The 55,941-nt window shown below is 70.3% G+C and carries 54 protein-coding genes, 1 tRNA gene and 1 pseudogene; 30 read left to right on the top strand and 26 right to left on the bottom strand.

Going from position 1 to position 55,941, the window contains the following annotated elements; genetic code table 11:
- Positions 1-9 precede the first annotated feature (9 nt).
- Entirely contained in the window at positions 10-213 is a 204-nt protein-coding gene (locus tag ACIRRU_RS12830; RefSeq protein ID WP_363203069.1) for a cold-shock protein, read from the top strand.
- A gap of 225 nt (positions 214-438) precedes the next feature.
- On the top strand, positions 439-1,989 hold the full coding sequence (locus ACIRRU_RS12825; RefSeq protein WP_403679233.1) for a DEAD/DEAH box helicase: 1,551 nt from the start codon (positions 439-441) through the stop codon (positions 1,987-1,989).
- 129 nt (positions 1,990-2,118) lie between these two features.
- Here the strand turns inward: ACIRRU_RS12825 and ACIRRU_RS12820 are convergent, their stop codons facing one another.
- The 3 genes from ACIRRU_RS12820 to ACIRRU_RS12810 all read right to left on the bottom strand — a co-directional run bounded on the left by ACIRRU_RS12820 (position 2,119) and on the right by ACIRRU_RS12810 (position 5,403).
- Positions 2,119-3,207, bottom strand: a complete 1,089-nt coding sequence (locus tag ACIRRU_RS12820) for an acyltransferase family protein (protein ID WP_403679231.1) — start codon at positions 3,205-3,207, stop codon at positions 2,119-2,121.
- Positions 3,208-3,299: 92 nt separating this feature from the next.
- Positions 3,300-3,761: a universal stress protein gene (locus ACIRRU_RS12815; RefSeq protein ID WP_403679229.1), complete on the bottom strand. Its 462-nt coding sequence runs from the start codon at positions 3,759-3,761 to the stop codon at positions 3,300-3,302.
- A 1-nt stretch (position 3,762) separates the two neighbouring features.
- Positions 3,763-5,403: an APC family permease gene (locus ACIRRU_RS12810; protein WP_403679227.1), complete on the bottom strand. Its 1,641-nt coding sequence runs from the start codon at positions 5,401-5,403 to the stop codon at positions 3,763-3,765.
- A 303-nt stretch (positions 5,404-5,706) separates the two neighbouring features.
- Here ACIRRU_RS12810 and ACIRRU_RS12805 point away from each other — a divergent pair, with 303 nt between their 5' ends.
- Positions 5,707-6,477 (top strand): peptidoglycan recognition protein, encoded by a 771-nt coding sequence (locus tag ACIRRU_RS12805; RefSeq protein WP_403679225.1) that lies wholly within the window; start codon positions 5,707-5,709, stop codon positions 6,475-6,477.
- Positions 6,478-6,500: 23 nt separating this feature from the next.
- On the opposite strand, the gene ACIRRU_RS12800 is transcribed toward ACIRRU_RS12805, so the two are convergent.
- The 7 genes from ACIRRU_RS12800 to ACIRRU_RS12770 all read right to left on the bottom strand — a co-directional run bounded on the left by ACIRRU_RS12800 (position 6,501) and on the right by ACIRRU_RS12770 (position 14,050).
- Positions 6,501-6,866, bottom strand: coding sequence for a PH domain-containing protein (locus ACIRRU_RS12800; RefSeq protein ID WP_363203075.1), 366 nt, complete (start codon positions 6,864-6,866; stop codon positions 6,501-6,503).
- Positions 6,867-7,044: 178 nt separating this feature from the next.
- Entirely contained in the window at positions 7,045-8,997 is a 1,953-nt protein-coding gene (locus ACIRRU_RS12795) for an ABC transporter permease (protein ID WP_403679223.1), read from the bottom strand.
- Between the two features lie 142 nt (positions 8,998-9,139).
- Positions 9,140-9,949 carry a molybdate ABC transporter substrate-binding protein gene (modA, locus tag ACIRRU_RS12790; RefSeq protein WP_403679221.1) on the bottom strand — a complete coding sequence of 270 codons (810 nt, stop codon included), beginning with the start codon at positions 9,947-9,949 and terminating at the stop codon, positions 9,140-9,142.
- Positions 9,950-10,192: 243 nt separating this feature from the next.
- Entirely contained in the window at positions 10,193-10,588 is a 396-nt protein-coding gene (locus ACIRRU_RS12785) for a molybdopterin-binding protein (protein WP_030075662.1), read from the bottom strand.
- A 252-nt stretch (positions 10,589-10,840) separates the two neighbouring features.
- The gene (locus tag ACIRRU_RS12780) at positions 10,841-11,641 is read right to left on the bottom strand and encodes a VOC family protein (protein WP_403679219.1); all 801 of its coding nucleotides are present in this window, start codon (positions 11,639-11,641) and stop codon (positions 10,841-10,843) included.
- A gap of 181 nt (positions 11,642-11,822) precedes the next feature.
- A complete protein-coding gene (locus tag ACIRRU_RS12775) occupies positions 11,823-12,812 on the bottom strand; it encodes a TerC family protein (protein ID WP_403679217.1) in 990 nt (329 codons plus the stop codon).
- 215 nt (positions 12,813-13,027) lie between these two features.
- Entirely contained in the window at positions 13,028-14,050 is a 1,023-nt protein-coding gene (locus tag ACIRRU_RS12770; RefSeq protein WP_403679215.1) for a LacI family DNA-binding transcriptional regulator, read from the bottom strand.
- A gap of 271 nt (positions 14,051-14,321) precedes the next feature.
- Between ACIRRU_RS12770 and ACIRRU_RS12765 the strand changes: the two genes are divergently transcribed.
- From ACIRRU_RS12765 to ACIRRU_RS12755, 3 genes are all read left to right on the top strand, one after another.
- A complete protein-coding gene (locus ACIRRU_RS12765) occupies positions 14,322-15,266 on the top strand; it encodes a carbon-nitrogen hydrolase (RefSeq protein ID WP_403679213.1) in 945 nt (314 codons plus the stop codon).
- Positions 15,267-15,883: 617 nt separating this feature from the next.
- The gene (locus tag ACIRRU_RS12760) at positions 15,884-16,243 is read left to right on the top strand and encodes an RNHCP domain-containing protein (protein WP_403679636.1); all 360 of its coding nucleotides are present in this window, start codon (positions 15,884-15,886) and stop codon (positions 16,241-16,243) included.
- Positions 16,244-16,256: 13 nt separating this feature from the next.
- Positions 16,257-16,670 (top strand): RNHCP domain-containing protein, encoded by a 414-nt coding sequence (locus ACIRRU_RS12755; protein ID WP_403679211.1) that lies wholly within the window; start codon positions 16,257-16,259, stop codon positions 16,668-16,670.
- 112 nt (positions 16,671-16,782) lie between these two features.
- Here the strand turns inward: ACIRRU_RS12755 and ACIRRU_RS12750 are convergent, their stop codons facing one another.
- The 4 genes from ACIRRU_RS12750 to ACIRRU_RS12735 are packed head-to-tail and all read right to left on the bottom strand — an operon-like array spanning position 16,783 to position 19,650.
- Entirely contained in the window at positions 16,783-17,244 is a 462-nt protein-coding gene (locus tag ACIRRU_RS12750) for a hypothetical protein (RefSeq protein ID WP_403679209.1), read from the bottom strand.
- A 2-nt stretch (positions 17,245-17,246) separates the two neighbouring features.
- Positions 17,247-17,747: a hypothetical protein gene (locus ACIRRU_RS12745; RefSeq protein ID WP_403679207.1), complete on the bottom strand. Its 501-nt coding sequence runs from the start codon at positions 17,745-17,747 to the stop codon at positions 17,247-17,249.
- Positions 17,748-17,785: 38 nt separating this feature from the next.
- Positions 17,786-19,138 (bottom strand): hypothetical protein, encoded by a 1,353-nt coding sequence (locus tag ACIRRU_RS12740; RefSeq protein WP_403679205.1) that lies wholly within the window; start codon positions 19,136-19,138, stop codon positions 17,786-17,788.
- Between the two features lie 35 nt (positions 19,139-19,173).
- Complete coding sequence (locus ACIRRU_RS12735) at positions 19,174-19,650, bottom strand: hypothetical protein (RefSeq protein ID WP_363203090.1); 477 nt, start codon at positions 19,648-19,650, stop codon at positions 19,174-19,176.
- 80 nt (positions 19,651-19,730) lie between these two features.
- Here ACIRRU_RS12735 and ACIRRU_RS12730 point away from each other — a divergent pair, with 80 nt between their 5' ends.
- Positions 19,731-20,450, top strand: coding sequence for a response regulator transcription factor (locus tag ACIRRU_RS12730; RefSeq protein WP_403679203.1), 720 nt, complete (start codon positions 19,731-19,733; stop codon positions 20,448-20,450).
- A 65-nt stretch (positions 20,451-20,515) separates the two neighbouring features.
- A complete protein-coding gene (locus ACIRRU_RS12725) occupies positions 20,516-22,144 on the top strand; it encodes an ATP-binding protein (RefSeq protein ID WP_403679201.1) in 1,629 nt (542 codons plus the stop codon).
- A gap of 347 nt (positions 22,145-22,491) precedes the next feature.
- Here the strand turns inward: ACIRRU_RS12725 and ACIRRU_RS12720 are convergent, their stop codons facing one another.
- The 4 genes from ACIRRU_RS12720 to ACIRRU_RS12705 form a co-directional block, all read right to left on the bottom strand.
- A complete protein-coding gene (locus ACIRRU_RS12720) occupies positions 22,492-23,805 on the bottom strand; it encodes a DUF1501 domain-containing protein (protein WP_403679199.1) in 1,314 nt (437 codons plus the stop codon).
- A 14-nt stretch (positions 23,806-23,819) separates the two neighbouring features.
- Positions 23,820-25,277: a DUF1800 family protein gene (locus tag ACIRRU_RS12715; protein ID WP_403679198.1), complete on the bottom strand. Its 1,458-nt coding sequence runs from the start codon at positions 25,275-25,277 to the stop codon at positions 23,820-23,822.
- Between the two features lie 167 nt (positions 25,278-25,444).
- Positions 25,445-25,783 (bottom strand): thioredoxin family protein, encoded by a 339-nt coding sequence (locus ACIRRU_RS12710; RefSeq protein ID WP_403679196.1) that lies wholly within the window; start codon positions 25,781-25,783, stop codon positions 25,445-25,447.
- Between the two features lie 268 nt (positions 25,784-26,051).
- Positions 26,052-27,191, bottom strand: coding sequence for a PucR family transcriptional regulator (locus ACIRRU_RS12705; RefSeq protein WP_403679194.1), 1,140 nt, complete (start codon positions 27,189-27,191; stop codon positions 26,052-26,054).
- A gap of 130 nt (positions 27,192-27,321) precedes the next feature.
- On the opposite strand from ACIRRU_RS12705, the gene ACIRRU_RS12700 reads away from it, so the two are divergent.
- The 3 genes from ACIRRU_RS12700 (at position 27,322) to ACIRRU_RS12690 (ending at position 30,563) form a co-directional block, all read left to right on the top strand.
- Positions 27,322-28,332 carry a ferredoxin reductase gene (locus ACIRRU_RS12700; RefSeq protein ID WP_403679634.1) on the top strand — a complete coding sequence of 337 codons (1,011 nt, stop codon included), beginning with the start codon at positions 27,322-27,324 and terminating at the stop codon, positions 28,330-28,332.
- Between the two features lie 7 nt (positions 28,333-28,339).
- Positions 28,340-29,458 (top strand): fatty acid desaturase family protein, encoded by a 1,119-nt coding sequence (locus ACIRRU_RS12695; protein ID WP_403679192.1) that lies wholly within the window; start codon positions 28,340-28,342, stop codon positions 29,456-29,458.
- 688 nt (positions 29,459-30,146) lie between these two features.
- A complete protein-coding gene (locus ACIRRU_RS12690) occupies positions 30,147-30,563 on the top strand; it encodes a hypothetical protein (protein WP_403679190.1) in 417 nt (138 codons plus the stop codon).
- Between the two features lie 617 nt (positions 30,564-31,180).
- On the opposite strand, the gene ACIRRU_RS12685 is transcribed toward ACIRRU_RS12690, so the two are convergent.
- On the bottom strand, positions 31,181-32,035 hold the full coding sequence (locus ACIRRU_RS12685) for a hypothetical protein (protein ID WP_403679188.1): 855 nt from the start codon (positions 32,033-32,035) through the stop codon (positions 31,181-31,183).
- Positions 32,022-32,816, bottom strand: a complete 795-nt coding sequence (locus tag ACIRRU_RS12680) for a nucleotidyltransferase domain-containing protein (protein ID WP_403679186.1) — start codon at positions 32,814-32,816, stop codon at positions 32,022-32,024. The genes ACIRRU_RS12685 and ACIRRU_RS12680 overlap by 14 nt, the downstream gene beginning before the upstream one ends.
- Positions 32,817-34,039: 1,223 nt before the next feature.
- Here ACIRRU_RS12680 and ACIRRU_RS12675 point away from each other — a divergent pair.
- Positions 34,040-34,525 (top strand): type II toxin-antitoxin system VapC family toxin, encoded by a 486-nt coding sequence (locus ACIRRU_RS12675; protein WP_403679184.1) that lies wholly within the window; start codon positions 34,040-34,042, stop codon positions 34,523-34,525.
- Positions 34,526-34,894: 369 nt separating this feature from the next.
- On the opposite strand, the gene ACIRRU_RS12670 is transcribed toward ACIRRU_RS12675, so the two are convergent.
- Positions 34,895-35,362: an NUDIX hydrolase gene (locus tag ACIRRU_RS12670; RefSeq protein ID WP_403679182.1), complete on the bottom strand. Its 468-nt coding sequence runs from the start codon at positions 35,360-35,362 to the stop codon at positions 34,895-34,897.
- 18 nt (positions 35,363-35,380) lie between these two features.
- Between ACIRRU_RS12670 and ACIRRU_RS12665 the strand changes: the two genes are divergently transcribed.
- The 12 genes and pseudogenes from ACIRRU_RS12665 to ACIRRU_RS12610 all read left to right on the top strand — a co-directional run bounded on the left by ACIRRU_RS12665 (position 35,381) and on the right by ACIRRU_RS12610 (position 43,098).
- Positions 35,381-36,160 (top strand): GntR family transcriptional regulator, encoded by a 780-nt coding sequence (locus ACIRRU_RS12665; protein ID WP_403679180.1) that lies wholly within the window; start codon positions 35,381-35,383, stop codon positions 36,158-36,160.
- A 138-nt stretch (positions 36,161-36,298) separates the two neighbouring features.
- On the top strand, positions 36,299-36,631 hold the full coding sequence (locus ACIRRU_RS12660; protein ID WP_403679178.1) for a hypothetical protein: 333 nt from the start codon (positions 36,299-36,301) through the stop codon (positions 36,629-36,631).
- Between the two features lie 3 nt (positions 36,632-36,634).
- A complete protein-coding gene (locus tag ACIRRU_RS12655) occupies positions 36,635-37,981 on the top strand; it encodes an FtsK/SpoIIIE domain-containing protein (RefSeq protein WP_403679176.1) in 1,347 nt (448 codons plus the stop codon).
- Between the two features lie 36 nt (positions 37,982-38,017).
- Entirely contained in the window at positions 38,018-38,713 is a 696-nt protein-coding gene (locus ACIRRU_RS12650) for a DUF2637 domain-containing protein (protein WP_403679174.1), read from the top strand.
- Positions 38,714-38,726: 13 nt separating this feature from the next.
- Positions 38,727-38,915, top strand: coding sequence for a mobile element transfer protein (locus ACIRRU_RS12645; protein WP_055559756.1), 189 nt, complete (start codon positions 38,727-38,729; stop codon positions 38,913-38,915).
- Between the two features lie 20 nt (positions 38,916-38,935).
- Positions 38,936-39,091 (top strand): hypothetical protein, encoded by a 156-nt coding sequence (locus tag ACIRRU_RS12640; protein WP_167398085.1) that lies wholly within the window; start codon positions 38,936-38,938, stop codon positions 39,089-39,091.
- A gap of 23 nt (positions 39,092-39,114) precedes the next feature.
- Positions 39,115-39,420 carry a hypothetical protein gene (locus ACIRRU_RS12635; RefSeq protein WP_403679171.1) on the top strand — a complete coding sequence of 102 codons (306 nt, stop codon included), beginning with the start codon at positions 39,115-39,117 and terminating at the stop codon, positions 39,418-39,420.
- Between the two features lie 89 nt (positions 39,421-39,509).
- Positions 39,510-40,061: a GGDEF domain-containing protein gene (locus ACIRRU_RS12630; protein WP_403679169.1), complete on the top strand. Its 552-nt coding sequence runs from the start codon at positions 39,510-39,512 to the stop codon at positions 40,059-40,061.
- Between the two features lie 100 nt (positions 40,062-40,161).
- Positions 40,162-40,353 (top strand): hypothetical protein, encoded by a 192-nt coding sequence (locus ACIRRU_RS12625; protein ID WP_403679167.1) that lies wholly within the window; start codon positions 40,162-40,164, stop codon positions 40,351-40,353.
- A pseudogene (gene repSA, locus ACIRRU_RS12620) lies at positions 40,350-41,732 on the top strand (replication initiator protein RepSA). The gene ACIRRU_RS12625 and the pseudogene repSA overlap by 4 nt, the downstream one beginning before the upstream one ends.
- Positions 41,729-41,938 (top strand): excisionase family DNA-binding protein, encoded by a 210-nt coding sequence (locus ACIRRU_RS12615; RefSeq protein ID WP_403679165.1) that lies wholly within the window; start codon positions 41,729-41,731, stop codon positions 41,936-41,938. Before repSA ends, ACIRRU_RS12615 begins: the two are co-directional and overlap by 4 nt.
- The gene (locus ACIRRU_RS12610; RefSeq protein WP_403679163.1) at positions 41,938-43,098 is read left to right on the top strand and encodes a tyrosine-type recombinase/integrase; all 1,161 of its coding nucleotides are present in this window, start codon (positions 41,938-41,940) and stop codon (positions 43,096-43,098) included. The genes ACIRRU_RS12615 and ACIRRU_RS12610 overlap by 1 nt, the downstream gene beginning before the upstream one ends.
- 51 nt (positions 43,099-43,149) lie before the next feature.
- On the opposite strand, the gene ACIRRU_RS12605 is transcribed toward ACIRRU_RS12610, so the two are convergent.
- Positions 43,150-43,223: transfer RNA gene (locus ACIRRU_RS12605), tRNA-Gly, on the bottom strand.
- Positions 43,224-43,798: 575 nt separating this feature from the next.
- Here ACIRRU_RS12605 and dcd point away from each other — a divergent pair.
- A complete protein-coding gene (dcd, locus tag ACIRRU_RS12600) occupies positions 43,799-44,374 on the top strand; it encodes a dCTP deaminase (RefSeq protein ID WP_018514096.1) in 576 nt (191 codons plus the stop codon).
- Between the two features lie 6 nt (positions 44,375-44,380).
- The gene (locus tag ACIRRU_RS12595; protein ID WP_403679160.1) at positions 44,381-44,881 is read left to right on the top strand and encodes a phosphoribosyltransferase; all 501 of its coding nucleotides are present in this window, start codon (positions 44,381-44,383) and stop codon (positions 44,879-44,881) included.
- A 126-nt stretch (positions 44,882-45,007) separates the two neighbouring features.
- Here ACIRRU_RS12595 and ACIRRU_RS12590 read toward each other — a convergent pair whose 3' ends face one another.
- The 4 genes from ACIRRU_RS12590 to ACIRRU_RS12575 form a co-directional block, all read right to left on the bottom strand.
- Positions 45,008-46,021, bottom strand: a complete 1,014-nt coding sequence (locus ACIRRU_RS12590; protein WP_403679158.1) for a Yip1 family protein — start codon at positions 46,019-46,021, stop codon at positions 45,008-45,010.
- Positions 46,022-46,148: 127 nt separating this feature from the next.
- Positions 46,149-47,432 carry a VCBS repeat-containing protein gene (locus tag ACIRRU_RS12585; protein WP_403679156.1) on the bottom strand — a complete coding sequence of 428 codons (1,284 nt, stop codon included), beginning with the start codon at positions 47,430-47,432 and terminating at the stop codon, positions 46,149-46,151.
- Positions 47,433-47,798: 366 nt separating this feature from the next.
- A complete protein-coding gene (locus tag ACIRRU_RS12580) occupies positions 47,799-50,081 on the bottom strand; it encodes a heterodisulfide reductase-related iron-sulfur binding cluster (protein ID WP_403679154.1) in 2,283 nt (760 codons plus the stop codon).
- 144 nt (positions 50,082-50,225) lie between these two features.
- Positions 50,226-50,900: a sugar transferase gene (locus ACIRRU_RS12575; RefSeq protein WP_403679152.1), complete on the bottom strand. Its 675-nt coding sequence runs from the start codon at positions 50,898-50,900 to the stop codon at positions 50,226-50,228.
- Between the two features lie 641 nt (positions 50,901-51,541).
- Between ACIRRU_RS12575 and dnaK the strand changes: the two genes are divergently transcribed.
- The 4 genes from dnaK (at position 51,542) to ACIRRU_RS12555 (ending at position 55,786) form a co-directional block, all read left to right on the top strand.
- Positions 51,542-53,404, top strand: coding sequence for a molecular chaperone DnaK (gene dnaK, locus ACIRRU_RS12570; protein WP_363203146.1), 1,863 nt, complete (start codon positions 51,542-51,544; stop codon positions 53,402-53,404).
- Positions 53,401-54,054 (top strand): nucleotide exchange factor GrpE, encoded by a 654-nt coding sequence (grpE, locus tag ACIRRU_RS12565; RefSeq protein WP_363203147.1) that lies wholly within the window; start codon positions 53,401-53,403, stop codon positions 54,052-54,054. The genes dnaK and grpE overlap by 4 nt, the downstream gene beginning before the upstream one ends.
- A 96-nt stretch (positions 54,055-54,150) precedes the next feature.
- Positions 54,151-55,341, top strand: a complete 1,191-nt coding sequence (gene dnaJ / locus ACIRRU_RS12560) for a molecular chaperone DnaJ (protein ID WP_403679150.1) — start codon at positions 54,151-54,153, stop codon at positions 55,339-55,341.
- A gap of 1 nt (position 55,342) precedes the next feature.
- On the top strand, positions 55,343-55,786 hold the full coding sequence (locus ACIRRU_RS12555) for a heat shock protein transcriptional repressor HspR (protein WP_384335911.1): 444 nt from the start codon (positions 55,343-55,345) through the stop codon (positions 55,784-55,786).
- Positions 55,787-55,941 lie beyond the last annotated feature (155 nt).

The following is a 55,941-nucleotide window of genomic DNA, read 5'->3' as shown; positions in this document are numbered from 1 at the left end:
AGATATGACATGGCTACTGGCACCGTGAAGTGGTTCAACGCCGAAAAGGGCTTCGGCTTCATCGAGCAGGACGGCGGCGGCGCCGACGTCTTCGCCCACTACTCCAACATCAACGCCTCCGGCTTCCGTGAGCTCCAGGAGGGCCAGAAGGTGAACTTCGACGTCACGCAGGGCCAGAAGGGCCCGCAGGCCGAGAACATCACCCCCGCCTGATCGCTCAGGCCGCACGACGCAGCTGGGGCCCGCACCATGGGTGCGGGCCCCAGCTCGTTGTCTTTTCCGGCGGCCGGTCGTGATCCCGCCGCCGTCTCCGCTTTCTCTTTCTTTTGTCATTTCATCGGCTCGTTCTTGCGATTCCTGGTGCCGTTCGCGGCCGCTTCCCATCAGGGAATCCCTCGATACGTGCCCGGCCGCGCGCCCATCGAGGAAAGGTTCCCCATGAATCGCGAACGCACGCCCCGCTCCGGCGGCTCCGGTGGCTACGGCAGGACCGGCAACTCCGGCAGGACCGGGAGCTACGGCAGGCCCGGTGGCTCCGGCAGGTCCGGGGGCCCCGGCGGCTCCGGCAGGTCCGGGGGGCAGGGCCGGCGCTCCGCCTCCGGGGTGAAGGGCGAGTTCGCGCTCCCCGTGACCGTCACCCCGGCCCTGCCCGCCGTCGAGACCTTCGGCGAACTGGAGATGCCCGCACCGCTGAAGGCGGCGCTCGTCACCGAGGGCATGGCCGTGCCCTTCCCGATCCAGGCGGCCACCCTGCCCAACGCGCTGGCCGGCCGGGACGTCCTGGGCCGCGGCCGCACCGGCTCGGGCAAGACGCTGGCCTTCGGGCTCGCCCTGCTGGCCCGCACGGCCGGCCGCCGCGCCGACGCCAGGCGCCCGCTCGCCCTGGTCCTCGTCCCCACCCGGGAGCTGGCCCAGCAGGTCACCGACGCGCTCACCCCGTACGCCCGGTCGCTGAAGCTGCGGCTGGCCACCGTCGTCGGAGGGATGTCCATCGGCCGGCAGGCCGGTGCGCTGCGCGGCGGCACCGAGGTCGTCGTCGCCACCCCGGGCCGCCTCAAGGATCTGGTCGACCGCCGCGACTGCCTGCTGGACCGGGTGACGGTCACGGTCCTCGACGAGGCCGACCAGATGGCCGACATGGGCTTCATGCCGCAGGTCACCGAACTGCTGGACCTGGTGAAGCCGGAGGGACAGCGGATGCTGTTCTCGGCCACCCTGGACCGTAACGTCGACCTGCTGGTGCGGCGCTACCTCAACGACCCGGTCGTGCACTCCGTCGACCCGGCCGCCGGTGCGGTCACGACGATGGAGCACCACGTGCTGTACGTCCAGGGCGCCGACAAGTACGCCACCACGACGGAGATCGCGGCCCGCGACGGCCGCGTCATCATGTTCCTGGACACCAAGCACGCGGTGGACCGGCTCACCGACCACCTGCGGCAGAGCGGGGTCCGGGCGGCGGCGCTGCACGGCGGCAAGTCCCAGCCGCAGCGCACCCGCACCCTGGAGCGGTTCAAGACCGGGCACGTCACGGTCCTGGTCGCCACGAACGTCGCGGCGCGCGGCATCCACGTCGACAACCTCGACCTCGTGGTCAACGTGGACCCGCCCAGCGACCACAAGGACTACCTGCACCGCGGTGGACGCACCGCCCGCGCCGGGGAGTCCGGCAGCGTCGTCACCCTGGTCCTGCCCAACCAGCGCCGCGAGATGACCCGGCTGATGGCGGACGCCGGGATCACTCCGCAGATCGCCCAGGTCCGCTCCGGGGAGGCCGAGCTGAGCCGGATCACCGGGGCCCGGAAGCCCTCCGGCGTCCCGCTGGCCGACGCCGCCACGCCCAAGGAGAGCGGCGGCCGCGGCGGCGCGTTCATGGGCCGGGGGACCCGGCGCGGCGGCGGGGACGGGGCCCGGAGCCGTCGCACGGACCTGCCCACCCGCGAGGCCCGCGCGGCCGCCGCACAGCGCCGCGCCAACCGCGCCGCGTGACCCGTATCCGCGCCGCGTGACCCGTATCCGGGCCTCGTGACGCCCTTCGTCCACGCCGGGTCCCCTCACCCCGGGGGACCCGGTCGCGCGGCGGCCCCCAGGTGATCGGCCCTTCCGCCGTCCCGTCGCTCAGGTCCTGGGCGGCGGGACGGCGGTGCGCTGCCGGGCCCACGCCATGCGGGGTTCCAGCAGGGGGCGCAGCAGGCGCCGTACGGGGGGTGTGCAGAGCAGGGTCATCACGGCGATCGCGCCGAGGGTGACGGTGACGGTGCCCAGGGTGGTGTCGAAGAAGGGGTCGTCGTAGAAGCCCCCGTACTTCAGGCCCCGGACGACGAAGCCGTGCAGCAGGTATCCGTACAGCGTGCAGGTGCCCAGGGCGGTCATCCAGGTGCGGCCCTTCGGCACCCATGCCAGGAAGCAGGCGCCCAGCACGATCGCGGCCAGGAACAGCAGCACGGTGGCGGCCGGGCCCGTCCACTCGGCGGTGTCCATCTCCTGGGCGCTGTTCTTGCGGAAGAACCACGAGGTGGAGGTCCGGGGCACCAGCCAGTACGCCACCAGCATCCCGGCGGCGCACACCGGCACCGACACGAAGCGCACCCACGGGCGGCGGATCAGCTCGAAGTGCTGCGGGCCCATCCGCAGCCCGAGCACGTAGAACGGCAGGAACTGAAGAACGCGCTGGACCTGGAGGCTCCCGTCGGCGGCCGGGGAGAGCGTCGCCAGGGCGGCGATGGCGAGGGAGACCAGCACCGGGAAGCGCACCGCCTGCCACACCGGGGTGGACAGCCGCCAGAAGAACAGGGCGGGCAGGAACCACAGCAGCCAGTACGGCGAGAGCAGCGACAGGGCGAAGTCCGGCTTGTCCGCGGCCCGTTCGAAGAGCGTGTAGAGCACCTCGAAGAGGACGTAGGGCACCAGCAGGCTGGTGACCAGCTTCCACACCCGGTCGGGACGCAGTTCGAAGTTACGGGAGAAGTAGCCCGCGATCAGGATGAACACCGGCATGTGGAACGTGTAGACGAACGTGTACGCGGCCTCCACCAGGCGGCCGCCGGGCAGCGGCTCCCAGGCGTGTCCGACGGCCACCAGCACGATCGCCAGGTACTTCGCGTTGTCGAAGAAGTGGTCCCGGCCCTCCGGCGACGGTTCGGGGGTCTCCGGGGCGGCGGCGGCCGCGGTGGGGAGCGGCTGCTCGGAGGTGAGGGGGGAAGGCATCCTGACACCCTAAAGTGTGGAGGCGTTCCCTCCACCCGGTGTGTTCCGCATCACTCGGTTCCGGGCGCGCGGTCCTGACGGGACGTCACCTTCTACGGCCGGGAGTCCTCCGCCGCCTGCCGGGGCTCTTCCGCGCCCTCCTCGGTCGGTACGCACAGCACCGGGACCGTCGACATGTGCAGCAGCTTGTGCGGGGTCGAGCCCAGCAGGGCCCCGCGCATCGGGCTCTCGCCCCAGGTGCCGACCACGATGACCCGGCCCCGGTGCCGTTCGGCGGCGTCCATCAGGGCCTGGGCCGGTTTCTCGTCCAGCACCTCGACCAGGGCGGGCACACCCGCCGCCTCCGCCGCGGTGAGGGCGTGCTCCAGGCCGGTGCGCCCGGCCTGCCGGATCGCGTCGTGGTGGCTGCGGTACTCGGCCCCGTCGCGCAGGCCGGGGGCGGCGGCGCCGTAGACGAGGACCAGCTCCTCGCCGTACGCCGCCGCCACCTCGATCGCGATGCGCAGGGCGCGGGCGGCGCCGGGGGACTCGTCGTATCCGAGGACGACCGCCATCTCAACGCCCCTTTCCGGGACCGGGACCCGGACCGGGGGAGGAGCCGGGACCGGGGTCGGAGGGGCCGCGATCAGGGTCGCGACCGGGGTCGGAGGGGCCGCCGGAGCCGTTCGTCCCGTCCGTACCCGTACCGCCGAAGTCGCCCGGCCGGGTGACCGTGGCGTGCACCAGGGCCGGGTCGGGGACCGAGGGCCGCTCCTGCCAGAACACCGCGTCGCGCAGCCGCCAGACGACCATGATGACCACGCCGACCAGGGAGATCACGATGCCGATGACGAGCGGCGGTCCGAGCCCGAACCAGGAGGTCCCGCTGTAGGAGTTGGCCGGGTCGGACATGTCCGCCACCGACCGCACCAGCAGCCAGGTCAGCAGCCCGGCACCGACCACCGGCCCGAGGCCGATGAGCGCGAAGTTCCGTACGCTCTCGGTGAGATGGCGCCGGTAGTAGACCGCGCAGGCCACCCCGGTGAGCGCGTAGTAGAACGCGATCAGCAGGGACAGGGCGGTCAGGGAGTCGAAGAGGGCGTTCGTCGAGATCTGGTTCACCACCAGGTACCAGGCGATCGCGATGCCCGCGACCCACCAGGTGCTGACGTCCGGGGTACGGAAGCGGGGGCTGATGTGCCCGAAGTGCCGCGGCAGCGCCTGACGCCGGGCCATCGACAGCGCGGTCCGGGACGCCGGGATGATCGTGGTCTGGGTGGAGGCGATCGCCGAGGTGGCCACGGCCAGCAGCAGGATCCAGTCCCAGCCGCCCAGCACGTCCCCGGCGAGCTGGGCGAAGACGAACTCCTCCTCGCCCGCGTTCTCCGCCAGGAACGCCGTACCCGCGAAGGCCACCACCGCGAAGGCGACCGACAGATACGTCACCAGGAGCACCACCGTGGACCACAGGCCCGCCCTGCCGGGTGCGCTCGCCGAGTCCTCGGTCTCCTCGGTGAGGTTGACCGCGGACTCCCAGCCCCAGTAGATGAACACCCCGAGCAGCAGACCGCCGGTCAGTGCCGCGCCGCCCGCGCCGAACGGGTTGAGCCAGCTGCCGGAGGGCTCGATGGAGTCGAAGCCGGTGGTCCCCGCGTACACCCGGTACAGCGCGACCGCGACGAAGACCAGCAGGAACGCGACCTGGAGGAGGATCAGGGCGTTCTGCACCTTCGCCGACAGCTCGGTGCCGATGACGCAGACACCGGTCATCACGATGATCAGCAGCACGGTCAGCAGCTGCCGTACCAGGTCGTTCTCCACCCAGCCGTCCAGCCCCACCGCCAGCAGCGTGAAGCTCACCGCCACGTCGGCCAGCGAACCGACCACCAGGACGCCGGTCATGGTGATCGCCCAGCCGCCCAGCCAGCCCGCCCACGGGCCCATCGCCCGGGTCACCCAGGAGAAGGTCGTGCCGCAGTCCTGGTCGACCTTGTTGAGGTAGTAGAACGCCGAGGCGATCAGCAGCATCGGGACGAACGAGGCGAACATGACGCCCGGGGCGTAGATGCCGACCAGGGCCACGATCGGGCCGATGACGGCGGCCAGGGAGTAGGCCGGGGACGTCGCGTTGAGGCCGATGACGAGGGCGTCGACGAACCCGATCGCGTTCGGCTTCAGACCGACCGGCGACGCGTCCTGCTCACGGTCCTGGGCCATGGTTCCTCGATCCGGGGATCCGGATTCCTCGTCCGGCCGGGCGCTTCTGCGGGGAGTGGGGGCGGGCGGTGATCCGGATCTCATCGTAAGAAGACCTGCCGGAACCCGCATTCCGGGCGTAACGGCACGGCTTCGGTACGGTCGGCGCCGGTCCTCGCCTCTTCCGTACGGCCGGCTTCGCGACGGTCCTCCCACCGCGGGCCGGAGCGGGCCCCGGGCCGGAGCGGGCCCCGGTCCGGCCCGGGGTCACCCGATCGGCCCGCCCCTCTGCGAACCCGGAGGTCAGGGCGCAGGGTGGAGTCCATGTGGTCCCGCCGACTCGTCCTGGGCGTCCTGGTCCTGCCCGTGGCCCTCCTGGTGTTCGGGGACGGCGCGGCGGTCCACGCACCCCGCACCGAGCCGGTCACCGGGCCCCGGCCGCCGCGCGGGCTGCCGCAGCCCGCCCTGGTGAGCCGGCACGCGTGGCACGCGGACGAGGGGCTGGTCCGGGAGCGGCCGCACTACACGGGGGCGGCGAAGGCGCTCTTCGTGCACCACACCGGCAACCCCAACGACTACGACTGCGCGGACGCCCCGCGGCTGATCCGGGCCGTCCAGAGCGAACACGTCGAGCAGGACGGCTGGGACGACATCGGCTACAACTTCCTGGTCGACCGCTGCGGCACGATCTACGAGGGCCGGGCGGGCGGGGTCGGACGGGCGGTGCTCGGCGCCCACACCAAGGGGTTCAACACCGACACGGTCGGCGTCGCGGCCATCGGCAACTTCGGGGAAGGCGCCGAGGTCCCGAAGCCGATGATGGACGCGCTGGTGCGGCTCGCCGCCTGGAAGCTCCGGCCCGGCGCGGACCCGCTGGGCCGGATCGACCTGGTGTCGACGAACGACGAGAGCCGCTTCGACAAGGGCCAGGTGGCCCGGCTGCATGTCATCTCCGGGCACCGCGACAGCTACGAGACCCGCTGCCCCGGCGAGGCGCTGTACCGGCTGCTGCCCGAGTTGCGGGAGCGCACGGCGAAGCGGCGCGCCACGGTGCCCGGACACTCCCAGGCGGCCCGGCTGCGGCCGTACGTCTGAGCCGGACGAGGGCCCGAGACCGCCTAGCGGGCGACGAACTGCGTGAGTATCGCCTGCACCTCGTAGATGTCGACGCCCTTGGTGAAGGTCTTCTGGAGCGGGGTGGCGTTGCCCGAGATCCAGATCTTCAGCTCCGCGTCGAGGTCGAACGTCCCGGCCGTCTCCACCGAGAAGTGGGTGATGCTGCGGTACGGCACGGAGTGGTACTCCACCTTCTTGCCGGTCAGGCCCTGCTTGTCGACGAGGATCAGGCGCCGGTCGGTGAACAGGATCGTGTCGCGGATCAGCAGGAACGCGGCGTGCACCTGCTCGCCCTGGCCGAGCAGCCGGGCGTAGTCCTGGTGGGCGGTGGCCGGGTTGATCGTGTGCGCGTTGCCGAACAGTGCCATGGTTTCCCGTCTCTCCGTGCTGCCGGTGGTGTCCGTCGTGCCGGGCGTCCGAGCCGCGCCCGGTCCGCACCGTCGACCGTCGTAGGAAGTACGTGTGCGGTGAGGCTCTGGTTCCCGCGGCCGGTCGGCCGACACCCCCGGGCGGACCCTCCCGGCGCACTCCCCGGCCCGGTCGCCCCTACAGCGGCACCGCCGTCACCTCCGTCGCCTTCACGCTCGTCCAGACCGCCGTCCCGTCGGCGACGCCCAGTTCGGCGGCGGCCTGCGGGGTGATCTCCGCGATCAGGTCCGGGGCCTCGGGGGAGGTGATCAGCAGGCGCAGCCTGCTGCCGCCCGCGGTGATCTCGCGGACCGTGCCGGGCCATACGTTGCGCGGGGAGCCGGTGGGCCGCTCGCGGTGTACGGAGACGGCCTCGGGGGCGATGACCGCGAGGGCGTCCGTGCCCGGGGGGAGGGGCTCGGCGACCACGACGTGCCCGCCGCCCACCGGCTCCAGGCCCTCGGCGGTGGCGGTCCCCGGCCAGGCGTTGCGGCCCAGCATCCGGGCGACCCACGGGGAGCGCGGGTGGCGGGTGACCTCCGCGGGCGGCTCGTCCTGGAGGACCCGGCCGTCGTCCAGCACCAGGACCCGGTCGGCCAGGGAGACCGCCTCGACCGGGTCGTGCGTGACGATCAGACAGACCCCGCCGAACTCCGCGAGGTGCCCGCGCAGGGTGTGCCGCACCCGGGCCCGGGTGCTCTGGTCGAGGGCGGCGAGCGGTTCGTCCAGCAGCAGGAGGCGCGGGCGGGCGGCCAGTGCGCGGGCCAGGGCGACCCGCTGGGCCTGTCCGCCGGAGAGCTGGCCGGGCCTGCGGTGGGCCAGGTGGCCGACCCCGAGCCGGTCCAGCCAGCCCTGGGCCTCGCGGCGGGCTCGGGCGCGGGGCACGCCGTGGGCGCGGAGCCCGTACGCGGTGTTGGACAGGGCGCTCAGGTGCGGGAAGAGCGCCCCGTCCTGGGGGACCCAGGCGACGCCCCGGCGGTGCGGGGGGAGCGCGGTGACGTCGGTGCCGCCGAGGCGGAGGCGGGCGTGGGCGCGGGGGGTGAGGCCGAGGAGGGCCCGCAGCAGCGTCGTCTTGCCCGCGCCGTTGGGGCCGACCACGGCGATGGTGGTGCCGGGGCCCGCGTCCAGCGTGAGCCGGGTGAAGCCGGTGACGTCGGCGTGCAGGGACCAACGCTCCTGGGCGGCGGGTTTCGCCGGGGGCTCCGGCGCGGGCGGTTCGGGCAGGGCGGCGTCCGCCCCCGCGGGCTCCTCCGGGCGCGGGGCGGCGGGCTCGCGGTGGTCGCCCGGGGTGCCGGTCCACCGGCCGCGCAGCGCGATGAGCACGGCCATCGCGATGGCCAGGAGCAGCAGCGACACGGAGGTGGCGGCCTCCGGGGAGTCCTGGAGCAGCAGATAGACCTGGAGCGGCAGGGTCTGCGTGGTGCCGGGGAGGTTCCCGGCGAAGGTGATGGTCGCGCCGAACTCGCCCAGCGCCCGCGCCCAGGTCAGCGCCGCCCCGGCGATCAGCCCGGGGGCGACCATCGGCAGGGTCACGGTGAGGAACACCCGTACCGGCGAGGCTCCGAGCGAGGCCGCCGTCTCCTCGTACCGGGGGCGCAGCCCGCCCAGCGCGCCCTCCAGCGAGATGATCAGGAACGGCATCGCGACGAAGGTCGCCGCCAGGACCGCCCCCGAGGTGTGGAAGGGCAGCGTGATGCCGAAGGTGTCCTCCAGCCACGGCCCGAGCAGCCCGCGCCGCCCGAACGCCAGCAGCAGCGCCACCCCGCCGACCGTGGGCGGCAGCACCATCGGCAGCAGTACCAGCGAGCGCACGACCGCCTTGCCGGGGAACGGGACCCGGGCCAGCAGCCAGGCCAGCGGCACCCCGAACAGCAGCGAGAGCCCCAGCGACCAGAGCGAGACCAGCAGGGAGAGCCGCAGCGCCTCGGTGGTCGCCTCGGCGGTGAGGTGCGCGCCCAGTTCGCCCCAGGAGGTGCGGACCAGGATGCCGACGAGGGGCAGCATCAGGAACGCCACGGCCAGCAGCGCGGGCACCGTCAGCAGGAGAGGGGCGCGCACCCCGGGCGTTCGGCGGCGAGCCGGTCGTTTCATGGGTGACCTCGGGGGACGGTAAGGGGCCGGGGGACGGCAGGGCCCGGCGGGCCGTAGGACGGGACGGTCCGCCGGGTGACGGTACGGCGCGCGGGCGACGGTACGGCGCGCCGGGCCACGGTGTGCCGGGCCCAGGTGCGGGTTACGGCTGCTGGAAGCCCGCGCCCTGGAGGATCTTCTGCGCGTCGGGGGTCGAGAGCCAGGCGACGAACGCGGCGGCGGCCTCGCTGTGCTCCGACGTCTTCAGCGTGGCGGCCGGGTAGGAGGCGATGGCGTTCTCGGCGTCCGGAATCTCGACCGCGTCGACCTTGTCGGGGGCGGTGGCGGCGTCCGTCTTGTAGACGAGCCCGGCGTCCGCCTCGCCGAGCGAGACCTTGCTGAGGACGGCGCGGACGTTGGGCTCCTGGGAGACCGGCCGGACCTCGATCTTCTGCGCGTCGAGCACCTGCTGGCTGTAGCGGCCCACGGGGACCTCGGGGGCGGCGAGGACCACCTTGAGCTTGCTGTCGGAGAGGTCCTTGAGACTCTCGACCTTCTCCGGGTTGCCCTCGCCGACGGCGATGACCAGACGGTTCTTGGCGATGACGGTGGGCTTGCCGGTGTCGGCCGTGAGTCCGTCCATCGTCTTGGTGTCGGCGGTGACCAGCGCGTCGGCGGGAGAGCCCTGCTTGACCTGGGCGGCCAGCTCCTGGGAGCCCGCGAAGGAGAACGTGACCTTCGTCCCCGGGTTCTCCTTCTCGTACGCCGCCCCCGCCTCCTTGAAGACGTCGGTGAGCGAGGAGGCGGCCAGGACGGTCAGGTCGGCCTTGGGGGCGCCGGAGGCGGAGGAGGTGGCCTGCGCGCCGCTGTCGTCGTCCTTCTTGTCGTCGTTGCCGCAGGCGGCGAGCGGGACGAGGAGGGCGGCCGTCAGGGCGGCGGCGGCCGCGCGGCGGCGGGTGATCGGGAGAGACATGAGGGCGAGGCTCCTTGGATGCGTGCGCGGTCGGCGGGTGCCGTCCGGGCGGGTCTGCGGGTCTGCGGGTCTGCGGGACGCGCCGGGAGGGCGCGGGTGGTGCCGGGGGTGGTGCGCGGGGGTGGCGCCGGGGTGCCGAGGAGGGAGGGGCGGCACGGGAGGAGCTGGGTCCGCCTTCCCGGGGACCGGGCGGCTCGCGGGTGCGCGTACGTCGGCCTGTCCGGTGGGCGTAGGCCGTCCCGCTCAGGTGCGGTCGATGTGCACGCTGGTCGACTTCACCCGGGCCGTCGCCTGCATACCCACCTCCAGGCCGAGCTCCTCCACCGCCTCCCTGGTCAGGAGGGAGACGAGCCGGTGCGGACCGGCCTGGATCTCGACCTGGGCCGCCACGTCGCCCAGCTTCACCGCGGTGACGATGCCCGGGAAAGCGTTACGGGCCGAGGTGTAGGGCGCCTCGTCCTCGCCGCCCGCGCTCTGGCCGACCTCGATCGAGAAGGCGGCCAGCGCGCGACCGTCGATCAGACGCCGCCCGGCCTCGTCGCGATGGGTCGCGACCCGGCCGGCGTCCGCCCAGCGGCGGGCGGTGTCCGGGCTGACGCCGAGAAGTCGTGCTGCCTGGCCGATTGTGTAGGACTGCATGCGCACCACGCTAGGCCACACAGGCTCGCATGTGCGATTCTCTGGACGATGTTCCATCGCAGATGCGAGGGGCGTTGGAGGAACGCACAGCGCACGGAGCTGCACGCGCCGAGCTCGACGTCCGGAGCGGAACGCGGGGAGCTGGGCGCACGGAGCCGGACGCATCGAGGCGCCGGGGTACGCGAACGGGCCGCGCCGGTGGTCCCGGTCGCGGCCCGTCGAGGAGGCCCGTCAGTCCGTCGATGCCGCCCGTCAGCCCGCCGGGCTCGTCCCCGGCATCTCACCCACGGTGGTCGTCACGTCGACCACGGAGAACGAGGCGCCCTGCGGATCGCTGAGTTCCGCGAACCGGCCGAACGGGCTGTCCTCCGGCCCGAAGCGCAGCACCCCGCCGCGCTCGGTCGCCTTCGCGACCGCCGCGTCGCAGTCCGGGACCGCGAAGTAGAGGTTGACGTACGACGGCACCTCGGCCGGGTAGTCCTCACCCATCGCCACCCGGCCCAGCACGGTCTCGCCCTGGACGTCGTACATGACGAAGTCCATGGACGCGTCGTCGATCTTCTGTGCCGTGTAGGGGAAGACCGCCCGGTAGAAGGCGTCCACCCGCCCCGGGTCCCGGGTGGAGACCTCGCCCCAGCAGTAGCCGCCGGGTGCGCCCATCTCCGTCTGGAAGCCCTCGTGCCGGTTCCCCTGCCAGATGCCGAAGACCGCGCCGCCCGGGTCGCGGGCCAGCGCCATCGTGCCGAAGTCGCCGATCGGCATCGGCTCCATCAGCACTTCTCCGCCGTTCTCCCGCACCCTGACGGCGGTCGCGGCGGCGTCCCGCGACGCGAGGTAGAGGCACCACGCGGACTGCCCGTCCTCGCCCGGCATGGGCGGAGCGACGGCGGCGGCCGCCTTGCCGTCCGCGTACGCCTGGGTGTAGCCGCCGAACTCCGTCGCGGCCTCACCGAACGTCCAGCCGAGGACGTCCCCGTAGAAGCTCTTCGCGCCCTCGATGTCGGCGAAGCCGGCGTCCGCCCAGCACGGGGTTCCTTCGGGTTGTACAGCCATCGCGCTGACCCTCTTCCGGTCCTGATCCTGTTCCTGAGTCGTGGTCGAGGTCCTGGTGGTCGCCCCGGGGACCACGCTAGTCAGCCCCCGCCCGGCCGCGCGCCGAAGGAGGACCGGAGTGGGCCGGGCATCGCGGTGGGGAAGGCTTTCCCATCGCTTTGCCCGGCCATTGCCCAACCGCTTACTCGGCCGGTTTACCGTCAGGTGTCTGATCCACCGTCTTGTCGGCCTCCCCGTCGGACGGCGGTGGACGACGAATACTGAGGACGACCGACGCCGTGAGGATGACCACGATCACCGCCAGGCTGACCGGCGACGGAATCTCCGGGATGGAGGTGCTGATCATCTTGTGCGAGGCCTGGAGCAGCAGCTTCACGGCGATGAAGGCCAGAATGACGGCGAGGCCCGTGCTGAGGTAGTGGAAGCGGTCCAGCAGTCCCGCGAGCAGGAAGTACAGCGCCCGGAGCCCAAGGATGGCGAACGCGTTGCTCGTGTAGACGATGAAGGCGTCGTCGCTGACCGCCAGTACGGCGGGCACGCTGTCCACGGCGAAGATCAGGTCAGCCGCCTCGATCGCGGCGACCACCGCCAGCAGCGGGGTCGCGACCCGCTTGCCCTCCTCCTTGACGATGAAGTGCGTCCCGGCGTACTCGTCCCGCACCGGCATGATCTTCCGCAGCATCCGCACCGCGAAGCTCGTGCTGGGGTCGAAGTTGTCCTCGTCGTCCTTGAGGATCTTGTACGCGCTCCAAAAGAGGACGGCGGCGAACAGGAACAGCACGAAGGTGAATCGGTTCACCACCGCGACACCGGCCGTCAGGAAGATCGCCCGGAACACCAGGGCGCCGATGACGCCGAAGAAGAGCACCCGGTGCTGATACTCCCGGGGCACCTTGAAGTACGCGAAGATCAGCGCGAAGACGAAGAGGTTGTCGACCGACAGGCTCTTTTCGAGCAGCCAGGCTGTCGTGTACTCCGTCCCCGCCGTCGTCCCGAGGACGCCGAACACAACTCCGCCGAAGATGAGCGCGAGGCTCACCCACAGCACGCTCCACCAGGCGGCTTCCTTGAAGCCGATGACATGTGCCTTGCGGTGGGCAAGCAAGTCGACTGCGAGGGAGACGACCACCGTTACGGCGAACGCCACCCACAGCCAGATCGGTACATCCACGCCCGAGACCTCCCCTATCGATTGTTACGAGTGTGACGGGTCGGGTCCGTGAGTGCGAGGGGATGTGACCTGACCGGTCGCCGCGACCGGTCGGGTCGACTCCGGGCCGGGCAGCGGCGGAGAGGCGTCCGGGTAGCTGCCGCACCGGGGCTGAACTGGGGTTTCGTCCTGGGTAAGGGCGCTCCGGGCGGCGTACGAGCGTCTCACCGGGTCATTCAATCTTGGTCCGATTTTCTCTTGCGTGACGACCCGGTGGAGGCGCGGACCTCCAGGGACCAGGCATGGTCGCGGACGGTGTCGGCGGCCGCGCGGCCCGCGAGGATGTCGCAGAGCAGCTCGGCACAGGCGCGGCCGTACGCGGCGGGGCGCAGGTCGACCGCGGTGACAGCCGGGTCGGCGCCCCGGGTGGCGGTGCCGTCCACGCAGGACGCGACGAGCAGGTCCGCACCCACCTCCCGGCCGTGGGCGGCCGCGGCGCGCAGGACGCCCGGGGCGGAGCCATCGGGGGCGCAGATCACGGCGTCGACGGCGGGGTCGGCGGCGAGCAGAGCCCCGGTCGTCTCCTCGGCCTCGGCGGGGGTGGCCGCGAACGGCACGGTGCGCAGGGCGACCTCCACGCCGTGGGTCCCGCCCCAGGAGGCGGCGGTCGCGCGCAGCGCGGTCGCCCAGGCGGAGGTACCCGCCGGGGCCAGCAGGGCGGGACGCCGGGCGCCGCGCTCGGTGACATGGTCGAGCAGAGCAGTCAGGGAGGCGGCGTTGTCGCAGACCACAGCGCCGCTGGGGCCGGTGACGGGGCCCAGGTAGCGCTCGCCGGTCACCACGGGGACGCCCGCGTCGAGCAGTCCCGGAACGGCCCGGTCGCCGACCTCCGGATCGATCACCAGCAGCCCGTCCACCCGCGAGGCGATCGGTCCGCTCGCCGCGCCCGCAGGCGCCAGCAGCACCACGTCGAGCCCTTCGTCCTGTGCGCGCGCCACGGCCCCGAAGGCGAGGTTCATGTAGTAGTCCAGCCGGGTCGCCGTCTGCGGCAGGTGCAGCCCGAGCGCGCCGGTGCTGGCGCGGCGCAGCCGTCGGGCGGCGCTGTTGGGCCGGTAACCGAGCTCCTCCGCCACCGCGCGGACCCGGTCCCGGGTGGCCTCCGCGACCCGCCCCGAGCCCTGGAGGGCGTCCGACACGGTGCTCTTGGAGACCCCGGCGGCGCGGGCCACGTCGAGCAGGGTCACGGTCCGGGGGTTCACGGGAGGGAAGTCTAGACGCGTGCGGGGGAGACCGGACCGGGGCTTGCCGGAACGTTCCGGCAGGGTTAGATTCGGTGCGCGGTGCCGGAACGTTCCGGCGCTGTCTGTCCTCGCATCCGGTCGGCGTGGCTTCCGCTCCCTCCCCTCTCGTCGCGTCCCTTCCGCCCCCGCGCCGCCGCACCCACGACCCGCCCGTCCGCCACCCACCGCCTGCGTCTGCCCCCGGGGCCCTGGTCCCCCGCCGCCGCACCCACCTTCCCTGGAACTGGTCATGCGTCTGATCACCGCGTACAACCCGCCCGCCTCCCCGACCCGCACCCGCCCCGCCGAGCGCGCGCCCCTGCGGGTCGCGGCGGTCCAGCAGCGCTGGCACCGCGACCCGGCCGAGCACCGCGCCGCGCTGCGGGAGGGCATCCGGCTGGCGGCGGCCGAGTGCGCCCGGGTGGTGTGCCTCCAGGAGCTGACGCTCTCGCCGTACTTCGCCGTGGTCCGCAGGGCCGACCACCCCGAGCCCGCCGCCCCGGAGGAGCTGCTGACCGGCCCCACCTTCACGTTCGCCGCCGAGGCCGCCCGCGAGCACGGGGTGTACGTACACGCCTCGCTGTACGAGAAGGCCCCGGCCCCCGGTGGCGAGGACGACGGCCTCGGCTACAACACGGCCATCCTCGTCACCCCCGACGGCACCCTCGCGCAGCGCACCCGCAAGACGCACATCCCGGTCACCGAGGGGTACTACGAGGACGACTGGTTCCGCGCCGGACCGGCGGGCGACGACGCGTTCCCGCTGGTGGAGGTCGACGAGGCCCGCCTCGGGCTGCCGACCTGCTGGGACCAGTGGTTCCCGGAGCTGGCCCGCGCCTACTCGCTGGCCGGGGCCGACGTCCTCGTCTACCCGACCGCCATCGGTTCCGAGCCCGGCTTCCCCGGCTTCGACTCCCAGCCGCTCTGGCAGAAGGTGATCACCGGCAACGCGATCGCCAACGCCACCTTCATGGTGGTGCCCAACCGCATCGGCGCCGAGAACGGCCTGTCCTTCTACGGGAGTTCCTTCATCGTCGACCCGTACGGCCGCGTCCTCGCCCAGGCGCCCCGCGACGAACCCGCCGTCCTGGTCGCCGATCTCGATCTCGACGCCCGCCGCGACTGGCTGGAGCTGTTCCCGTTCCTGACGACCCGCCGCCCGGACGCGTACGGCCCGCTCACCGAGGCCCGCTGAATCCGAGCCGACCGCCGGGAGCGGGAGGGGCCGCCCCGGCAGCCGACAGCCGGGAGCGGGGGAAGGGGCGCGGGACGGAGAGGCGGGGAGACGGGGAGGCGGGGGCGGACCCGGAAGTCCCGTTGGCCCTGCCCCGACGCCGGGCGTTCGGCGACGCCGGGTGCGCGTACATGTCCGACGAGGCGCGTACCCAGCCCGGGGCGCACCCCAGGAGGCGTCGGGAAATCCATTGGCGCCGCCGGAATGCCCCTGGTTAGCTTGCGGCTTGTCCTGCTGTTCCGCCGTCCCGTCCTGGCCCAGTGCCGTGAAGAGGGTGTGTTGATGACCCGGCCCGCGCCGAGCGCGCCTCGCCGTACCGCGTAACCGTCCGTCGCCGGCGCTGCCCGCCGTACGGCCCGCAGCCACCGCCGCGTGCCTTCCCGGGTCGCCGCCGGACGCGTCCTCCGGTGCTTGATCTCCCTGCCGTGCCGTTCCGCGATCCGCGACGGCCACGGGTTTTGCCGACGAGGCTGCTCGGCCTGCTCTTGCTGTCATGACCGACTTCTCAGCAAGGAGCACCAAGGGTGTCCGACAACACCACCAACTCCACTGGCACCACCACCACTTGCAAGACCGACATTGGCACCACCAGCGCCACGTCGGCCATCAGCACCTTCGCCTGCGCCTGGTGCGGCCTGACCGTGTCCGCGTACGCCTCCGACGGCGTGGCGCGCAACCACTGTCCGTCCTGCCTGCACTCCCGGCACGTCCTCGACCAGGTCGAGGGAGGCCCGAGCGACTGCGAGGGCCGGATGTCCGCGATCGCCATCGCTGTGCTCCGTACCGGAGACTGGAGGGTGATCCACCGCTGCGTACGCTGCGACGAGCTGACCTCGAACTCGGTCCGTCCCGACGACAACCAGCTCGTCCTGATGCGCACGGCGGTCCGCCCGCTGGCCCAACCCCCTTTCCCGCTCGAAGCGTTCGGATCGCTCTGAAGGGGGGCTCGTCATGTCGCGCAACAACAGCCGGGGGCGCCGCCGCCCTCAGCGGCACAAGGACGTCCTGCACACGCGGGGCGGCCACCGGGCCAACGACTTCCGGTGCGTGTCCTGCCGTCTGGACGTCTCCCTGGACGCCCCCGGCACCGCTCACCGCAACCACTGCCCCACCTGCCTGGCCAGTCTGCACGTCGACCGCAGACTCCCCGGCGACCGCGCCTCGGACTGCCACGGCCGGATGGAGGCCCTGGGCATGTCCGTCCGCCCGGACGGCGAGTGGCTGATCATCCACGAGTGCGCCACCTGCGGCCGGCTCAGCGCCAACCGCGTCGCCGGGGACGACAATCCGCTCGCCCTGGTCCGCCTGGCCCTCAGACCCCTGGCGGACCCCCGGACCGCGGGCCGCGCCCTGCTCACGCTGTGAGCGGGGTGCGGGGGCACGCTCGCGGTCCGTCGTGCGGGGGGAAGGAGGTCGGGGCGCGGTCGGCCGCCGCGGTTTCCGGTGGTTGACGCCGCTCCGCTGGGCGGGGGCGCGGTCAGAGCCGGAAGAGCACTCCGCGCCAGGTCCACCCGGCGTCGAGGACCGCCTGACGCAGGGGGTCCTTCATCTGCCGGGTCTCGAAGCGGGACGTCTCGACCCGCTGGGCGCGCCCGTCGGGCCCTGTCTCCTTCCCCCACACCCGGTAGACCGCGTTCGCCGGGCCGCGGGAGCGCTGCCCGAGGACGTGCTCGGTGAGCGAGACCTCCCACTGCTCGTCGACGGCCCGCACCTCGTGCTTCGCCGCGTCCAGGCGCATCCGGGTCCAGAGCCGTACCCGCAGTTCGGGGAGGCGGCACTCGGCCACCAGGTCGCCCTCCTTGCTGGTCCCGTTGCGTACGACGAAGGGGACGCCCGGCCCGTTGAGCGCCAGCAGCGCCGACCGGACCTCCGGGGCCGTACGCGGTGTGACGCCCTTCTCGGGGTGCCGGGTGCCGAAGTAGCCGTCCAGGAGGCCCATCGCTACGCTCCCGCCCCGGTGTCCGGGCGCACCGTGCGGACGAACTCCTGGAACTCCTCCAGGACGTCGTCGTGCTGCGCGGCGGTGGCGGTCAGGGCCAGCCGGATCACGGCCCGCCTGCGCGGGGCGCGGGCGTCGGGGAAGGACAGGAAAACCTGTGACTGGACGAGGTCGTGCCGTGTGCCGTCGACGACGGCCGGGAAGGCCAGCCACTGCGTCAGGGCGGGCGCGTCGGCGGAGCCGACTTCGCGGCGGCGGGACACCTCGACCGTCCCGACGGCCTCGCGCAGGCGCTGCGCCGAGGCGTCGGCCAGTCCGGCCAGGGTCGCCGACTCCGGCGGGACCTCTCCGGCTACGGTGATGTTGGCGGTGAACCCGTGGTCCGCGTGCGGGTGCACCGCGGCGAAGGCCACGCCCGGCGCCTCCATGCCGTCCGGGGGCGCGGCGGGCCGCCAGCCCTCCGGCAGGCGGAACTCGATCGGCACCGGCAGTGTCGTGGCCATCGCGGGCCCTCCTCGTCCAGCTTGTCCAGGGAAGTCCATCAGGGCAACCAGCCGCCGACGGTGTCCTTCAGCGCGCCCGCGGTGTCGCCCAGGGCGTCGACCCCGTCCCCGATGCCGTTCCCAACCGCGTCGGCCGCGTCGCCGACGCTCCTGGTCACCTTGTCCGGGTCGACGGTGAACTCAAGCCCCAAGGACCCGCCGAGGGCGGGGGAGAGCCCCAGTTTGCCGCCGATCTTGTACACGCCGTCGTCGTTCTTCTCGACGCCCCACTTGGCCTCCGCGCCGGGACCGGCCCACCCCTCGGCCGTGGCGCCGAACCCGATTCCGGCGACCTCGCCGCCTCCGGCCACGGACCCCTTCGCCCCGGCGAAGGCCTTCGCGTTGACGACGACGCCGTCCTTGCCGGCTTTGAGACCGGCGTTCGCCTCCGCCCCGGCGAAGGCCTCGGCCCGTCCGTAGACACCGGCGTAGGGTCCGTACTCGCCCCGTCCCTCGGCGAGTCCGCGGAGCCCCGCGGACGCTTCCGCCCGGCCGACGAGGCCCGCGTCGGTGAAGCCGTAGTTCGCGGTGGCCCGAGCCCCTCCGTAGCCGTCGGCGACCCCGGAGAGCTTCCAGTTCCCGTGGGCCGCCGTTCCTTCGGCGCTGAGGTGGAAAAGGTCGGCGGCGGCTTTGACCGAGCCCTCCTTGCCGTACTTCGGGCCGGTGACCTTGAACTCGGCGCCGGGCCCCTTCGCGGAGGCCGAGCCCTCGGACGTCCAGCCGTCGGTCCTCGTCCCGGCCCGGTCCGGCTTCCGCGCCCCGGCCTTCGCCAGGTCCCCCTCGGCATGGGCGTTGAAACCGTTGAGGGTGGCGTCGCCGCCCCCGCCGAAGGCGTCCTTGTTGCTGTCGACGACGACGGCGGCGAGGGCGGTGCGTACGGCCCGGTCGGCCTCCGTGAGGACCTCCACCCGGTCGTCGACGTGCTGCTGCCACCGCGTGACAGCCTCACGGATCACCCTCTGCCCGTCGGGATCGTGGTGGTACGCCCTGCGCTCGGAGTCCGTGAGCCGGTCGTGGTCGAAGGCGACGCGGCCCTGTTCGGACACGGACATGCCGGCCGCGACCGCGTCGTCGCGGGTGCTCCTGAGCTTCCGCCGGAGGCCGGTGAACTGCTCGTGGGCGTCCCGCAGCAGGCTCGCGGTCGCCTCGGCCTGGATCCGGGCCGCGGCGTACTCGTAGCGGGTCGCGGCGAAGTTCGTCCGGGCCACGCCCGCGCTCAGCCCGTTCCAGTCCGGGCCCAGGACGACCTTCTGGACGGCGCTTCCGTAGCGAGTCTCGATCTTTTTCAACTCACGAGCCATCGCTTCCCACTTGGCGGCGGCCGCCGTCAGCAGGTCCAGGTTCGTGGTCATGATCTCGTAGTAGGCCGGCATCGCGTCCCCCGCCCCTACAGGCCGTTCAGCCCGGACTGCGACAGCAACTGGTCCCGCACGCCGGTGTCGTTGCGCGCGAAGAGGCCCGAGGCGCCGCGCAACGCGTTCTTCTCGGACGCCAGCCGCCCCATCAGGGTCGTCACCTGCTTGTCCCACGTGTCCGCGACGGTCTTCAGCCCGGCGGCCGTCTCCCAGCCGTCGAAGCCCTTGCGAGCGGTCTCCGTGGCGCTGTCCGCGTGCTCCCCCGTCTTCTTCGTACGGGGCTCCAGCTCGGTCTCGATGTCCGCTGCCGCCGCCTTCTTCCGCGCGGGCGACGAAGCGAGGTCCGGTGCGCCGCCGCCCCCCGCGCTTTCGCCCGCGCTCTCACGGCTGTTGCCGCCACCGCCCGCGCCGGACGGCTCCGGCGGAACGCCGTTCAACCGGGTACTCGCCGAAGAGCCCGCGCCCTCCGCCGACGCCCGGCGCCACTCCCGCTCGAAATCCGTTGCCATGCCGCATCCCCCTGTCAGCGGAGTGTGATCATACGGTCGAAGGAGACGCCGGCCCGTGGCAGGTGCCACGATGCGTATTCATGAGCACAGAGAGCGCGCGGACAGAGAGACCACCGGCGGGCAGCCGGCTGCTCGTCGTGGACGACGAGCCCGCCATCCTCGACGTGCTGGCGACCTCGCTGCGCTTCCTCGGATACGAGGTGGCCGAGGCGACGACGGGGCGCGCCGCGCTCGCAGCCGTACGGGAGCACGCCCCCGACCTCGTGCTGCTCGACGTGATGCTGCCCGATCTGGACGGCTTCGAGGTGGTGCGTCGGCTGCGGCAGGGCGGCTCGGACGTGGCGGTGGTCTTCCTGACCGCCCGCGAGAGCGGGGCCGACGTGGTGGACGGGCTCGACCTGGGGGCCGACGACTACATCACCAAGCCGTTCCGGCTGGCCGAGGTCGCCGCCCGGGTACGGGCGGTGATGCGCCGCGGCGAGGGCAGGAACGCGGGCGCCACGCTGGTCTGCGCCGACCTGGAGGTGGACACGGACACCTACGAGGTGCGGCGCGCGGGACAGCGGGTGGACCTCTCCCCGACCGAGTACCGGCTGCTGTGCCACCTGCTGAGAAACCGGGGCAAGGTGCTCACCCACGCGCAACTCCTGGAGCACGTCTGGGACTTCGGGGAAGGTGACCCGGGCGTGGTCAAGACGTACGTCTCCTACCTCCGCCGCAAACTGGACTCCCTGGGACCGCCGTTGATCGAGACCCGCCGCGGCATCGGCTACACCCTGCGCGAACCGGACGACCGGTGACTCCCCCGACTCCACGGCCGTCGGCTCCCCGGCCCGTGACGTCCCAGCCGGGGGACTCCGAGCCCGTGGCCCCCCGGCCTGCGGCTTCCCGCCCCGCGGCGTCCCGGCGGCGGACCGTACGGCTGGTCCTGCGGCCCCGCTCGTTGCGCGGGCGGTTGCTGGTGGCCGTCCTGGGGCTCGCCGCGGTCGTGCTGCTCGCCCTGGACGCGGTGGTCTACGGCGCCCTGCGCGGCTATCTCCTCGACCGTACGGACACCACCCTGCGCGCCGTACGCCAACGGGTGGCGCAGCAGTTGAGCGAGCCCGGCGCGGAGGCGCGGCTCGGCAACGACGTCCGGCTGCTGGGCGCCTCGGAGTTCCACCTCCAACTGCACCGGCCTGACGGGCGGGTACGGGAGCTGGCGCCGGGGCTGCGCGATCCCTCGGACCCCGCGCCGAGGATCCCCGACCCGCTTCCCCGGCCCGGCGGCCGCGAGCCGGTCACCGTGGGCCCGACACGGCCCGGGGGACCGGAGTACCGGATGCTGACGCAGCGCGTTCCGGGGCGCGGCGTCCTCGTCGCCGCCGTACCGCTGGACCAGGCCAACGGCACCCTGCGGCGGCTGCTGATCATCGAGGCGGCCGCCACCGGCGGGGCCCTGGTGCTGCTGGCGGGGGCCGGGTTGTGGATCCTGCGCCGAGGGCTGCGGCCCTTGGAGGAGATGGCGCACACCGCGGACACCATCGCCGCCGGACGCACGGCCGTCGAGGTCGGCCCGGCCGACGAGGACACCGAGGTGGGGCGGCTCGGACTGGCCCTGAACACGATGCTGGCCCGGCAGCAGGCCACGCAGGACCGCCTGCGCCGGTTCGTCGCCGACGCCTCCCACGAGCTGCGCACCCCCGTGACGGCCGTGCTCGGCTACGCCGACCTGCACCAGCAGGGCGCCTTGGAGGCGCCCGAACAGCGCGACCGGGCGATGGACGGCATCACCCGCGAGGCGCTGCGGATGCGACGCCTGGTCGACGACCTCCTACTGCTCGCCCGCCTGGACGCCGTACCGGTCGGCAACCACCGCCCGGTCGACCTGGCCGCGGTCGTCCATGAGGCGGTGGCGGCCGCGCGCGCCGTCGACCCCGGCCGACCGCTCTCCGTGACGGCGCACGGGGGCGCGGCGGTGCACGGCGACGCGGACCAACTACGGCGCGTCCTGGACAACTTGCTGGCCAACGTCCGCAACCACACCCCACCCGGAACGGGAGCCCGGGTCACCGTCACCGTGCGGACGACCACCGCCCCGGACGCCACCCACGGGACCGCGCACGAAACCGGACCCGGCCCCAGGGGGACCAGGCCCGGACATCCGGGGACGGGGACGGGGTCCGGACCCCTGGGGGCCACGCCCGGACCGCCGGGGAAGGGTCGGCCGTACGACACCGGCGCGGCCGGGCCCGTGGGCGCACGCGTCACGATCGAGGTCGCCGACGAGGGCCCCGGTATCGCGGCCGAGGCGCTGCCGCAGCTCTTCGAGCGCTTCTACCGCGCCGCTCCCGCCTCCGGCGGCGACGGCAGCGGACTGGGGCTGGCGATCGTGGCGGCGATCGCGGAGGCGCACGCCGGCTCGGTCGCCCTCACCAGCGCGGAGGGGGAGGGCACCCGGGTGACGGTGACCCTGCCCCTCGACCCACCGCGCGACCGACGTGATCGGAAGTAGCCCGAGGCGGCTCAGGGTTGCTCAGGTCGGCTCAGGGCGTCTCAAGGCTGCTCAGGGCGGCCCGAGGCATCCCAGGACGATCCCGCGCCCCGGAGCACGGGACCTCCGCCCCGCACCGGAGCGAGAGACCTCCGCCCCGCGCCGGAGCGGGAGACCTCCGCCCCGCGCCGGAGCACGGGACCTCCGCCCCGCGCCGGAGCACGGGACCTCCGCCCCGCGCCGGAGCACGGGACCTCCGCCCCGCGCCGGAGCACGAGACGTCCGCCCCGCACCGGAGCTCGAGATGTCCGCCCGGCACCGGAGCACGACGCCTCCGCCCCGCACCGGAGCGGGTAGACCACCAACCCTCACAGGAACGCCAGGCTCCTGCTGTGACCGTCGAGGATCTTCTCGGGTTCGGTGTCCAGGACACCCCGCAGCAGGGTGGCGTACACGTCGCGGAAATCGGTGGTGGTGCGCAGGTCGTCGTCGGTCAGGTCGGTCAGGCTCGGCTGTTCACCGTAGAAGCCGCCCTTGACCGGCTCGCCGAGGACGAACACCGGCCCGGAGGTGCCGTGGTCGGTGCCCTGGCTGGCGTTGGCCCGGGGGCGGCGGCCGAACTCCGAGTAGACGGCGACGACGACCTTCCGCCCGGCCTGCGACTTCCGTACGCGCGCCAGGAAGCGGGTCAGGTCCTTGTCGAGCCCGCCGAGGAGCCGGGACTGGGTGGCCTTCTCGTTGGCATGGGTGTCGAAGCCGCCGAGGCTCACGCTGTAGGCGCGGGTCGACACCCCGGCCTCGATCGCCCGTGCCACGACGTCGAGTTGTGCGCCGAGTCCCCCCTGGCCACCCGCCGAGGCGCCATCGTCGGACTCGCCGTCGTCGCGGGGCTCGCCCGGATCCTGCGCCGGCGATTCCCGTGACTGCTCCGACGACTCCTGCGACTGCCCCGGTCCGGGCGAACCCTTCGGTCCCGGCGATCGCTCGCCGCCCGCGCCGAAGGACGCGGAGACCTTCACCAGATCGGACAGCGAGGCCCCGGCCCGCCGCAGCAGCGGGTGGGCGTCCTGCTGGACGCGCGACAGCGCGGTGCAGCGGTCCAGCCAGGCGTCCGGCAGCTTCTGGCCCCCCAGCCGTACGGCCGCCCCCGCGGTGGTCTCCCCGGCCATCAGCGGCGGCAGGGTGGCGCCCACGGACACGCCCTTCAGCGGATCGCCGTCCCCGGCCTGGTCCAGCCAGCGGCCCAGCCAGCCGGAGGGCACCGGTCCCGTGGGCGACGCGGTCTGCCAGATCGCCATGGACCGGAAGTGGCTGTGGTCGGGCTTGGGGTACGAGACGCCCCGGACGACCGCGAGGCGCCGCTCGTCCCAGAGCTTCTTCAGCCCGCCCATGCCCGGGTTGAGGCCGAGCCCCTCACCGAGGGGCAGGACCTCCTTCTCCTCGTAGGCGAGATCGCCGCGCAGGTCCTGGTAGTGCGAATCGGCCGCCGGTACGAGGGTGTTGAGCCCGTCGTTGCCGCCGTACAGGGTGACCAGGACGAGTACGGAGGCCTCGGAGTCCGGCGCGCCGGAGCCGGTCGCGAGGAGTTCGTCCACGCCCCACGCGGTCGCCCCGGCGGCGAGCGCGACTCCTCCGGCGACCCCGCTGGTGGTGAGGAACTTGCGTCGGGTCCAGGTGTCCACGGTCGCTGTCTCCTTCAGCTCAGTACAAGGTGTTCGGGGGCGGTCAGCGCGAGAGCGGTGACCTTGAGCGGGTCCCGGGCGGCGTCGCCGAGCGCCGTGCGGGTGGCTTCGCCCCACGCGGTGCCCAGCTTCCGGGCCAGCAGGTCGGGCCGTTCACCGGCGGAGGCGCGCTCGACGTCCCCCAGATCGGCCTGGCGTACGAGGCCCTCCGCGAACCCGATCCGCACCTGCGCCGCCGCCGTGGTCAGCCAGGCGGCACCGGCCGGCCAGCCGCCGACGCTCTCGGGCGCGAAGGGCACCTGGCCGAGCCCGACCAGCGTGCGGGTCAGCAACTGGCGCCGCGTCTTCTCCGGCAGCTTCGACGGCCTGACGCCCAACGCCCGCAGGCTGCCGACCACGTACTCGACCGGCTGCTTGACCAGAACGTTGTCGGCGTCGGAGAACGCGACGTCGGTGAACAGGGCCCGGAACATCGCGGCGCTGTCCCGCTGCTTGCCGTAGGCGGCGGTGACCCGCCCGAGAGCGGCCTCGTCGGGGCCCGACTCGCCGCTCACCAGCGCGCGCCACATGCGTTTGGCCACATGGGCGTGCGAGTCGGGGAGGCTCACCAGATGGTCCACGAGCGTCTGGGCGGTGAAGCCCGCCTTCACCCCGACCACGGTGCGCGGGGCCGGATCGTGCCTACGTGCCCGGAACCGGGCCTTCCAGGGGTTCTCGCCGCGGTCCACGGTCCATCCGGTGAGCACCGCTGCCGCCTGGCGCACGTCGGTCTCGGTGTAGTTGCCGACGCCGAGCACGAACAGCTCCATCAGCTCCCGGGCGAGGTTCTCGTTGGGAGCCTTCGCCGTGCTGCCACCCGCGTCCAGCCACACCATCAACGCGGGGTCCACGACCATGGCGCGGGCCAGCACGCGGAAGTCACCGCCGCCGAGCCGCCGCAGCGTCTCGTTCTGCTGGAGCATCGCCGCGCCGGACTTCACCTTCTGGATCGACGTGGCCCAGTGGTTGTGCCACAGCAGGGTGCGCTTCTCCTCCCACGGGTGCTCCGCCGCGACCATCCGGTCCAGCCACCAGAGCGTCAGCTCCTCCCGCTGCTCACGCAGAGCCTGCCGGTAAGCCTTCCGTACGGGGTCGGCCGCGCGCCCCTCCCCGTCGTCCCCCTCACCCGCGGCACCGGCCGACGCACTGGCCTCCGGTGCCGGGCGGGCGGAACCGGAGGCGTCGGCCCCCGGCCGGTCCTGCCCGCGCTCCTCCATCCGTTTCCGGCTCTCCGCGTTGCGCGGCGGCAACGGCCCCAACCGGGGTGCGGGAGTGGCCCCGACACCGTCGTCGGCCACCTCCCCCAGTACCCGGTCGAGGGTCGCGTCGAACCCGGCCCGCGCGGCGGCGTCCACCGCCTCCGCCCCGGCGTCGAACCCCGCGCGTTGCAGCAGGCGCGCGACCCGCGCCCTGGTGTCGAGTGTGCGTCCCATGCCCGAGAGCCTGCCGCCGCACTGTCCCGACCGGGTCAGCGGAGGGTGGGAACTCGGTGTGAGTCCTGCCCGGCCGGGGTCTCCTGGGCTGCCGCAATCTCCCGGACTGCCGCAATCTCCTGGACGGCCACGGTCTCCGGAGGCGATGGCCGATCGCGGGTGTCCGCTCAGAGGCGACCGTCGAGGAACTGCCATACCTCGTCGATGGTCATGGGTCCCGAACTGTGCGCCACTGCCGCCCCCTCCTTCAGCAGGAGGCAGGACGGGGCTCCGGTGATCCCGTATCGCTTGGTTGCCGCCGGGCAGCGCGTGATGTCGGTGCGGACGACCGTCAGGCGGCCCGTGCAGGCGACGGCGATGTCGCCCATGACGGCATCCATCACCCGGCAGGGCTCGATCGCCTTGGGCCAGGTCCCGGTGAAATACGCGAGAACCGGAACCGTACTTCTCCCGAGGATGAACTCGAACTCCGCGTCCTCACGAGGCCGGTGAACCAGTTGTGTCATCGGAACTCCTGACCTCACGTTGCGTACTCCGCCCCATCATCCCTCGCGTGGTGTGCCAAGTGGGCCCCGGCCGGTCGTCGGGAGGGGGTACGGCCGCCTCAGGACGGCGGTGGCCCCTGGGGCGACCGGACAAACACCGCCCCTCCCACGACGACCGGAAAGCCACTTCCCGGCTCGTAGCGGCTCGGCACCAGGAACGAGCACGATCTCCGGACGCTCGCGGAGCCGGCAGCCGGTAGCCGACGGGCGACGGGCGACGGGCGACGCGTCAGCGGACCCGGGGACCGACCGCCAGCGTCAGTTCGAGGACCCGCTGTGGTGACGCGAGATCGGGAAACAGCTCCCGCAGCTGCGCCATCCGGTATCGGACCGTCTGGGGATGGACGAACAACGCCGCCGCGACCTCGTCCCGCCTGCCCTGGTGCAGCAGCCATGCCCGCAACGTCTCCTCCAGCCGTCGTGCGGTGGCGGCAGGCAGGGCCTGCAACGGTGCGAGGGCTCGGGCGCGCAGGTCCGCGAACGCGTCCGCGTCGGCGCTGAGCACCAGGTCGGGCAGGTGGTCCTCGGTGTCGCGGATGTCGGAGGAGAGGGAGCGTGCGCGCAGGGCTCGTGCGTACGAGGCGGACGCGTGGGTCCACGGCCGGGCCGGACCGGCCACGGCGTCCCGGTCGGTCAGCTGCCGGAGGAGACGTGAGCGGTCGGCATCGGGGACGAGGAGCACACCGGTGGCATCCGGCAGATCGTCGAGGACGAGGGTGTTCGGGTCGAGTGTCCGGTAGGCAGGCCGGGCCTGGGCGGCGGGCAGCAGGACGGCGGTCAGCGACACCGGAGGCTGCCACCTGGCCCGCTTGCCGGAGGCCAGCAGCACGTCCGGGCTCGCCCCGGCGAGGAGATCGCGGGCCAGGTGTTCCAGGTGGCGCTCGTGGGCTCTGCCCCGGGCGGCCAGTTCGTCGGCGTGGCCCGCGGCGCTCGCGGCGGAGAGCTCGTCGATGTAGGCGAAGGTCAGCTCGGCGAACTTGGCGACCTCGGCGGCGGGCAGACCCGCGGGTACGGCACCCGCCGCCAGACATCGCCAGGCGACCCGGGCGCCGACGCGGTAGGCGCTGAGCAGGGCGTCCATCGAACGGCCGTCGCGCACCTCGCCGCGGCCGAGCTCATAGGCTGCGTCCCCGGCGTCGCCGCCGGTGGCGTTCCCGCTCGCGAGGTCCAGGTAGTGACCCAGGGCGGTGCGGACGGCTCTGCGGATGGTGGCGCCCATACGGCCCGACAAGGCACGGGCGTAAGGAGGAACCTCCTCGATGATCGCCTGGACGACCTCGTCGGCGGTGGTCCTCAGTGCGCCCCGAAGGACGGTGACCGTCGTCTCGTCCAGGGTCAGTTCGCTGGCCCTGCGGATCGCATAGCTCATTTTTGTTCCCTGCGAACAAATCGGTCGGCCAGATTTACATCCTGTGGTCAGGACTTTACGCCTGGAGGCGCAGCAAGCTGGAGTCATGACGAGTGGAGCCCTCCGCAGCAGGGCGTGGAAACTGCTGGAGATGGTCACGACGCCGCTGCTGCCGTCGGATTACCTCGACCTGGTCAGCCCGCTGCGCGCGGGCGCTGACCTGTGCGGGCGTATCGAGGCCGTGCACTCCGAGACCGACGACGCCGCGACGGTCGTGATCAGGCCGGGGCGGGGCTGGCGCGGCCATACAGCGGGCCAGTACGTGCGGGTCGGGGTCGACGTCGACGGGGTCCGCCTGTGGCGTGCCTACTCCATCACTTCGCCGACAGACCGCCGGGACGGCCGGATCACGATCACCGTGAAGGCGATCCCGGACGGCAAAGTCAGCAGCCACCTGGTCCGCAGGGCGAAACCGGGCACGCTGATCCAGCTCGACCAGCCGACCGGTGACTTCGTCCTGCCCCGGGCCAAGCCCGCCAAGGTGCTCTACCTGACGGCCGGCAGCGGTATCACGCCCGTGATGGGCATGCTGCGCGACACCGAACTCGACGACGTCGTCATGGTCCACTGTGCGCCGCGGCCGCAGGACGTGATCTTCCGCGAGGAACTGCACCGCCTGGTCGTGGACGAGAAGCTTCGGCTCACCGAGGTGCACTCCGACACCGACGGCAAGCTCGACATCGCCCGTCTCCAGGAACTCGTGCCCGACTGGGCCGAGCGCGAGACCTGGGCCTGCGGGCCCGCGGGTCTGCTCGACGCCGCCGAAGAGCACTGGACCGAACGGGGCGTCCGGGAACGCCTGCACACCGAACGGTTCCGCCCCGGCATCGTCGTCGCAGGCGAGGGCGGCGCGGTCACGTTCAGCGCCACCGGCAAGACCATCGACGCTGACGGTGCCACGCCGTTGCTCGACATCGGCGAGGAGGGCGGTGTGCTCATGCCCTCCGGATGCCGGATGGGCATCTGCTTCGGCTGCGTCACGCCGCTCAAGGCCGGCGCTGTCCGCGACCTGCGTACCGGCGAGATCACCGAGGCCGAGCCGGGCGTCCTCATCCAGACCTGTGTGTCCGCCGCGGCGGGCCCCTGCGACATCGAACGGTAGGAGCACCGTGACCGCCATCGACCCCACCGCCCACCTGAGCGCGGAGCAGATCGAGGAACTGGGCCGCGAGCTGGACGCCATCCGCGACGAGGTGATCGCCGACCGCGGCGAGAAGGACGCCGCCTACATCCGCCGGGTCATCTCGGCGCAGCGCAAGCTGGAGCTGTTCAGCAGGGGTGTGCTGCTGTTCTCGATCTTCCCGCCCGCGTGGCTGATCGGCACCGCCGGGCTGTCCGTGGCGAAGATCATGGACAACATGGAGATCGGCCACAACATCCTGCACGGCCAGTGGGACTGGATGCGCGACCCGAAGATCCACTCCACCACCTGGGAGTGGGACCACGTCTCGCCGTCCGATCAGTGGAAGCACTCGCACAACGAGCTGCACCACACGTACACCAACGTGATCGGCAAGGACAACGACCTCGGCTACGGCATCATGCGCGTCGACGAGGACCAGCGCTGGCACCCCTTCCACCTCGGCCAGCCGCTGTGGAACTTCCTCAACGCCTGCTTCTTCGAGTACGGCATCGCGGCGTACGACCTGGAGCTCGGCAGGAACCTCACCAAGCGCCGCCGCAAGAACCCGGAGTTCCGCGCGCGGGCCAGGGCCGTGGGCCGCAAGATCCGCAAGCAGGTGCTCAAGGACTACGTGATCCACCCGCTGCTGTCGGGCCCCTCGTTCCTCACGACACTCGCCGCCACGTTCACGGCGAACCTGGTCCGCAACCTCTGGACCCACTCGGTGATCATGTGCGGCCACTTCCCCGAGGGCGTACAGGTCTTCGAGCGCCGGTCGATCAAGGGCGAGACCCGCGGCCAGTGGTACCTGCGCCAGATGATGGGCTCGGCGAACATCAGTGGCAGCAAGGCCATGCACTTCATGACCGGCAACCTGTCGCACCAGATCGAGCACCACCTCTTCCCGGACCTGCCGAGCAACCGGTACGCCGAGGTCGCGGTGAAGGTGCGCGCGCTGTTCGAGAAGTACGAGCTGGAGTACGTCACCGGCCCGCTGCCCAAGCAGGTGTTCTCCGCGTGGCACAAGGTCTTCCGGCTCGCACTGCCGAACAAGCAGCCCAAGGCCGTCACGCCGGACCGCGAACAGAACCTCGTCGCCGCCTGATTCCCCGGCCGTACCTCAACCTCTTGGGCGAGACCACCGCCGCGACATCCCCATCCACACGCCAGATATCCGAGGCCGGGACCGAGACCGCCGGTTCGATTCTCGACCCCGCCGACATGCCCCCAGTCCGAGTCCGACGCCCGCTTCCTCGCGATCGTTACGGACCTGGTCAGCACGCCCATCGAGCTGGGCACTCCCAATAACGCCCGCTATGCCACACGGGACCCGCTCGGGTTGGTCCCGGCGCCCAACGCGGTGGCGTATGTTCGTCATCCCATACTGGAGGACCATCTAGGGCTGGCGGGGGATCCGGAATGGGCCAACCCCGAAGATCTGCACTTCTCCCAGCGCACTGTCTCCCCGAACGACTGCGTGGAGAAGATGCGCGCCGGGGAGTGGGATTGGCGCCGCCTCGGAACAGCTCTGAAAGTCATGGAAGTTGACGGCCAACTGGCGTCGTAAGACAACCGGCGGCTGGCCGCGGCTTGTGAAGTGGGGCGGCCGGTAATTATCAAGCGAGTCGATCCGAATGCAGCACCCTGACGCGACGACCGGACGAACACGGGCGGAGCATTTCAAGAGGGCGCATGAGTTCCGGCGCGTAACAGAAATGAACTAGGAGAGCCGGTTCTCCAACGGGACTGTAAAAGAGGACACAGCATGTGCCCAACGGAAAGTGTAGGCCGAAATGGGCATGATTGAACGCCTATGGGAAGTTTTTCGGCTTCCCATCAGAGATGCTCTCTATTTTGCAGAAGGGGACTCTTATGATGTCGCCCTTGACTTGGGTGTACCGAGCGGTTTGAAGGTGCTTGCTCCGTTCGATCTCGATGAAATTCTGGAGAGCGATCCGTCCTGGGTTTCTTCGGTTGATGGGCTGGTCGCAGTAGACCTGGGGAGTAGGGGACTGTTGTGGGGCGGTGAGGGATCGTACGGGTCGGAGGGGTTCATTGCGCGATTGACTAGTGAACGTAAGCTCATCTGGGCAATTTTCTTGATGGAATCCAACCCATTTGATCGGATCCACCTATCCGGAAACGTGGCCACCTTCACTTCGACCGCAGGGCTGGAGGTCGCAGTCGACATCGACGATCCTCGACTCTGATCTCTGGACAGCTTGGTTCCAGGAGCGGGTGCCGAGGGCGTCGCTAAAAGGGTCGAGCCACTCCGCGGCAAAGGGCGAGCGGTGACGGGCCGGCCATCGGCAGAGTCAGTCCGGCCGCAGCGCCTTCCGACGCCCCTTCGCTGTGGGGCAGACGTCGCCCACAGATGCCCGCCCGAGCGGTCTTCCTCGCGAGGGTCGCAGCTGAGCACCTCTGGTTCAGGCGATATGGGGAGAGGTGTGCCGCGGGTTAGGGGAGCCTCGCGGCACGGGCTAAGAGGTCGAGAAAACAAATGGAGTCCGGGTCGATGATCAGGGCCTCAGCCGTGGAGCGGGTGACGGAAATTGAACTCGCGCTCTGAGCTTGGGAATCACAGGCCAACGGACGGCGCTCACCCCTTGAGTAGGGAGCTCCCCCCCCGGGAGCACGATCGTGACCGACGCTGGCCGCCCCGTGTTCACCGTTGTTGTCCGCTGCTTCTGGTGCTCTTCTGGTGCTCTTCTGGTGCGGTCTGGAGCGGGCTGGTCCGGTCCAGGCAGTGTGTGAAGGGCGCAACCGAAAAGACCGTGCCGAACTATGCGTAAATAATCCGGCTGGGTCACATCGGCTGGCCCTCCTATCAAAAGGCTGTGGTCCGTCGAGCCCATAGAGCGTTCAAATGGTCTTTTTCCTGGTCATACAGCCATTTCGGGATAGGCGGGGCACCTGCTGTAGTAACACGATAGTCCCCGTAGATCGCCAGGATTGTCCCCAGCTTTTGCTGCTTCAGTTCCTTTTCTGAAAGGGGAGCTAGGGATTCGAGGCGCGAATCGAGACGTTCGCTCTTCGCTTCGGCTGACTTCCAAGACCGAACCTCTGTGAACTGAGTAAGCGCCGCACCGGATGCTAGAGCTGCTACAAGCACGCGAGCGAGAATTAGACTGCGGTCTCCCGATGCCAGAGGAACTGCGATGAGAATCGAAGTGACTGTAAGTCCTGTAAATATCAACAGAATTTTAGTATAGTGGGCTGCCGCTCTTCTATACTGATGAGTATTCCAGAAGGAATTTTCTTGCAGGTGATCACAAAGCCTACGAAGGCCGATCGCCGAGTTACTGGCAAAGTAGTCTGGAGCCGCTGGCTCAGCTTCTTGTTGCGCAGGCCTGGGATCTACTCGGCTGAGCCACTTCTCAAGCTCGAGGCGTTCCTCGGTGCTCCCCAGCGCGTTCAACGAAAGTCCATGCGTTCTCCCTTCCTCGCCATCGCTGTGAAATTTTGCGGCCTTATCTCGGAAGCTCCAAGAGCAGATTTGCACCCCGAGAGCCAAAAGTGCGGGAACGTAAGTGTAGGGATTCGATATGAAGATCGACGCCGTACTAAGAATGAAGGTGGCGATAGGAAGCCTGCGACTCCATTTGTACCAGAAACTTGCCCTTTCCAGCTGTCCGTCTGCTAGACCGATGACCTCAAGGGATGAGGACTCAGAATTGCTCACCGAAAAGTCTCCCCCACAGTTGGACAGATTCCTTCTTATTTCCTGACTGCCAGCTCGAATAGGCTTCTTCTGCGACCTCCTTCGCCTCAATAAATATGGACATTTCTGGCAGCGGGCGGCAATTTGAGCCACCCATGTACTCGTACATGTCAATTACCGCTTGGGCCATTTCTGGCATCCTCATACTGAACGCTTGGCAAGCGGCGCTTTCGATTTCATATGATGAAATAGGATGGCCATTTGATTTACTCCACCACTTTATGAGCCTAATCAATTTCTTGAAATCATCACCAAGAACTGCTGCGGACTCTCTAATTCTCCTATTCTGTTCTTCGGGGGCGTACCTTTCCCATCCTTTTCGATTTGAACTGGAGATCCGGTACTCATCTTCGGATGCGCTGCTGATGCCCGTCTGGATTGCTGCCAGCACGTCTACTGTGACGCCGTCGGCGGTCCTGACGCGTGCGGCATTCTCGGAAACTTGGACTTGCGATTCTGTCTCGCGAAGGATGCCTGAAAGGGCCCTGACGAGATCGGCGGAGCCTGCTTGAGAGAGCGAATCTTCCTTTTCGATCACGGCTACGAGGTCTACATCTGAGTACTTTCGAATAGCCGTTTTTCTGGCCATGGATCCTGTGATTAGGCACTTTTGGATTTCTGGCCGCCGTTCCAGTTTTTGCGCCAGAAGCAAGCCTTGCTTGAGAGCCTCATGTCTTTCGCCGTCAGACAATGTAATTTTTCGAATAAAGGCGTTAAATCGATCGGAAAGTTCGTCAGCCATTTTGAAAGCTACATTCGATTCCTGTGGGAGTTCCAAGAGAAGTCTAGGCGGGATCCTAGTCTGCCCTGTAGAGGCGACGACGACAGCTGAATCGCTTGAAGCGCTGATCCCGTCGCTAGGACTCTTCAAGTTGGACTCGGACAGATGATCAAGGATGGTGCGGCGAGCTTCAGATCGTCACCGACTCGCCCAGCGCGGCCTGCCCGTGTGCGGCCACGGACAGCAGTGACGTCCAGGCCATGGAGTGACCCTGCGTGTAACGATTGTGTCACGTGAGTGATCGAGGGAGGGGTGCTCTGAGTCATCGGTCCGTAGCGTCAGCCCCAGACAGCAGCCGCTCAGCTCAGGCGCCTGTCACACCTCGGTGCCACTATGGACCTAGCCACTGGAAAGGGGTGTAGCTGTGACTACTGCTGTACGTGACGATAGTGCGCTGGAAGTGCGTATTGCTCCGACGTCAACTCGCCTCGATCTGAAGACTTACACCCAAATCCTGGGTGAAGTCAGAATGTCCTTGGAAGAGGTCGACCGTACGGCCTTGCCGGTTCGCAGTCCACGCCTCAAATGGGCTATCGATGATCTCACCATGGACCGGGAAGTGCGAATCGTCCTGGTCCCCTCTATTGTTCCGGCGAAGCGTTCTCCGCGATCTATTTCGACGCCTCTACATGGATTTGTTGATGGTGTGGAAATGCTTGCGGAGAGTCCGCGAATTCCCCCTTTCTTTAGTGAGCGCACTGTCGGTCGAGTGGGGCACATTGGAAAGCATATTAGCGGTGGGGGAGTAGAAAGCGTCGCAGTAGCCAGCCTCAGCGGGGAGCGTCACGCTGCCGTTGTTGATGAGGACACGGTAAAGAATGCACTACGCGCAGTCCTGCCGGCGAAGAGTGCCTTCTCTAGCGTGACGGGAACTTTGGATGTTCTTAGTCATAGCAAAGGTAGTTCGCCACGTGCTCTAATTCGTGACCCCCGTACGCGTCACGCCGTCCGAGTTGTAGCTCACAGCGATCACAGTGAGATGCTGCGGGAGGCCTGGGGGCGACGGGTCGTAGCGTCCGGAATTCTTCAGAGGAACTCAGAGGGGCAGGCGGTTTCGTTGCAGATGACGGGCCTTGATGTCCTCCCTGGTCATCTGAGGCAGATGGATCCTGCCCAAATCCTGGGCGTTAACCCAGATATGACTGGCGATCTGAGTACCGCCGATTACCTGAAGCAGGTGAGAAGTGCCTGAACCTTTGGTTTACGTTGACGCTGACATCTTTTTCAACGTAATTAAGAAGGAAAGAGGTCTTTGGCCTGCTTCTTACAAGGTTCTCCGTGCGGCGTATCGCGGAGACATTCAACTCGTCGCTTCAACCCTCCTTCTCGTCGAACTGAATGGTCACAAGGGAGACGTTGATGCGGTTGCGCGCGATCAGGTCGTTAATGAGTACCTCGACCGGCTGGATATTCAATGGGTCGAGGTCGACATACTCATAGGTAGGGAAGTGCGCCAATTGGCCTCGGAATATAAGCTCAGAGGGCCTGACGCCACTCACCTGGCAACGGCGGTTCGGATGAAGGCAGATTACTTCGTTTCCCGTGATAAGGCCTTCCCTTATGGTCGAACCTTGGGGATTACCCACGTTACGGCGCCACGTGAGCTTTGGGATCCCACGACGGATGACGCGGAGATCGACGGCCTTGCCTCCTCAGAGGTTGGCAGTTGATGGGACGGCGCGCTGGTAAGAGGTCGGCGGAGCGGCTTTGGCCGGTGTCCTGCCCGGTTTGGGGTCGAGCATGATCAGGGGGCCGTACGCTGGCCGGCAACTCGGGCAGGCTGTGATCCTGCCCGGAATTTGAACGAGTGGCCCCCTGGTCTTGCTCGACGCGGGACCCGAACCGGGGAGGTGGCTAAAGCCGTGGAGCCGACCGCCCCGGCCACAGCGGGTTTCTTCCCCACCATGGTGCTCGCTCCAGCCGCGCGACCGGCGTAGCCGGGGCCAGAGCGGGCCGAAGGCAGGAGCGTCAGGCCCCGGCGGTGAGCCGGGGAGCGCGCGGCGAGCGGAGCGAGTCGCCTTGATGAAGTAGGGAAAGTTCTACCGCGCTGGGAGCAGGTGCTTGCCGTCGTGGCTCCGGACGTGGGGGCCTGCCTCATCGAGGGCGTCCAGCAGGCGGATCGCGTAGACCTCGGACATGCGCTCGGTGATCTGTTCCGGGGTGAGCCACTCGACTGCGATCGACTCGTCGGACGTGCGCTCCGTGCCCCCGGAAGGCTTGCACCGGAAAACCATGGCGACGACGCCGCGGCTGGTGTTCTTGTAGACGCCCGTGAGTTGGGTGACCTCGACGTGGATGCCGGTCTCTTCCCAGACCTCGCGGCTGACCCCCTCCTCCGGGGACTCCTCCAGTTCCAACACCCCGCCCGGCAGCTCCCACTTCCCGTTGTCCGCCCTGCGGATCGCCAGGAGCCGTCCGTCCTCGCGCACCACCGCCCCCGCCACGGACACACTGTGCTTCGGCGTTGACGGGGCTTCTTGGGCGCTGTTACTCATGTACAGGAGCATAGGAGAGTGAGTAGGACGATGGGAACAGCAGTAGGAGGTGGCAAGTCCGTACCTCGATACGTTCAGATCGCCGACGAGATCGTTCAGCAGATCCGGGCCGGTGTCCTCAAGCCGGGTGACATGGTGCCGAGCGAGTCCGAGTTGGTCGACCGCTACGGCGTCGCCGGCGGAACGATCCGCAAGGCCATGGTGGAAGTCCGCGCGAGCGGCCTGGTGGAGACGCGGCACGGCAAGGGCTCCTTGGTGAAGGCCCGGCCCCCCGTGCGTCATCGGTCCTCGGACCGGTTCCGGCGCTCGCATCGTAAGGGCGGGAAAGCCGCCTACCTCGCCGAGTCCGAGCAGGCCGGGGCGACCGCCAAGGTCAGTGTCCTGTTCATCGGCCCCGCAGATGCCCCCGACGACATCGCTGAACGCCTCGGCGTCGATGTCGGGGACAAGGTGCTGGCCCGCCGCCGCCTCTACTTCCGGAACGGGACTCCGGTGGAGACTGCCACGTCGTACCTGCCGTGGGACGTCGTGAAGGACATCCCGGAGCTCTTCTCCGAGAACCCCGGCCCCGGTGGGATCTACGCCCGGCTGGAGGACGACGGCCACGTCTTCGCGGAGTTCGTCGAGACGCTCCAGGCTCGGCCGGCCTCCAAGGCGGAATCCTCGGAGTTGGCGTTGAGCCCCGGTGCTCCGGTCGTTCACCTCATCCGCGACGCCGTCACCGAGGAGGGTCGCGTGGTCGAGGTCTGCGACACACTCATGGCCGCTGACCAGTTCGTTTTCAGCTACCGCATCCCCGCCGCCGACTGACACGGGCTCAACTCACCTCAACCCGCTGCGACTTCTTCTTTGCGGCGGGTTGACTCATGTATAGGAGTGGTGCACTCTTCTTCATGTCACTCATATACATGAGTGACGGAGTCAAGCACTTCTAGAGGAGTGATCTCTGTGCGCGTGATCCCCGTCGACATGTCCGGCATGACGATGCTGACCGCCCAGCCCCCGCAGCCGAAGCTCAAGGACCGGAAGACCGGTCAGATCGCCGTCGACGTCGAGACCGGCAAATCGCTGATGACCGTCGGCATCCTCTTCGTCGGCCACGGGATGGCGGAGGTGGTCTCCGTCGTCGTGGTGGAGGACGACATCTCCGGCGAGCTGGCGACCGGTACCCCCGTGGCCGTCACCGGCCTGATCGCCAAGCCGTGGGAGAACGAGTTCAACGGCCAGAAGAAGCACGGGATCTCCTTCCGCGCTGCCGCCCTCACCTCGCTGGCGGGCTGAGCGATGACCGGCGGACACATTGCCGCGCTGGGTGCATTAGCGGTCATAGCCGTGGGCCTGCTGGTCCTGCGCCGCCTTCGGCCCGCGTGGTTCTGGGTCGTCTTCGCCGCCCCGGCCAAGCTCCTCCGCATCGCGGTCACGTACCGCTCGGTGATGGAGTCCTGTGGGTTGGACGAGCCGCCCTCCCGGCTCCGGCTGACAATCGCTGCGGCGACGCGACGGACACCTGCTCGGATGCTGACCCGGATCACACGAGTCCGGATCAACGCCAACGGGCTCGTACTGCGCATTCGAATGCGCCCCGGCCAGGAGGTCAGGGACTTCGAGACGGCGGGCGAACGGCTCCGCCACTCCTGGCGGGCGTACGCGGTGCACATGTCGCCCCTGCGGCCTGGGTGGCTTCAGCTCCGGGTCATCGGATACGACGTCCTCCGGCGGGTCGTGATGCCGGAGACGGGTTCGCCTGAGCTGCTGCGCGTCCCCGTCGCTCTCCGCGCTGACGGACTCCCGCACTTCCGGGACTACCGGGCCATCGCCCACGAACTCGTCATGGGTGCAACGGAGTCAGGCAAGTCCGTCTACCTTCGCGGGCTCATCGCCGGACTCGCTCCGCAGCCGGTCGCCCTCGTCGGCATCGACTGCAAATGGGGAGTGGAGCTCGCGCCGTTCTCCCGTCGCTTGTCCGCTCTCGCCTGTACTCCTGAGGAAGCCGCGGACCTGCTCGACGCCTTGGTGTCCGAGATGACCGACCGGTACGAGCTGATCCGGACGATCCAGCAGTTCGCTCCCGGCACCGGGCCCGAGGGAATCAGCTCGGATATCTGGGGCCTTCCCGAGGATCTGCGACCGGTGCCGCTGGTGCTGTTCGTAGACGAGGTGGCGGAACTCTTCCTCGCGTCGACCGCTGCCGACGAGAAGCGCCGGGATCGGATGGTCACCCAGCTCGTGCGCATCGCCCAGCTCGGCCGCGCCGCCGGTATCTACCTCGAAATCTGCGGGCAGCGCTTCGGGGCCGAACTCGGCAAGGGTGCAACGGCTCTCCGTGCTCAGCTCACCGGCCGGATCTCGCACCGGGTCAACGACGAGACCACCGCCAAGATGGCCCTCGGCGACATCAGTCCGCTGGCTGTCATGGCCGCCACCGCGATCGGTCCCGACCAGCGCGGGACAGCGATTGCCGGTGACTCCTCTGGGGGCTGGTCCATCGTCCGGAGCCCGCTGCTCACCCTCGACCAGGCCGTTGCCGCCTGTGCCGAGCACGCCCAGCTCACCCCGGACCTTCCCGGCCTCGCCGCCTTCCGCCCGCAGAGCACGCCCGTCTCGTACGCCCTGGTCCCCGACAAGGGCTGACCACCTCCGCCCCCGATCCCGAAGGGAGGGCCTGCCATGCGGTCATCGCTCCGCCTGGACGCCGTACTCGTCCAAGCCGTGATCGCCGGTGCACTGTCCTTCTCCCACCTCCATGATTTGGCCCAGGCCGCCGGGCAGAGCGGCTGGAAGGCGTGGGCTTACCCGGTCTCCGTGGACTTGCTCCTCGTCGCCTCCTGGCACCGGCTCCGCACCCTGCGGAACACCGACGCGCCCCGGCAGGCCGCATGGGTCTGGTTCACCGTCGCCCTCGCTGCCTCGCTCGGGGCGAACGTCGCCACCGCCGGACTGCTCGACCTGGCGGACGTGCCCGACTGGCTCCGCATCCTCGTCGCTGGTTGGCCGGCACTCGCCTTCCTCGGCGGAACGCTCCTGGCCCACTCGCCGGTCCCGATGTCGCAGCAGGACGAAGTGGCCCCGGTTCCGGATGAAGCCGATGAAGGGCGCGACCAGCCCGACCGCCCGGCGCCCGTGCGCGACCTGCCCGCCCCGCCCGAACCGGCGCAACCGGAGCTGGAAGCCATCGACCCGACCACCACCGCGCCCGCTCTCCCGGCAGTTCCGCCCGTGCCTCCGGCTCTCATCGCCCATGCCCGCAAGCTCGCCGACAGCCACCAGGCCGCGACGGGCCACGCAATCGACCGGGACACCCTCCGCTCCCGCCTGGGAGTCCCCGCCCCGATGGCCGACGCCATCGCCGCCCAACTCGCTTGAAGGAGGTGACTCCATGGCCCGCACCCGCTTCTGGGACGTCGACCGCATCGGTCCCGTCCAGATCGGCACCCACCGCGACCGCCACGGCCGCGACGCCCACGCCGCCGCCTGCACGGCCCCCGGCTGCGACTGGTCCGCCGACTACCTGAACCGCCCTTCGGCCGAACTGGCCGCCCGCACCCACCGCTGCAATGCCCGCTGATCACGGAGGAGATCACCGTCATGGACGTTCCGCTCTGGCTCGCCCTGGTCGCCGTCGGCGCTCTCGGCATCAAGCTCATCCGCCCGCCGCTGTGGCTGGTCGCCGTCCTCCTCTTCGGCGGCTACCTCCTCGCGGACAGCTTCCTCGCACCCGCCATCGACAGCTTCGCCAAGTAGCCAGCCCAGAAGGGAGAACCACCGTGCTCACGCCCAAGTACCCGCAGTCTGATACCCACACCTTCACCACCGCGAGCCCCAACGCCGTCTCGGCTGCAGCCCCGATCGAGCGCTTCCACCAGTCGGCCCCCGCCGTCGCGCCCACCCGGTCCGGAGTGGTCGACGCCGTCCGCGCCAACCCCGTGGTCGCCATCACCGGAACCCTCGCGGTCGGTGCGGTCGTGACTTCGATGCTCCTCGCCGTCGCCATCACCGCGCTCGCTCTGTCCGTCAGCGGTGTCGTGCTCCTGGTCCTCGTACGCATCCTCCGCCAGGAACTGAACCGCTGACCGGCCTCCGGGCGGTGCCACAAGCCGCCAAGCATCGCTGCCGCCCGGACGGCCCACACAACCCCTTCCAACCGCATCGAAGGAGAACCGTGGACACGCAAGCGCTCGCCCTCGCATTACCGCTCATCGGCTGGGCCTCCCACACCGCTCTGCTCACCCACCGGCTCGCCACCGCCCGCCGGGACCCGCTCACCGGCCTGCGCACCCGCGCCGGATGGACCGTCCTCGCCGAACGCGTCATCCGCCGGCACCGGGACGCCGTCGTCCTGCTGCTCGACCTCGACGACTTCAAGAACCTCAACGACACCCACGGCCACGCAGCCGGGGACGTCGCCTTGGCCGTCACCGCCGATCGCCTCACCACCTGGGGCGGCCGCCACGGCATCGCCGGACGCCTCGGCGGAGACGAGTTCGTCGCCATCGCCCGCCAGGCCCCGGACCTCGACAGCCTCCACCACCTCCTGCGCCAGCCCGTCACCCACGCGGGGCACCGGCTCCCGGTCTCCGTCTCGGTCGGCTCCTGCCGCCTCACGGACCTGCCGGTCCGCAGCCTCTCCGACGCGCTCGCTGCGGCTGACTCCGCCATGTACGCGGCCAAGGGTTCGACCGGCCGACGCGGGACCCGGCCGTTCTCGCACTGATCCAGCTCTGACCGGCCTCCGGACGGCGCACAAGCCGCCAAGCATCGCCGCCGTCCGGACGGTCCGGCCCCTTCCAACCGCAATCGAAAGGACCACCATCATGGCCCAGCACACCCCTGCCCGGACGCGCATCTGCCCGGACTGCGACGGCTTCCCCGCCGTCGCCATCGACACCGGGACACTCCTGGACGACGGCACCCGCGCCACCCTCAAGGTCACCTGCCGCCGCTGCCGGGGCACCGGCTCGACCCGCGCCGTCCCCGCCCCGGTCGTCCAGCGGGAGCACGCGTGACGGACACCGCGACCCTCGCGGGCCTCGACCCGGCCACCCTCGGCGATCTGCTGCGGGTGGCCGGGTCCACCGGCTTCGACCGCTGGCGGGACCAGGTCCGCCGTACCGGTGGCTGCTCCAACCCCATCCACCTGTCCGGCTGAACGCTCACCAAGGACAGGGCCACCGGCGAGGCCCTGCACCGCTACTCGACCAGCACCGAGCCCGGCGGACGGCTCCGCGTCGCCTGCGGCAACCGCCGTGCCTCCCGCTGCCCGGCCTGCGCCTGGACCTACTCCGCCGACACCTACCACCTGATCCGCGCCGGGCTCGCGGGCGACCAGGACAAGGACGTCCCCGCCACCGTCCGCGACCATCCGCGCGTCTTCGCCACGCTCACCGCCCCCTCGTTCGGCCCGGTCCACAACCGGCCTGACACGGGCCGGTGTCGTTGCGGCACGGCTCACGCCCAGGAGGACCACGCCCTCGGCACGCCGCTCGACCCCGACACGTACGACTACGCGGGAGCGGTCCTCTTCAACAACCACGCCGGGAATCTGTGGCAGCGCTTCTCCAACCGGCTCCGCCGCGAGATCGCTGCCCGCGCCGGGCTCACCCAACGCGAACTCAAGGAAGTGGCACGGGTCTCGTACGGCAAGGTCGCCGAGTTCCAGAAGCGCGGGGCCGTCCACTTCCATGCCGTGGTCCGCCTCGATGGACCGGACGGAGCTGATAGCCCGCCGCCCTCCTGGGCCTCGGTGCAGCTGCTCAGCGACGCGATCCGCGCCGCCGCCGCGCACGCCTATACGACCATCACCGTCCCGGCCGCCGCCGGCCAACCTGCCCGCCCGCTCCGCTGGGGCACCCAGCTCGACATCCGGCCCATCCGCGCCTTCGACGCCGGGACCGACATCACCGAACAGGCCGTCGCCTCCTACGTCGCCAAGTACGCCACCAAGGCCGCCGAGACGACCGGCACCGTCGACCGCCGCATCGGCAACCGCGAGGCTCTGGTCCTCCTCGACGTACCCGACCACCCGCGCCGCCTCATCGAAGCCTGCTTCGACCTCGATCCGCTCTACCCAGACCGGCGACTACGGGCCTGGGCCCACATGCTCGGCTTCCGCGGCCACTTCTCCTCCAAGTCCCGCCGCTACTCGACCACCCTCGGCGCGCTCCGTCAGGTCCGCGCGGACTACCGAGCCGCCCAGCAGCGCGAAGAACTCGGCCTGCCCGACCCCGACCAAGACCCGACCGTCCTCGTCCTCACCGACTGGCAGTACGTCGGACAGGGCCACGGCCCCGGCGAATCCGTCCTCGCCGCCTCGATCGCCAGAGACCTGCAGCTCAACCGAGAAACCGCCCGCGAAGCCCTCGTCATGGAAGGAGAACGGTCGTGACTGACCCCCTGCTCACCGTCGACCAAGCCGCCGAACGCCTCGGCACCACCGCCCGCTTCCCGCGCCGCCTCATCGCCGAACGCCGCATCGCCTTCGTCAAGGTCGGCAGCCACGTACGCATAAAGGAGAGCGTCCTGGCGGCCTACATCGAGGGCAACACCGTCCAGCCCATCCGCCGCCGCTCGCGCTACGGGAGGGCCGCCTGATGGGGAACGCGAAGGGAAGCCGCCGGCGCTTCGGTGCCGTGCGTCAGTACCGGTCCGGCCGCTGGACCGCGAGCTACCGGGGCCCGGACGGACAGGAGTTCCGTGCGCCCGAGACCTTCGAGACGAAGAAGGACGCCGAGGTGTGGCTCTCCCAGGTCGAGGCGGACCTCACCCGTGGCAACTGGCAGGACCCGGATGCCGGGGCGGTGAACTTCAAGGAGTACGCCCTCCAGTGGGTCGATGAGCGCGGTCTCTCCGCGACGACCGACGAGCTGTACCGGCGGCTCCTACGGCTTCATGTCCTGCCCACCTTCGAGGACCTGGACCTGGACGAGATCACTGCGCCCCGTGTCCGTACCTGGCGGACCGAACGGCTCTCGTCGACCGGGGCCGCCACGACCGTGGCCAAGTCGTACCGGCTGCTCAAGGCCATTATGGAAACCGCGGTCGATGACGAGCTGATCCGGCGCAACCCATGCCGTATCAAGGGCGCCGGGAAGGAGTCGTCCGCCGAACGCCAGATCGCCACTGTCGCCCAGGTCGACGCGCTCGCCAATGCCCTCGGCCCTCGGTGGCGGCTGATGGTCTTCCTTGGCGCGTACGGACCTATGAGGCCGGAGGAACAGGCCGAGCTGCGACGCAGGGATGTGGACCTGGACCAGATGACCATCCGCGTGCGCATGGCTGCCCCGGAGCTGACCACCGGCCGCCGCGCTCCCGGCGACACCAAGTCGGAAGCGGGTAAGCGCGTCGTGGTTCTGCCGGCCTTTCTCCGGACCGACCTCCGACGTCACCTGGACTGGTACGCCGAGAAGGGACCGGATGGGCTGCTGTTCGTGGGGGAGAAGGGCAAGCCGTTCCGCCGGTCGACTTTCGGGCGGAAGTGGCGCAAGGCCCGTGTGGCCGTTGGGATGCCGGACGGCTTCCGCTTCTACGACCTCCGGCACACGGGGCACACGCTCGCCACCCGATCCGGGGCCACCCTCAAGGACACGATGGTCCGGGCCGGGCAGTCCTCGGAGAAGGCCGCGATGATCTACCAGCACTCCGACCTTGAGCGTCAGCAGGAAGTGGCCGGCGGCCTGGACGATCTCGTGCGCGCCGACCGCGCGAAGGCCAAGGACAAGCCTTCTGGTGCGGATCTGGTGCGCGACGCCTGAAGTGGTCCAGACAACAAACAAGGCCCGGGTCGATGACCTGGGCCTTAGTCGTGGAGCGGGTGACGAGAATCGAACTCGCGCTCTGAGCTTGGGAAGCTCATGTTCTACCATTAAACTACACCCGCGAAGCGTGCCGATGATCACCGGCGCTGCACCGCTCATCACTCTACCCCATGTCAGGCCCCCGGCGAATGTGCCGCGGGGCCTCCTCGCCGTGCGTGCCGTATGGGGGGCGGGAGTTGGGGGCGTAGGTTGGGTGGGCGGAGTGCCGTGCGGTGTGGCGTCCTGTTCATCCCCTAATGTGGCTTTCTCGTCCATATGGAATTGGGGAAGGGACTTGATGCAGTCGATGGAGCGCACCCTCGTCCGCTGTGCCGACGGGCACGTTTTCGCTACCTCGTCGTTCCCGATGCAGCAGCTCGGGGCCGGTCGGATCGGGCCGGGGCGGTTGATCCGGTGTCCTCGGTGTGCCCGGTTGCGGCAGGCCGTGCCGGTGGCGTTCGAGAAGCGGTAGCAGCCGGAGCAGCTGGAGTAGTTCGAGTAGCTGGAGCGGGGATCCGGGGACGCCCTGGAGGCAGGGCGGCGGTAGGAGCGGCAGGGGTCGGAACGGTCCGTCGGCGCGTTGAGCGATGGCGGGCTGGGGCCGTGTGCGTGGTGGTCCGGTTGGGGTGGGGTCGGGCGTTCTGCGTATCCTCGGGGCGTGCTTCTCTCAGACAAGGACATCCGGGCCGAGATCGACGCCGGGCGAGTCCGTATCGATCCGTACGACCCTTCGATGGTGCAGCCGTCGAGCATCGACGTGCGGCTCGACCGCTACTTCCGGGTGTTCGAGAACCACCGGTATCCGCACATCGATCCCGCCGTGGAGCAGCCCGACCTGACGCGGACCGTCGAGCCGGAGGGGGACGAGGCGTTCATCCTGCACCCGGGCGAGTTCGTGCTGGCGTCCACGTACGAGGTGATCTCGCTCCCCGACGATCTGGCCTCGAGGCTGGAGGGCAAGAGTTCGCTCGGGCGGCTCGGGCTGGTGACGCACTCGACGGCCGGGTTCATCGACCCCGGGTTCTCCGGTCACGTGACCCTGGAGCTGTCGAACCTCGCGACCCTGCCGATAAAGCTGTGGCCTGGGATGAAGATCGGGCAGCTGTGTCTGTTCAGGCTGACCTCGTCCGCCGAGTTCCCCTACGGCTCCGAGCGGTACGAGTCGCGGTACCAGGGGCAGCGGGGGCCAACGGCCTCGCGGTCCTTCCAGAACTTCCATCGGACCCAGGTGTGATCAACCATGGCGAGTGACGTGCGGGAAAACCTGACCTACGAGGGCTTCGGGCGCGCCGTGCGCGAGCTGGCCCAGGCCGTCGCCGACGACGGGTACGAGCCCGATGTCGTCCTCAGCATCGCCCGGGGCGGCGTGTTCGTCGCGGGCGGGCTCGCCTACGCCCTCGACTGCAAGAACATCCACCTGGTGAACGTGGAGTTCTACACCGGCGTCGGGACGACCCTGGAGATGCCGGTCATGCTGGCGCCCGTCCCCAACGTGATCGACTTCTCCGACAAGAAGGTCCTGATCGCCGACGACGTCGCCGACACCGGCAAGACGCTCAAGCTGGTCCACGACTTCTGCGTCGACCACGTCGCCGAGGTCCGCAGCGCCGTCATCTACGAGAAGTCCCACTCCCTCGTGAAGTGCGAGTACGTGTGGAAGAAGACCGACCAGTGGATCAACTTCCCCTGGTCCGTCGAGAAGCCCGTCGTTCGGCGGGACGGGCAGATCCTTGACGCCTAGGTCAGGTCTTCCGCCCCTGCTCGGGTCAGGTGTCGCGGTCCTGCTCGGGGGCAGGTTTCCCGCCTCTGCCTGGTCGCAGCCGAAAGGCCCCGGAGCGCGCCGGCGCTCCGGGGCCTTCCGCTTCGCTCAGATCGTGCCCAGCTTGATGATCGACAGCAGCGCGATCAGCTGGATCGCCGACGCCCCCAGCGCCTTCGGCCAGGGCAGGTCGTGCGACTTGCTCACCATCGAGGTGAACAGCGCCCCGGCCGCCAGCCAGGTGAGCCAGCCCAGGATCTGGACCAGGGAGTTCTCGCCGCCCAGGAAGACGGCGAAGAGCAGGCGCGGCGCGTCCGTGATCGACATGATCAGCATCGACAGGCCCACCGTCGGCTGCCACGCGCCCGTACCGCCGAGCTGGCGGGCCAGGGTGTGGGTCACCGCGCCGAGGACCAGGCCGCCGATGACGAAGCCGACGCCGGTGAACAGGACGTACGGCACGGCCGTCGAGATCGTCGCGTTGATCGCCTCGTCGCGGGCCTTGTCGAAGCCGAAGATCGCGAGCAGGCCGTAGAGGAACGTGACGATCAGCGCCGGGCCCCAGACCGGGTAGTCCCGCATCTGCCAGAACGTCGGGCCGGGACGCGTCACGATGCCGGTCAGCAGCTCCTTCCAGCGCAGCTGCGGGCCCGCCGGCTGGGCGGGAGCGTGACCGGCGCGGTAGGTGTTGCCGTCGCCGTACGGGTCCTCGTCGACGCGGAACGCCTGCGTGTGGCCCGGGTTGTTGGCGTACGGGTCGTGGGGCGCGGGGTCCGCGTACGGGTCGCCGAAGTACTCCGGTTCGCCGTGTCCGCCACCCCCGTGGTGTCCGCCGCCGTGGTGATGGCCGCCGTGGCCCTGCCCGCCCTGCCCGCCCTGCCCGCCGTGTCCGTATCCGCCCTGGGCTTGCGGGGTGTAGCCGCCCGCGTTGTACGGGGCGCCCTGCGGGGCTCCGTACGGCGGTGGTGCGGCGCCGTTGCCGGGGCCGTCTCCGGCCGGCGGCCACGGCTGATCACCGTACGGCGGCTGTGCTGCCTGCCCTCCGTACGGCTGCTGCCGCTGCTGCTGCGGTTGTTGCGGGGTGCGGTTGTCCCGGCCGCGTCCGATCCTGAATCCAGCCACCCGTCGAACGTACCTGGTCCCCGGCGGTGCGGGGTGGGGGCCCGGGGAACCTGCCCGCCATTGCTGCCTAGCTGTGACATCCCCTAGGGGCCGTCGACGGGGTGGGAGGGCCGGTCTCAGGGGGAGTTCAGGGCAGGAACAGCGTCGTGGAGAAGACGGCCAATGGGCTCTTCGTGTTACCGGCCGGGTAGAGGGCGATCAGGTCCTGCCGCTCTCCCCGGGATGTCCGCACCACCGTGTCCGGCCTGCGGTCGCCGTCGTAGTCGCCGTGCGCCAGAAGGGTGGTGTGCGCGTCGCTCGGGTAGGCCGCCGGGTCCGTCGCGTTCAGCGGCGCGCTGGGAAGTCTCTCCGCCGTGAACGTGTACGGGCCGCCCCCGCGCGCCGGGCCCCGCGCGGAGCCGAGCAGCAGGGTGCCCCTGCCCGCCCGGCCGGGCTCATGCGGGCGGGTGGCGGCGACAAGGTCGTCGTAGCCGTCCCCGTCGGTGTCCTCCCGGGGTTCGGGGGCGTAGAGGTACGGGCCGCCGCCGGGCAGCAGTTCCGCGCCGCGCGACGCCCCGGCGCGGGTGAAGGGGCCGGTCAGGAACGTGACCTGTCCCGCGCTCGCGGTGACCGCGAGGTCGCTCCGGCCGTCGCCGTCGAAGTCGTCGCACACCGGCCGCTCGGGCCACTCGGTGCCGGATCGGGCCGTATGCGGGATGCGAAGGGTGACCGCCGTGCCGGTCAGGCCCTCGGGCGAGCCGAAGAGGATCTGGAGAGGGACGGGCGGGGCGCCGACGCCGTTGTACGGGGGGTCGGTGGAGACGATCAGGTCCGTGAACCCGTCCCGGTCCAGGTCGCAGGCCGCCTCCGACTCGAACGCGACGGGCAGCGTGTCGCCGGACTTCGCCGCGTTCGCGCGGGCGCTCAGCAGCTGCCGGGCGGCCGGGTCCAGGGGGCGGTCCGCGGTGCCGTAGACGATGCCGATGCCCGCGTCGTCGCCGTGGCTGTCCTTCGGGGCCTTGACCAGGTCGTCGATGACCAGGTCGCGGTGGCCGTCGCCGTTGAAGTCGTACGGGACGCGGCTGCCGGTGCCGCGGGGCACGGGGATGCGGGGGGTGCCCGCCGGATAAGCCGATGACGTGGCCGGGGACTCAGCGTGCGCCTCGGCTCGCGCTTCCGGTGGGGTGTCACCGTTCTTGCCGGAGAGCCCGGCGGAATCGGTGGACCTGCCGGACTCCGCGGACTTGCCGGACTCCGCGGACCCTGAGGAACCCGCGGGCCGGGGGGACTCGGCGGGCCCGGAAGGGGGCGGGCTGGTGCCGCAGGCCGTGAGCGTCAGGAGCAGGGCCGCGCAGGCCGTGGTGGTGAGGGCGGTGAGCGTCGGACCGGCGGCCGTGGCCCGTCTCTTCTGGTGCGTGTTGCGTGTGCGCACGGGCCGCCCTCGTTCGTCGGTGGGTGCTCTGCCGGTCTGCCGGTCTGCCGGTTCGCCCTCGGCTCCTGGCCCCGGCTTTCTGCCGTCTGCCGGTTGCCGTGTCCGCGGGGGCGATCCGGTTCGGCCGGGGCGGCGGTTCCCGGCCGCCCGGTTCGGGCTGGTCCGACGCCCGCGGTCCCGGGCACATGATGCTCCAGATGCCTCGTCCCGTACATGGCCGGGCTCACATGCGACCGCCCCCCCCGGGGGATACGTAGCCGGACCGGGCCGGAAGTCATTGCCGGGCCGGGCCCGGCGCCACCACGCGGAAGCGGCCGGTCCTGCCCCCGAGGCAGGTCCGGCCGCTCATCGCGCTGGCGCGTTACGTCACTGTGCCGGTTCGGGCTCCGGTGCGTCCACCCCGTCCGGCTGCCCGGACGGGTCGACGGGCGTCTTCACGGACTCCAGGAGGAGCTGGGAGACGTCCACGACCTGGATGGACTCCTTGGCCTGACCGTCGTTCTTCTTGCTGTTGACCGAGTCGGTCAGCATGACCAGGCAGAACGGGCAGGCGGTGGAGACGATGTCCGGGTTGAGGGCGAGGGCCTCGTCGACGCGCTCGTTGTTGACGCGCTTGCCGATCCGCTCCTCCATCCACATCCGCGCGCCGCCGGCGCCGCAGCAGAAGCCGCGCTCCTTGTGGCGGTGCATCTCCTCGTTCCGCAGGCCCGGGACCTTCGCGATGATCTCGCGCGGCGGGGTGTAGATCTTGTTGTGACGGCCCAGGTAGCACGGGTCGTGGTAGGTGATCAGGCCCTCGACCGGGGTCACCGGGATCAGCCTGCCCTCGTCGATGAGGTGCTGGAGCAGCTGCGTGTGGTGGATGACCTCGTACTCGCCGCCGAGCTGCGGGTACTCGTTGGCGATCGTGTTGAAGCAGTGCGGGCAGGTCGCGACGATCTTCTTCGACGACTTGGGCTTCTTCGTCTCCGGCTCGACGTTGCCCTCTTCGTCGAAGGACTCGCCGTACGCCATGTTCAGCATGGCCACGTTCTCCTGGCCGAGCTGCTGGAACAGCGGTTCGTTGCCCAGGCGGCGGGCGGAGTCGCCGGTGCACTTCTCGTCGCCGCCCATGATCGCGAACTTGACGCCCGCGATGTGCAGCAGCTCCGCGAAGGCCTTGGTGGTCTTCTTGGCCCGGTCCTCCAGGGCGCCCGCGCAGCCGACCCAGTACAGGTAGTCGACCTCGGTGAGGTCCTCGACGTCCTTGCCGACGATCGGGACCTCGAAGTCGACCTCCTTGGTCCACTCCACGCGGGCCTTCTTGGCCAGACCCCAGGGGTTGCCCTTCTTCTCCAGGTTCTTGAGCATCGTGCCCGCCTCGGACGGGAACGCGGACTCGATCATGACCTGGTAGCGGCGCATGTCGACGATGTGGTCGATGTGCTCGATGTCCACCGGGCACTGCTCGACGCAGGCGCCGCAGGTGGTGCAGGACCACAGGACGTCCGGGTCGATGACGCCGTTCTCCTCGGCCGTGCCGATCAGCGGGCGCTCGGCCTCGGCCAGGGCGGCCGCGGGCACGTCCTTCAGCTGCTCCTCGCCGGCCTTCTCCTCACCCTCCATCGTCTTGCCGCCGCCCGCGAGCAGGTAGGGCGCCTTGGCGTGGGCGTGGTCGCGCAGCGACATGATCAGGAGCTTCGGCGAGAGCGGCTTGCCGGTGTTCCAGGCGGGGCACTGCGACTGGCAGCGGCCGCACTCGGTGCAGGTGGAGAAGTCGAGGATGCCCTTCCAGGAGAACTGCTCGACCTGGGAGACGCCGAAGACCGCGTCCTCGGCCGGGTCCTCCCAGTCGATCTCCTTGCCGCCCGTCGTCATCGGCTGGAGCGCGCCGAGCGCGACCTCGCCGTCCGCGTTCCGCTTGAACCAGATGTTCGGGAAGCCGAGGAACCGGTGCCAGGCGACGCCCATGTTGGTGTTGAGCGAGACCGTGATCATCCAGATCAGCGAGGTGCCGATCTTGACCATCGCGGTGAAGTAGATCAGCGTCTGGAGCGTGGACAGCGACAGGCCCTTGAACGCCAGGACCAGCGGGTACGACACGAAGTAGGCGGCGTCGTAGCTGTCGACGTGGTGGATCGCGCCTTCCAGGCCGCGCAGTACGAGAATCGCCAGGCCGATGGTGAGGATGACGTACTCGACGAAGTACGCCTGCCAGGCCTTCGAGCCCGCGAACCGGGACTTGCGGCCCGCCCGGGAGGGCAGGCTGAGCAGCCGGATCGCCATCAGGATCAGGATGCCCACGACCGTCATCAGGCCGATGAACTCGATGTACATCTCGAACGGCAGGAAGCCGCCGATGACCGGCAGCACCCAGTCGGCCTGGAAGAGCTGCCCGTACGCCTGGGCCAGGGTCGGCGGCAGGGTCAGGAAGCCGATGGCGACGAACCAGTGGGCGAAGCCGACGATGCCCCACCGGTTCATCCGGGTGTGGCCGAGGAACTCCTTGACCAGGGTGATCGTCCGCTGCTTGGGGTCGTCGGTGCGGCTGCCTGCGGGTACCGGCTGTCCGAGACGGACGAAGCGGTAGATCTGCGCGACGGCTCGGCAGATGAGCGCAACGCCGACGACCGTCAGCACCAGCGACACGATGATCGCGGCGAGTTGCATGAGTAGGGCTCCTCGGGCCTGCGAGAGCGGGATCCAGTGACGTACGACTGCCCACTACTACTAAGCAGTAACTTTTATGGTCTGTGCTGACACTATCCACTGAGCCCACCCCGCTGTAGCCGGGTGGGCGGTGATCTGTGTCGCTCAGGTGTGCCTTGGTCGTGCCTCGGTCCGCGCGTCGGCCGGACGGGTCCTCGGGAGGGCCGCCCGCAGGGTGCTGCGTACGGCTTCCGCCAGAATCGCCAGGTTCAGCGCTACTCCATGGTGCTCCGCGTAGTGCTGGTCGAGCAGGGCGGGGTCGTCCCAGGGCAGGTTCGAGCGGGCCCGCACCTGCGCCAGGCCGGTCAGTCCGGGCCGCAGCTCCTGCCGCCACCGCCGCGCCCCGGGGTGCGCCGCCCGGGGGTCGCCCGGGGCCAGCGGGGCGGGGCCGACGAGGGCGAGGTCGCCCCGTACGACGTGGGGGAGCCGGGAGAACAGGTCGAGCCGCAGCCTGCGGGTGCGCAGGCTGCGGAGTGCGAAGACCCTGCCGTCCAGGCCGCTGCGGGGGCGGTGGTCCCAGGCGCCGCCCGGAGTGCGCCGGGCGGTCAGGGCTAGGGCGGCGAGGGCCACGGCGGGGGCGGTCAGCGCCAGCAGGACGGTGCCGAGGGCCAGGTCCAGCAGCCGTTCCGCCGTCACCCGCGGCGTGACGCGGTCCGCCAGGCGCTCGGCCCGGTCCGTCAGGCCGGTGAGGCGGGCGGCGGGGCGGGAGGGGAAGTGGCCGCGGGTGGTGCCCGGGTTCGCCGGACGGCGCGCGGAGGTATGCCGCCGGCGCGGTGGCACCTGGGGTGGCGGCGGCTGCGACGGCGGGGCGGCCGCTGGGGGTGTGGCTGCGGTCGCGCCTGCGCCCGCGCCCAGGGACGAGTCCGCGCCCGGGGCCGAGTTCGCATGCGCGGCCGTACCCAGGGATGCGTTGGTGGGTACAGCCGTACCTGCGGACGTGTCCGCGTGCGTGGCCGGTGGTGCGGGCTGCGGGGGGACCGGGGCCGGTGTGCTCCGGGGGCTCTGCAGGGTCTGGTCCCTCCGCTTCGCCTTCTCGTTCTTCCGCTGTCTGCTCTGTCGTACGCGCCGCTTCCTCGCGTTCTGCATCGCGCGCCCACCCGGGGTTCGAGGGTCGATGGTGTGACGATCCACGGTGAAACCGCCGTTCGCGGACGGTGTGACCGTCTCGCGGCATTTTGTGACAGAACGATCCCACGATGGGACGGTGGGGCGGGTGGTGTGCGCGGGATGTGGGGGGCGTGGCGTGTGCCGGTGCGTCCATGTGGTGCCCGGGGAGCGCCCGCGTGAGGCTCGCACCAGCGCGGATGTGTTCCGTATAAGCACTTAAGTTGAGTCTGCTCGACTCAGGTCTGTTGACTCGGGGAGCGGTGTCGTGCATTCTTGAGTCAGATCCGCTCAAGTAGTCAGTTGGAGGAATTGAAATGGCACGTGCGGTCGGCATCGACCTGGGCACGACTAACTCCGTCGTCAGCGTTCTGGAAGGCGGCGAGCCCACCGTCATCACCAACGCCGAAGGCGCCAGGACCACGCCGTCCGTCGTCGCCTTCGCCAAGAACGGCGAGGTGCTCGTCGGCGAGGTCGCCAAGCGCCAGGCGGTCACCAACGTCGACAGGACCATCCGCTCCGTCAAGCGCCACATGGGCACGGACTGGAAGATCGACCTCGACGGCAAGAGCTTCAACCCGCAGCAGATGAGCGCCTTCATCCTGCAGAAGCTGAAGCGCGACGCCGAGTCGTACCTGGGCGAGAAGGTGACCGACGCGGTCATCACCGTCCCGGCGTACTTCAACGACTCCGAGCGTCAGGCGACCAAGGAGGCCGGTGAGATCGCGGGCCTCAACGTCCTGCGCATCGTCAATGAGCCGACCGCCGCCGCCCTGGCGTACGGCTTGGACAAGGACGACCAGACGATCCTCGTCTTCGACCTCGGTGGCGGCACCTTCGACGTGTCCCTCCTGGAGATCGGTGACGGCGTCGTCGAGGTGAAGGCCACCAACGGCGACAACCACCTCGGTGGTGACGACTGGGACCAGCGCGTCGTCGACTACCTGGTGAAGCAGTTCGCCAACGGGCACGGCGTGGACCTGTCCAAGGACAAGATGGCTCTCCAGCGTCTCCGCGAGGCCGCGGAGAAGGCGAAGATCGAGCTGTCGTCCTCGACCGAGACCACGATCAACCTGCCCTACATCACGGCGTCCGCCGAGGGCCCGCTGCACCTGGACGAGAAGCTCACGCGCTCGCAGTTCCAGCAGCTGACCTCGGACCTGCTGGACCGCTGCAAGACCCCGTTCCACAACGTCATCAAGGACGCGGGCATCCAGCTCTCCGAGATCGACCACGTCGTTCTCGTCGGTGGCTCCACCCGTATGCCCGCCGTCGCCGAGCTCGTCAAGGAGCTGACCGGTGGCCAGGAGGCCAACAAGGGTGTGAACCCGGACGAGGTCGTCGCCATCGGCGCCTCGCTCCAGGCCGGTGTCCTCAAGGGCGAGGTCAAGGACGTCCTGCTCCTCGACGTCACCCCGCTGTCCCTCGGCATCGAGACCAAGGGCGGCATCATGACCAAGCTGATCGAGCGCAACACCACGATCCCGACCAAGCGCTCCGAGATCTTCACGACGGCCGAGGACAACCAGCCGTCCGTCCAGATCCAGGTCTACCAGGGCGAGCGCGAGATCGCGGCGTACAACAAGAAGCTCGGGATGTTCGAGCTGACCGGTCTGCCGCCGGCCCCGCGCGGGGTGCCGCAGATCGAGGTCGCCTTCGACATCGACGCCAACGGCATCATGCACGTCGCCGCCAAGGACCTCGGCACCGGCAAGGAGCAGAAGATGACCGTCACCGGCGGCTCCTCGCTGCCGAAGGACGAGGTCAACCGGATGCGTGAGGAGGCCGAGAAGTACGCGGAGGAGGACCACGCCCGCCGCGAGGCCGCCGAGTCGCGCAACCAGGGCGAGCAGCTCGTCTACCAGACGGAGAAGTTCCTCAAGGACAACGAGGACAAGGTCCCCGCGGACGTCAAGACCGAGGTGGAGACCGCCGTCGGCGAGCTGAAGGAGAAGCTCAAGGGCGAGGACACCGCCGAGATCCGTACGGCCACCGAGAAGGTCGCCGCCGTCTCCCAGAAGCTGGGCCAGGCGATGTACGCCAACGCCCAGGCCGAGGGTGCGACGCCGGGCGCCGAGGCTCCGGGCGACGCCCAGGGCAAGGCCGACGACGACGTCGTCGACGCCGAGATCGTGGACGACGAGAAGGACACCAAGGACACCAAGGGCGGTGCGGCGTGACCGAGGAGACTCCGGGCTTCGAGGAGAAGCCCGACGTCCCCTCCGGCGCCACCCCTGATGACGCCGAGCCGAAGGCCGCCGACCCCTCCGAGGAGGAGGCGGCGGCCCCGGCCGGGGACACCGACCCGACCGTCGGTCTGACGGCCCAGCTGGACCAGGCCCGCACGGCGCTCGGCGAGCGCACCGCGGACCTCCAGCGGCTCCAGGCCGAGTACCAGAACTACCGCCGCCGCGTCGAGCGGGACCGGGTCACGGTCAAGGAGATCGCCGTGGCGAACCTCCTGTCCGAGCTGCTTCCCGTCCTCGACGACGTCGGCCGCGCGCGGGAACACGGCGAGCTGGTCGGCGGCTTCAAGTCGGTGGCCGAGTCGATGGAGACCGTCGTCGCGAAGCTGGGCCTCCAGCAGTTCGGCAAGGAGGGCGAGCCCTTCGACCCGACGATCCACGAGGCCCTGATGCACAGCTACGCGCCGGACGTCACCGAGACGACCTGCGTGGCGATCCTTCAGCCGGGGTATCGCATCGGCGAACGCACCATCCGCCCCGCGCGGGTGGCCGTGGCCGAGCCGCAGCCGGGCGCCACGCCCGCCGCGGCGAAGGAAGAGAAGAAGGCAGACGACGAGGAGAGCGGTGGCACCGAGGAGGCCTGACGGTGATCCGTCCGGCCACCACGGCGCACACCGACCGGCCCGGCGGCCGGCCCACGGGCCGGCCGCTCGGCCGATCGTCCGGAAGGAGGGACGTCGATGAGCACGAAGGACTTCGTCGAGAAGGACTACTACAAGGTCCTCGGCGTCCCCAAGGACGCCACCGACGCCGAGATCAAGAAGGCGTACCGCAAGCTCGCCCGGGAGAACCACCCCGACGCCAACAAGGGCGACACCAAGGCGGAGGAGCGCTTCAAGGAGATCTCCGAGGCGAACGACGTCCTCGGTGACGCCAAGCGGCGCAAGGAGTACGACGAGGCGCGCGCCCTCTTCGGCAACGGCGGCTTCCGCCCCGGCCCCGGTGGTGCGGGCGGCAACTTCAACTTCGACCTGGGCGACCTCTTTGGCGGCGGCGCACCGGGCGGCACCCAGGGCGGCGCGGGCGGCGGCTTCGGCGGCGGGGGCGGTCTCGGCGACGTCTTCGGCGGGCTGTTCAACCGGGGCGGCGCGGGCACCCGCGTCCAGCCGCGGCGCGGCCAGGACATCGAGTCCGAGGTGACGCTCAGCTTCACCGAGGCGGTCGACGGGGCCACGGTCCCGCTGCGGATGTCCAGCCAGGCGCCCTGCAAGGCGTGCTCCGGCACCGGCGACAAGAACGGCACCCCCAGGGTCTGCCCGACCTGCGTCGGCACCGGCCAGGTCTCGCGCGGCAGCGGCGGCGGCTTCTCGCTCACCGACCCCTGCGTCGACTGCAAGGGCCGGGGCCTCATCGCCCAGGACCCCTGCGAGGTGTGCAAGGGCAGCGGCCGGGCGAAGTCGGCCCGGACCATGCAGGTGCGCATCCCCGCGGGCGTCTCCGACGGCCAGCGGATCCGGCTGCGCGGCAAGGGCGGTCCGGGCGAGCGCGGTGGTCCGGCGGGCGATCTGTACGTGGTCGTCCACGTCGGCGCCCACCCGGTCTTCGGCCGCAAGGGCGACAACCTCACGGTCACCGTGCCCGTCACCTTCGTGGAGGCGACGCTCGGCGGCGAGGTGAAGGTCCCCACCCTCGGCGGCCCCCCGGTCACCCTGAAGCTTCCCGCCGGCACCCCCAACGGGCGTACGATGCGCGCCCGGGGCAAGGGAGCGGTGCGCAAGGACGGCTCCCGCGGCGACCTGCTGGTCACCGTGGAGGTGGCGGTCCCCACCTCCCTCGGCGAGGAGGCCAGGGACGCCCTGGACGCCTACCGCGAGGCGACCGCGGACGAGGACCCGCGGGCGGAACTGTTCCAGGCTGCGAAGGGAGCATGAGATGGACGGCCGTCGACGCAATCCGTACCAGCTGACCGACGAGACACCGGTGTACGTGATCTCGATCGCGGCCCAGCTGTCGGGGCTGCACCCGCAGACGCTGCGCCAGTACGACCGTCTCGGCCTGGTCTCCCCGGACCGTACGGCCGGGCGCGGCCGGCGCTACTCCGCCCGCGACATCGAACTGCTGCGCACGGTGCAGCAGTTGTCGCAGGACGAGGGCATCAACCTCGCGGGCATCAAGCGGATCATCGAGCTGGAGAACCAGGTGACCGCGCTCCAGCAGCGCGTCGCCGAACTCTCGGCGGCGGTGGACGGCGCGGCGGTGGCCATGCAGCAGCGCGAGGCCCAGGTGCACGCCTCCTACCGTCGCGATCTGGTGCCCTACCAGGACGTGCAGCAGACCAGCGCGCTGGTGGTGTGGCGGCCGAAGCCGAAGCAGTGAAGCGGTAGGGGCGCGGCGGACGCGGCCCGTACGGGGGAGAGGTACGGGGGCGGGGGGGGGGGGGCGGGCGGGCGCGCGCGCCGCGCCGCCCGCCCGGCGGGCGCCCGCCCCCGGGGACGGCTGGGGGTTGGGTGGGGGGTACCGCGGGCAGGGCC

Source organism: Streptomyces sp. NPDC101181, from assembly GCF_044767975.1.
Lineage (GTDB): Bacteria > Actinomycetota > Actinomycetes > Streptomycetales > Streptomycetaceae > Streptomyces.
The sequence above is the reverse complement of the archived record's forward strand: the minus strand, read 5'-3'. Positions and strand labels throughout refer to the sequence as shown.

Bases quoted from the DNA above. Each gene is read 5' to 3' on its own strand.
- ACIRRU_RS12830 (WP_363203069.1), top strand. From the start codon at position 10: ATGGCTACTGGCACCGTGAAGTGGTTCAACGCCGAAAAGGGCTTCGGC.
- ACIRRU_RS12805 (WP_403679225.1), top strand. From the start codon at position 5,707: ATGTGGTCCCGCCGACTCGTCCTGGGCGTCCTGGTCCTGCCCGTGGCC.
- ACIRRU_RS12715 (WP_403679198.1), bottom strand. From the start codon at position 25,277: ATGGGACGCACACTCGACACCAGGGCGCGGGTCGCGCGCCTGCTGCAA.
- ACIRRU_RS12785 (WP_030075662.1), bottom strand. From the start codon at position 10,588: ATGCAGTCCTACACAATCGGCCAGGCAGCACGACTTCTCGGCGTCAGC.
- ACIRRU_RS12645 (WP_055559756.1), top strand. From the start codon at position 38,727: ATGGCCCGCACCCGCTTCTGGGACGTCGACCGCATCGGTCCCGTCCAG.
- ACIRRU_RS12680 (WP_403679186.1), bottom strand. From the start codon at position 32,816: ATGGCTGACGAACTTTCCGATCGATTTAACGCCTTTATTCGAAAAATT.
- ACIRRU_RS12730 (WP_403679203.1), top strand. From the start codon at position 19,731: ATGAGCACAGAGAGCGCGCGGACAGAGAGACCACCGGCGGGCAGCCGG.
- ACIRRU_RS12705 (WP_403679194.1), bottom strand. From the start codon at position 27,191: ATGAGCTATGCGATCCGCAGGGCCAGCGAACTGACCCTGGACGAGACG.
- ACIRRU_RS12815 (WP_403679229.1), bottom strand. From the start codon at position 3,761: ATGGCGGTCGTCCTCGGATACGACGAGTCCCCCGGCGCCGCCCGCGCC.
- ACIRRU_RS12655 (WP_403679176.1), top strand. From the start codon at position 36,635: ATGACCGGCGGACACATTGCCGCGCTGGGTGCATTAGCGGTCATAGCC.
- ACIRRU_RS12755 (WP_403679211.1), top strand. From the start codon at position 16,257: ATGTCGCGCAACAACAGCCGGGGGCGCCGCCGCCCTCAGCGGCACAAG.
- ACIRRU_RS12780 (WP_403679219.1), bottom strand. From the start codon at position 11,641: ATGGCTGTACAACCCGAAGGAACCCCGTGCTGGGCGGACGCCGGCTTC.
- ACIRRU_RS12580 (WP_403679154.1), bottom strand. From the start codon at position 50,081: ATGCAACTCGCCGCGATCATCGTGTCGCTGGTGCTGACGGTCGTCGGC.
- ACIRRU_RS12825 (WP_403679233.1), top strand. From the start codon at position 439: ATGAATCGCGAACGCACGCCCCGCTCCGGCGGCTCCGGTGGCTACGGC.
- ACIRRU_RS12610 (WP_403679163.1), top strand. From the start codon at position 41,938: ATGGGGAACGCGAAGGGAAGCCGCCGGCGCTTCGGTGCCGTGCGTCAG.
- ACIRRU_RS12595 (WP_403679160.1), top strand. From the start codon at position 44,381: ATGGCGAGTGACGTGCGGGAAAACCTGACCTACGAGGGCTTCGGGCGC.
- ACIRRU_RS12745 (WP_403679207.1), bottom strand. From the start codon at position 17,747: ATGGCCACGACACTGCCGGTGCCGATCGAGTTCCGCCTGCCGGAGGGC.
- ACIRRU_RS12640 (WP_167398085.1), top strand. From the start codon at position 38,936: ATGGACGTTCCGCTCTGGCTCGCCCTGGTCGCCGTCGGCGCTCTCGGC.
- ACIRRU_RS12670 (WP_403679182.1), bottom strand. From the start codon at position 35,362: ATGCTCCTGTACATGAGTAACAGCGCCCAAGAAGCCCCGTCAACGCCG.
- ACIRRU_RS12650 (WP_403679174.1), top strand. From the start codon at position 38,018: ATGCGGTCATCGCTCCGCCTGGACGCCGTACTCGTCCAAGCCGTGATC.
- ACIRRU_RS12555 (WP_384335911.1), top strand. From the start codon at position 55,343: ATGGACGGCCGTCGACGCAATCCGTACCAGCTGACCGACGAGACACCG.
- ACIRRU_RS12740 (WP_403679205.1), bottom strand. From the start codon at position 19,138: ATGACCACGAACCTGGACCTGCTGACGGCGGCCGCCGCCAAGTGGGAA.
- ACIRRU_RS12625 (WP_403679167.1), top strand. From the start codon at position 40,162: ATGGCCCAGCACACCCCTGCCCGGACGCGCATCTGCCCGGACTGCGAC.
- dnaK (WP_363203146.1), top strand. From the start codon at position 51,542: ATGGCACGTGCGGTCGGCATCGACCTGGGCACGACTAACTCCGTCGTC.
- dnaJ (WP_403679150.1), top strand. From the start codon at position 54,151: ATGAGCACGAAGGACTTCGTCGAGAAGGACTACTACAAGGTCCTCGGC.
- ACIRRU_RS12810 (WP_403679227.1), bottom strand. From the start codon at position 5,403: ATGGCCCAGGACCGTGAGCAGGACGCGTCGCCGGTCGGTCTGAAGCCG.
- ACIRRU_RS12750 (WP_403679209.1), bottom strand. From the start codon at position 17,244: ATGGGCCTCCTGGACGGCTACTTCGGCACCCGGCACCCCGAGAAGGGC.
- modA (WP_403679221.1), bottom strand. From the start codon at position 9,949: ATGTCTCTCCCGATCACCCGCCGCCGCGCGGCCGCCGCCGCCCTGACG.
- ACIRRU_RS12820 (WP_403679231.1), bottom strand. From the start codon at position 3,207: ATGCCTTCCCCCCTCACCTCCGAGCAGCCGCTCCCCACCGCGGCCGCC.
- ACIRRU_RS12665 (WP_403679180.1), top strand. From the start codon at position 35,381: ATGGGAACAGCAGTAGGAGGTGGCAAGTCCGTACCTCGATACGTTCAG.
- ACIRRU_RS12800 (WP_363203075.1), bottom strand. From the start codon at position 6,866: ATGGCACTGTTCGGCAACGCGCACACGATCAACCCGGCCACCGCCCAC.
- ACIRRU_RS12765 (WP_403679213.1), top strand. From the start codon at position 14,322: ATGCGTCTGATCACCGCGTACAACCCGCCCGCCTCCCCGACCCGCACC.
- ACIRRU_RS12700 (WP_403679634.1), top strand. From the start codon at position 27,322: ATGGTCACGACGCCGCTGCTGCCGTCGGATTACCTCGACCTGGTCAGC.
- ACIRRU_RS12735 (WP_363203090.1), bottom strand. From the start codon at position 19,650: ATGGCAACGGATTTCGAGCGGGAGTGGCGCCGGGCGTCGGCGGAGGGC.
- ACIRRU_RS12690 (WP_403679190.1), top strand. From the start codon at position 30,147: ATGGGCATGATTGAACGCCTATGGGAAGTTTTTCGGCTTCCCATCAGA.
- ACIRRU_RS12710 (WP_403679196.1), bottom strand. From the start codon at position 25,783: ATGACACAACTGGTTCACCGGCCTCGTGAGGACGCGGAGTTCGAGTTC.
- ACIRRU_RS12795 (WP_403679223.1), bottom strand. From the start codon at position 8,997: ATGAAACGACCGGCTCGCCGCCGAACGCCCGGGGTGCGCGCCCCTCTC.